Raw genomic sequence first — 57671 nt, forward strand, 5'->3', positions numbered from 1 at the left:
CGCATTTCTGGAGGGGTCATGTCAGAAGAGAACTGGACCGTCACCGGTCCGCAGACCATAGACGTCGACGGCGTCCGCTCACTCAAGCTCGGGATCGTCAAGGGCCGCTTCGACGTCGTAACGCACGATGAAGCGACAACGAGGGTCGAAATCTCCGAAATCGCGGGTGATCCGTTGAGTGTCACGCTCATCGACGGCAGGCTCGAAGTCCGCCACCAGCTTCACGGTCCGCAAGGATGGTTCCGCAACCTCATGGGAACGGTCAACAACACGAGCACCAATACGGTCGTCATCAGCATTGCGTTGCCGGTCGGCGTCGACGTGGAAGCCGGAACCGTGAGCGGCGACGGCATGGTTTCCGGCGTCGAAGGCAATATCCGCCTCAATACCGTTTCCGGTTCCGTGCTCGCTGACGGTACCCACGGCGAGCTCCACGTCAACACGGTCAGCGGCGAGGTCATCGCGAGGAACCACGACGGCGTCATGACCGCCAAGAGCGTCTCCGGCGAAGTGACGGCGTCGGGCGACTTCAAGAACATCCGGGCCACCACGGTCAGCGGCGACCTCAGTTTCGATCTCCACGGCTACACCCGGGACTTCGGCGGCAATTCGGTGTCCGGCGACATCACCATCCGGCTTCCGCGGGACATTGGAGTGGACGTGACCGCGAAATCGGCGAGCGGGACGGTCGTCATCGACAACCAGCGATTCATCCAGCCGGGCAGTAAGATCCAGACGATCGCAGGTCCGGACGAAAAGCTCATGGTAGTGCGCACGAACTCTGTGTCAGGCAAGACATACATCCTCCACAGCACCGGGCCGAACTCCGGAAACACCCGTCCCCAACCGGAGGAAGAGGGTATCTGATGCCTCCCGTTTTTGCCCACGGGGCCCTAAGGCTGTACCTGCTGGCACTCCTCGAGTCCGGTCCCAAACATGGCTACGAGCTCATCAAAGCCCTGGGTGAACGCTTTGGCGGCACCTACTCCCCCAGCGCGGGCACCATCTACCCCAGGCTCGGCAAACTGGAGGAAGAAGGACTCGTGGCCACAAGCAGCGATGGCCGCCGGACCAACTACTCCATCACAGCGGCCGGACTCGCGGAACTCAACAGCCGGCGGCGGGAACTGGCCGACGTCGAAGACAGCATTTCGGCCTCGGTGAGGCGGCTGGCCGATGACCTGCGCGAAGACATCCGCAACAACATGCGTGGACTGCGAGCCGACCTCGCCGCCACTGCCGAAGCTGCCCGCGCGAACGCGAAAACCACGGAATCCCAACCCCGGTCACGCACCTACTCGCCAGAGGGCGACCGTGTCCTCAAGGAAGCCGAGCTCATGGTCCAGTCGTTCCGCGACGACATCCGGGTCGAACTGCGCAAGCACGCCGGCTCCATGCCTTTGACTCCGGTCGCCCTCGAAACCGTGCGGACCGTCCTCGACCAGGCGCGGATCTCCATCCGGAATTCCTTGCGGAGCTGAGCCGGGTCCGCCCCGGCGACGCCGGTCCGCGAGGGAACGGCCCCGGTTCGCGGCGCGACCCCCGGATGTGGGAGACTGGAGGGCAGCTTTGTTGAGTATCAAAGAATCTAAGGAGGCCAGCTATGAGCAAGCGTGCACGTAAGCGTCGTGACCGTAAGCGCGGCGGCGCAAACCACGGCAAGCGTCCCAACACCTAAGCCTGCGGCTTAGCGTAAGACTTAATGCGGAGGGCCCCGGAAACCATGAGGTTTCCGGGGCCCTTGCCGTTACGGGAGCTTAGACGTCCACCGTATTCATCGCGTGGATTTTGTCCAGGATCGAGTTCTTGAGGTTTTCGGGAGCAGCCTCGGTGCAAGATCGCTTGACGACCGTGCGGATAACGCACTCAAGGTCATACTGCTCCGTGCACTCCGGGCAGCTGTCCAGATGTTCTTTGATCTCCGCGATATCTTCCCGCGTCAACGCACCATCGAGGTACTCGTAGATACGCTGCATCCGAGCATCGTCGCAGTCGCCCAATCCTTGGCAGCTCATTTCCTTTTCTCCTGTTTTTTGCTTTCGGCCGCGCCCGTGGCCAAGGCCTTTTCTTCGGTGGCGGCGTTGATTCCCCGGTCGGCGGCGTAGTCCGCCAGCAGATCGCGCAGCATCTTCCGGCCGCGGTGAAGCCGGGACATGACCGTTCCGATCGGGGTGTTCATGATGTCTGATATTTCCTTGTACGCGAAGCCTTCGACGTCCGCGAAGTACACCGCGAGCCGGAATTCCTCCGGGATGGACTGCAGCGCGCGTTTCACGTCCGAGTCCGGCAAGTGGTCCAGTGCTTCCGCCTCTGCCGAGCGCAAGCCTGTGGACGAGTGCGACTCCGCCCGCGCCAGCTGCCAGTCTTCGATCGTGTCCGAGTTCGACTGCAGCGGCTCACGCTGCCGCTTCCTGTAAAGGTTGATGTAGGTGTTGGTCAGGATGCGGTAAAGCCACGCTTTGAGGTTGGTCCCCGGCTTGTACTGGTGGAAGGCAGAGAAGGCCTTGGTATAGGCCTCCTGGACGAGGTCCTCGGCGTCGGAGGGGTTCCTGGCCATGCGCATGGCAGCCGAATAGAGTTGGTCCACGTACTGCATGGCGTCGCGTTCAAAACGCGCGCGCCGCTGTTCGGGAGTCTCGCTTGCAAAGTCCACCGCAGTCTCGACGGCGGCCTCTGCAATTGCGTCGTTGCCGGACGTCGTGTCCGCGGCCTCCATCGCTGCTTCATACATGGCCGCTGCGGCCGGATCCTTGGTGCTCATTGCATCCAAGTCTACTGTCACCCTCCGCGGGTCCATTGGCGCCTCACGGCCGGGGGCCAAGTGCTCCTCGCGGTCCTTCACCAAGGCCAAGAAACCATCTCCACTCATTCGCACGATGTGACTTGCAAGCGCACCGCGGCGCACCACAACCCGAGGTCCAGCCCGTGCCGCACCTTCTACTCACAACGGCAGGCATCGGGCAAATATTCCGCAAAGATGCAAGACTAGGACGGACTGCTCCCGTGAACCGCGCACAAAATTTCGGAAATACGGGATACGGAAGCAGCACCACCTGAAAACCGTGGCAAGCCCTCCAGGAGGCAAAACATGTCCCTCGTCCGTTTTCTCGCCAGGCCAATGTTGGCTTCCAGCTTCGTGATCGCCGGGCTGGACAAGCTCAAGAACGCGGATGACACGGCCAAGCAGCTCTCCCCCTTGCTCCGCAGGGCGGCTGAGACCCTGCCCTTCGCGACGGATGAGAAAATGCTTGCACGCGTGATCGGCGGAACGCAGGTGGGCGCCGGCGCCCTGCTTGCGCTCGGGAAGTGCTCCCGGCTCTCGGCCACACTCCTCGCCGGTATCTCGGCACTGAACACTTTCGTCGAGTACCGCTCGGCCGACATCAGCACCAAGGAAGGCCGGGTCGCCCGCCGTTCACGGCTGCTCAAGAACCTTTCCCTGACAGGTGGCGTGTTGCTCGCTGCCGTGGACACTGCCGGACGGCCTAGCCTCGCCTGGCGCGCAGAGCACTTGGCGATGGACGCCAAGAAGGCCACCGGGAAGCAACTCAAGAAGACGGACCGCGCCGTTCGCAAGGCCGTAGACCACGCAGTTGGAGCATAACGAAGCAATGCCAGGAACCCCCGCAACGCACGCAGGCAATTCAACGCAGCCCGGCAATTTGGCAGAGGGCACCACGGACTCATCGCTTCCCTTGTGGCCGGCACCCTTCGCCGCACGCCCCGTGGACGCCACCGTCTCGGTTCCGGGTTCAAAATCCCTGACCAACCGGTACTTGGTGCTCGCGGCGTTGGCCAACGGGCCGTCCAGGCTGCGGGCTCCGCTGCATTCGCGGGATTCAGCCCTCATGATCGAAGCCTTGCGCAGCCTTGGCGCCATCGTCACGGAGGTTCCCGGCGACGGGCAATACGGCCCGGACCTTGAGATCACGCCGATCGACCCGACGACTACCGCATCCACTGCCACCATCGATTGCGGGCTTGCCGGCACGGTCATGCGGTTCGTCCCGCCCCTCGCCGCGCTTCGTCAAGGCGACGCGGTCTTCGACGGCGATCCCCATGCCCGCAAGCGACCCATGGGTACAATCATCGAAGCCATCCGCGCCCTCGGAGTCGATGTCGGCACGGAGGACGGGCAGCCGGCCACGTCCTTGCCGTTCAAAATATCGGGCACCGGCTCGGTCCGCGGGGGCCATTTGGTCATCGACGCGAGCGCGTCGTCGCAATTCGTTTCTGCCCTCCTGCTCGTCGGTGCCCGGTTCAAAGAGGGCCTGCACCTTGAACATGTCGGCAAGCCCGTTCCGAGCCTGGACCATATCAACATGACTGTGGCCGTCCTGAGGGGCGTCGGCGTCCACGTGGATGACTCGGTTCCGAACCATTGGCGTGTGGCCCCCGGCCCGATTCAAGCGTTCGACGAACGTATCGAGCAGGATCTGTCCAACGCCGGCCCGTTCCTCGCCGCTGCGCTGGCAACCAAGGGAACCGTCCGCATCCCCAACTGGCCAAGCAATACAACCCAGGTGGGCGACCTCTGGCGCGGCATCCTCGAAACCATGGGGGCCGCAGTCACGCTGGCGGACGGCACGCTCACCGTCACCGGCGGCGCGGAAATCCTGGGAGCGGACTTCGACGAAACAAGCGAGCTCGCCCCCACGGTCGCCGCTTTGTGCGCCTTGGCGTCCGGACCTTCCCGGCTCACCGGGATCGCCCACTTGCGCGGGCACGAAACCGATCGGCTTGCCGCTCTGGTTGCCGAGATCAACCGCCTGGGCGGGGACGCGGAGGAAACCAGCGACGGCCTGGTGATCCGGCCCGCCAAGCTGCATGCCGGCGTCGTACACAGCTATGCGGACCACCGCATGGCGACGGCGGGTGCGATCCTGGGACTCGCCGTCGAGGGCGTCCAGGTGGAGGACATCGCCACAACGTCCAAGACGATGCCCGAATTTCCGCAGATCTGGACGGCGATGCTGGCCGCGGACGCCCCCGCCGGTGGCACGGCTTCGGCAGGGTCCAGCAACTGACAATGGCCCGCGACGCACGTTCCTGGGACGAATCCGACGTCCGGATCCGCCCCAACAAGAAGGGCTCACGCCCCCGCACAAAAGACCGTCCCAGCCACGATGACGCGGTGATCGGGCGCATCATCACGGTGGACCGCGGCCGCTACACCGCGGTGGTGGGCGAAGGCTCCGACCACGAGCGCGTCGTCATCGCGGCGCGTGCCCGCGAACTGCGGCGCTCCCCTGTGGTGCCCGGCGATTTCGTGGCGCTCGTCGGAGACGTGTCCGGCGCGCCGGACACCCTCGCCAGGCTGGTGCGCGTGGAAGAGCGCAAGACCCTGCTGCGGCGCAGTGCCGACGACACCGACCCCGTCGAGCGGGCCGTCGTCGCGAACGCCGACCAGCTCGTGGTGGTGGTCGCCGCCGCCAATCCCGAGCCGCGCACCGGATTCATCGACCGCGCCCTCGTGGCAGCGTACGACGCCGGAATTGAGCCGCTGCTCCTCGTCACCAAGGCGGACGTCAAGGACCCGGGCGAATTGCTCGCCAACTATGTGAGCCTCGGTTTCCCGGTCATCATCAGCCGGACAGCCGACGCCGACGCTTCCGGTATCGATGCACGCTCCGATGACGGCATGTCCGCGCGCCTGGACGGAAGCGCCGTCGGGCAGTTGCGGAATCACCTGGATGGCAAAGTCACAGTCCTCCTGGGGCACTCCGGCGTCGGGAAGTCCACCATGGTCAACGCCCTCACGGGCGCGGAACGTGCCACCGGCGGGGTCAACGCGGTAACCGGCCGCGGACGGCATACCTCTTCCTCCGCCCTCGCCTTGAAGCTGAGCGACGCCCCGGACGGAAGCTGGATCATCGATACCCCGGGCATCAGATCCTTCGGTTTGGCCCACGTGGATCCCGACCGCATCCTGCATGCGTTCCCCGACCTCGAACCCGGCACGGATACGTGCGAGCGCGGCTGCAAGCATGATGCCAGTGCAGTCAATTGCGGGCTCGATTCGTGGGTCGCGGAAGGCCATGCGGGCGAGGCCGGACCTGCCCGGCTCGCGTCGTTGCGCCGGCTCCTGGGGGCTGACCCGCGCCAGGAAGCCCAAGAGACGAAAGAACTGGGCAGCGTCACCTAGTTCCGCCCCTCAGTAGCGCCCCGACATCCACAGTTCGCCGCACAATAGACGGTAGTTTGTAATCATGACCCAACCCGATCCGAGCTACAACGACGACCTGCGGCTTGCCCATGTCCTGGCGGACTCCGTCGATTCCCTGACCATGGAGCGCTTCAAGGCCCTGGACCTGCAGGTCGAGACCAAACCGGACTTGACCCCTGTCACTGACGCCGACAAAGCAGCCGAGGAAGCGATCCGCGGGCAGCTCTCCCGTTCCCGTCCGCGCGATGCCGTCATCGGGGAAGAATTCGGCAGCAGCGGCCACGGCTCACGGCGTTGGATCATCGATCCCATCGACGGGACCAAGAACTTCGTACGCGGGGTGCCGGTATGGGCAACGCTGATCGCCCTCGTGGACGAAGGCGAAGTGGTGGTGGGGCTCGTCAGCGCGCCCGCGCTCGGCAAGCGCTGGTGGGCCGCCAAGGGTTCGGGCGCTTACATGGGCCGCTCGCTCGCAGCCGCCACGCGGCTCAAGGTCTCCAATGTGTCTCGCTTGGAGGACGCTTCCTTGTCCTATTCCGAGCTTTCCGAATGGAAGGAACAGGGTTCGCTGGACAACTTCCTGGGTCTTGAGAAGGACGTCTGGCGCAGCCGCGCATACGGCGACTTCTGGTCCTACTGCCTCGTGGCCGAAGGCGCCGTGGACATTGCCGCCGAACCCGAACTCGCGCTGTACGACATGGCCGCGTTGGTGCCGATCGTCACGGAAGCCGGCGGGCGCTTCACCTCGTTGGAAGGCGCTGACGGGCCTTTCGGCGGCAATGCCGTGGCCACCAATTCGATCCTCCATTCGGAAGTCCTCAAGCGGCTCAATCCGGAAATCGACGATCTCCTCTAATCGGGTTTGCTGAATATTCGACGGCGGACGTCCCTTTTTCGGGGCGTCCGCCACTTTTTCTTCGACGGAACGGCGTTTTTTCGGCGATCGTAATATCCGCTTAACAATACGAACCGCCTTGGAACCCTCCGCGCCCGTGTCCTAGTCTCTTTACAGGTCACGAGTGCCAGCGTGAAACCCCGGTTTGCTGGCCGGCAACCCTCCGTCGCGGCGGGGTGCCCCGGGTGACGACCCGGCCGGTCCGGAACGGATACGGCAAGCGCGGATCCCCTGTCACCAGGGGTCCCTCTTGAGTGAGGTTCCATGAGCACAGCTACGTTTACTTCTCCCGTCATCGCCGCTGCTTCAGCATTTTCCAGCGTCGAATCCCCCGCGGCCCGCCCGCTGGCCGCCGTTACAGGTGCTGAGTTGCAGGCTCCACTGATCCAAGGCGGCCATGTCCGGTACGCCAACCTTGACTACGGTGCTTCAGCTCCTGCGCTGACAATAGTCTCGGCGTACCTGAACGAGATCCTTCCGTACTACGCGAGCGTGCACCGCGGTGCCGGCTACGCTTCGCAAATCAGCACTTCCGTCTATGAGAACGCCCGCAACATCGTGCGCGAATTCGTCGGTGGACGTCCGGACGACTCCGTCATCTTCACGCGCAACACCACGGATTCCCTCAACCTCCTGGCTGGTTGCTTGCCTGCGGAAGATGGCCGGTACCTTGGCGAAGTCCTGTACCTGGACATCGAACACCACGCCAATCTCCTCCCGTGGCAAGGAGTTCCGCACCGTAGCATTATCGCGGCGGAAACCTTGGCGGAGACCGTAGACAACGTCCGCGCTGCACTCGCCCAGGGCGGAGTCAGCCTCCTTGCCGTCACCGGCGCCTCGAATGTGACCGGCGAAATCCTGCCCATCAAGGCGTTGGCGGAGCTTGCGCACGAGTTTGGCGCGCGAATCGTGGTTGACGCGGCACAGCTCGCGCCGCACCGCCGGATTGATGTGTCCGCGGCGGACATCGACTACTTGGTGTTCTCCGGACACAAGCTCTACGCACCGTTCGGCTCGGGTGTCCTGGTGGGCCGCCCCGACTGGCTCGACGCCGGTACCCCTCACCTCGCCGGCGGCGGAGCTGTCCGCGAAGCGCGGCTTGATTCCGTCAGCTGGGCCACGGGACCCGCGAGGCACGAAGGTGGCTCGCCGAACGTCCTCGGCGCCGCTACGCTTGCGCGGGCCACCCAGGTCATCGCCAGCCTCGACAACGACGAATGGCACGCCCATGAAGCCGACATCCGCACGCACTTGATCGACGGCCTCAAGGAAATCGACGGCGTGACCGTCCACCAGATCTTCAGCGATACCGACCCCGCCGACACCATCGGCGTGGTGAACTTCTCGCTGCAAGGCTACGACGCCGGCCTTGTCGCGGCGTACCTCGCGGCAGAGCATGGAATTGGCCTGCGTGACGGCCGGTTCTGCGCGCATCCCCTGCTCAAGCGGCTCGGCCTTCCGTCCGGATCCCTGCGGGCTAGCTTCGGCGTCGGTTCGCGTTTGGAGGACGCCACGCGGCTCATTGCCGGAATAAAGGCGCTCAAGAGCGACGGCCTTGGCTGGGACTACGTGGTTGATGCAGGCCGCTGGGTGCCGGCAAACGACCACCGCAGCTACCCTGAATGGGCCCCGAACACTCCGGGGACCGCCGGCGCCGCACCCTGCAGCACTGACTGATTGAGGTAGATTCGTAGGGTATTTCCACGCCCCACGAAGGAGTTCCTGGGTGGTTCCACGACCCAAAGGCACATCAACCGGTCCTAAGCTCTTTGAGCAACGACGCCTCGAACTCGGCCAAAGCTTCCAGGACGGCGGCGAGCACTACGAGCGCGTCCGGCCCGGGTACCCCGCGGATTCCGCCGACTGGCTGATACCGGACGGTGCGCATGATGCGGCCGACGTCGGTGCCGGCACCGGAAAGTTCACCGCCCTCCTCGTGGAGCGCGGACTGGCGGTATCCGCCGTGGACCCGTCCTCGGACATGCTCGCCCAGCTCCGGAAGGCGTACCCGCAGGTGAACGCTTTGGAGGGAACAGCCGAGGCAACTGGACTGGCGGACTCAGCATTCGACGTCGTCAGCGTTGCCCAAGCCTGGCACTGGTTCGACCCCCTCGCGGCCAGCAGGGAAGCGGCCCGCATCCTTCGGCCCCGAGGCGTGATCGGATTGGTCTGGAACCAATTGGATACCTCCGTGCCGTGGGTTCACCGTTTGTCCCGTATCATGCACGCCGGCGACGTCCACAAACCGGACTTCCGGCCAGCGATAGGACCTGAATTCACGGCGCTCGAGAGCCACCTGACCCGCTGGGAGGATCCCGTGACGCCAGAAGATCTCCTCGAATTGGTGAAGTCGCGCAGCTACTACTTGAGGGCCAACGACGTCACGCGAGCCAAGGTCATGGGCAATCTCCAGTGGTACCTCTTCGAACATCTCGGCCACGTCGACGGCGATGTGCTCATGCTCCCGTATCTGACCCAGAGCTGGCGGGCGCGGAAAGCCTGAGAAGTGACGGTTCACGATAGGCTTGGAAGCGTGAAGACCAGTGCGCCCTCCTCCTCGATCGAGGACTACGTCAAGGTCATCTACTCCTTCACGGAGTGGCAGGACAAGCCCATCACTTCCTCCCAGCTCGCACAGCGCTTGGGCGTGGCCAATTCCTCGGTTTCCGAGATGGTCCGCAAGCTCAAGGACCAAGGCCTCGTGGACCACCAGCCTTATAGCGCCATAACGTTGACGCCGCAGGGAATGGAACTCGCCCTGGGCATGGTGCGCAGGCACCGCCTGATTGAGACGTACCTCGTCCGCGAGTTGGGCTACAGCTGGGATGAAGTGCATGACGAAGCCGAGATGCTCGAGCATGCCGTCACGGATACTTTCATTGAGCGGATGGCCGCAAAGCTGGGCAACCCGGCCCGCGATCCGCACGGGGACCCTATCCCGGCGGCCGACGGTTCAGTGAACCTCCCGCATGCACACAGGATGATCGAGCTCGACGACGGCCATTCGGGCAAGATCACCCGGATCAGCGACGAGAACCCCGAACTCCTGCGTTATCTTTCCGCTGAGGAAATCGACCTTGACGCCAAAATAGAGGTCATCGGGCGCAAGCCGTTCGGTGGCGCGCTCGTGGTCCGGATCGCGCATGGCGGCGAAAGCCGGGACTACGACCTCGGCGACGAAGTGACTTCGGCTCTCTGGGTCGCCACGGACATCGAGCACGAAGGGTGCGTCCTCGCAGGACGCTGATCCCGCTCGCGTTTGGACCACTTCGGGTCACGCCCGCTGGGCAGCCGACCCGCCGTCGTCGGGCCCCGAACCTTCCGCAGCTTCCGTCACCGGGGCTCCCAGTACAGGATTGCGGATCCCGACGGCGGAAGCCGTGGCCCCGATGAAGAACAGCACCGCCGTGACGATCACCGCGTTGTAGAGACCCTGGCGGGTGAAGACCGGTCCGATAATGAGGCCCGCGAACGCGATGCAGATTAAACCCGCGATGCGCGCAACCGCGTTGTTCACGGCAGACCCGATCCCAGCTTCCTCGGTAGGGACGGCGCCAAGGATCGCTGCGGTGAGGGGTGCCACCAAGGTGCTAAGTCCGATGCCGAAGACGATCTGCCCCGGCAGGACCTGCGTCCAGTAGTTCAGCGGGTCTTGGACGGTCAGCGTCATGAGGAAGCCGATTCCGCAAATGAACGGTCCGGCCGCCATAAACCAGCGGGGCCCGTACTTGCCGGCGAGGCCGCCGAAGAAGGACGCAGTCAGCATCAGGAGGAGGGTGGAAGGCAACAAGGCGATCCCCGCCGTCGTGGCCTTCATGCCGCCCACTTGCTGGAGGTAGATGCCCACCGAAAAGAAGCCAAAGGACAGCGCCCCATAGATGGCAAGGGTTGCTAGGTTCCCCCAGCCGAAGTTGCGGATGCCGAAAAGCCGCAAAGGCAGCATCGGTGCCGGCGTCCTGGCTTCATGGACCAGGAAGAACGCCAACGCAATGGCCCCGATCACGAGCGGGATCCAGACGAGCATGTTGTTCCAACCCATCCGTCCTTGCTCGATGAAGGCGTATACCGGGCCGCCCAGTCCAAGCATGGCCAGGAATGCGCCAAGGTAGTCGATCTTCTTGCTGGTGTCCGTCTCTGCGTCGGACTTCCGCAGGCCCATCAGGATGGGCCACACGGCGGCGGCTGGAATTACGTTGATGAAAAAGATGACCCGCCAGGAGAGCAGGTCGACGGACGCTCCCCCGATCAACGGCGCAACAATGGCCGCCGCGCTCGTCCAGCCGGACCACTGGCCGATCGCTTTGGACTGCGCCGGGCCGGAGAAAAAGGTCACGATCATGGCGAGCGAGCTCGGAACCAACAGCGCCCCGGCGATTCCTTGCAGCGCACGCGACACCACCAGCACTTCACCGTTCCACGCGAGTCCGCACGTGACGGAGGTCAAGGTGAAGCCGGCAAGTCCCCACTCAAGGATCCGGGCGCGGCCGAAGTGGTCGGACAACGAACCAGCAACCAGAATCAGCGCGCCCAGGGTCAGCAGGTAGGCATCGACTACCCACTGCTGGATCACGAGCCCGCCGCCAAGCTCACGGCCGATCGCGGGGAGAGCTAGGTTCACCACGAAGCCGTCAAGGATGGCAATGAAGGAAGCCACGATAGCCACGACAAGGACCCGCTTTTGCAGCGGAGTGCTTGGCAGCAGGGCCGCTGCATCGGTCATGAGCACAGCCTACGCCTACCGGGGACGAGGCGGATCCGGCACCGGTTCCCCGGGGCCGGTGCCGGCTCTCGGACCGGCGGCCACGCGCCGGGCGAGCGACCCGGGACCGGCGACGGCCGGGAGTCCCGTATCGTTGAAAGGTGATCAGTAGACGTGACGCCGCCATAGCCCTCGACATTCCCCTTGAAATGGCGCAGCGCCACGGAATTCCCGCCAGGTTGTCGCAGGCCGAGCTTACTGAACTGCAGGACAGTCCGCCCGCGTGGCTGGTCCAGTCACGTGCAAACCGCACGGGGAAGAGGCCTGTCTGGGTGCACCTCAACTGTGTGGTGTGCGGCTACGCCGAGGCTGCCCGCCCCAAGAAGTGGTGGCCGGAATTCACCTATGTCTTCTGCGGACACCACCGTGATAGTGAAGTTCCGGGAGTGCTGCCCGGAGAAGTCCGGAGCGAGTTCGAGGGGATCGGTTCGAGGTTCGTGGGCATCGTGGACGTCCCGGCTGATTCCTGACGCTCAGGGCGGTTGGAGGCCGGTTGCTTTCGGCCAAAACAGGCGTAGCTTACAAGGAGAGGGTCCTTCAGGGCCCTCTTTGCAGGGTCTTCAATGAAGATCCGTAGTTAGGGAGCATGACATGCCTGACAAAGCGCCGCACCAGCACGAGATGAAGAAAAGCATCAAGACCATCAAGGAAAAGCGGGCCGTGAAGCGTGCGAAGCACGACACCGACGCCGCCGCGGATCCCGTGGCCCGTTTGCGGAAGAAGTAGCGCCAGCCGGGGCCGATCGCCCCGGCTGCTCTATGCGTCGCCGTCGGTCATCTCGCTGGGAACGGCTACGATCGCGAGGACCTTCCCGTCACGAAGGACCGTCAGCGGGAACGGTTCCCCTATCGCTTGCGAGAACAAGAGTTTCTGCAGGCTTTCGGCACTCGATACCGCTCGCGACTGCGCGCTCAAGACGAGATCGCCCGCCATCAATCCGGCGCGTTCGGCCGGGGACCCGGCGATGACTTCCACCACCCGCAGTGCTTCCTTCTGCCCCGTCCGTATGACGGCACTCGCAGCCAAGGGAATCGGGGTACTCACCAGGCCCAAATATGCCCGCCTCACGCGTCCGTCTTTAAGGAGCGCGGCAATGATGCGTTGGGTCGTGGCGTTGATGGGAACAGCAAGCCCCAGGCCCAGGCCGGCAATGGCGGTGTTAATACCAACGATCCGGCCGCGGGTGTCCGCCAGCGCTCCCCCGGAATTACCAGGGTTCAGTGCGGCGTCCGTCTGGATGACGTCCTCGATCACGCGGCTGTGCCGTCCGGAGCGCACCGGGATCGATCGTCCGAGGCCACTGACCACACCGGCCGTTACGGATCCCGCCAGGCCCAGCGGATTGCCCACCGCTATGACCAGTTGACCCACCCTCAGGGTTTCCGCGTCGCCCAGGGCGGCGGGCGTCGGCGTGTGGTGCCCCCGGACGATGGCAAGGTCGGAGAGCGGATCCGCTCCGACGAGCTCGACGTCGGTATGCGTCCCGTCGGCGAAAATCGCCCTTCCGGTCTGAAGTCCGGAAACGACGTGGGCGTTGGTCAGCATGAAACCGTCGCCCGTAAAAACGACGGCGGAACCGCTGCCGATCCTCACTTGGCCGTTCCTCCGTGCGCTGCTCATCTCCAAAGCCGCCACGTGCGGGGTGACTGACTCCGCGACGCGCATGACCGTCCGCGAATAGGCATCCAACAGGTCGTCGTCCAACGGGGCGCCGTCCAACGGGGCGCCGTCCAACGGGGCGCCCGGGCTGTCTTCGGGAAGGGCTTGTTCGGGCATCGTGCTCATGGTGCACCTCCTGTAACCGGTGGTGTCTATATCAACGAATCACGGGCCACCGTTAGTCCGTTCCCGGGTACGCCGTGGGTGAACGATCGGATTCCTTGCGCCAGGGACCCCGGAAAACAAAACACCCCCGGTCCGATGACCGGGGGTGTTTCAAATGTGGAGATGGGGGGAATTGAACCCCCGTCCGATGTCGTGTTGTCAGGGCTTCTCCGGGCGCAGTTCGCGTCGGATTTTCTCGGCCCCAGCCATCCTGCGAACAGGTGGCTGATCCGGGCCCAGTCATCTAAGAGTCCCGTCTGCCTCGATGACGAAGGCAAACAGCAGTGGCTATTTAAATGACGCCAGGAACCGGGGCAATAGCAACCTCGGGCTGACGGACTGTCTTACTGCTTAGGCAGCAAGAGCGAAGTCAGTGCGCTTAGAGTTGGCACTTATTGGTTTGCAGACAGCGTTTACGAGATAATTCTGCATCCTCGGCCCGCTTCACCTGTCGCGACTAACATCGTCGAAACCGATCATCCCCGTATTTTGTTACCAATCCTGCAGGCCAACGACTTGCCGGAAGCAATCCGCTGTTCTTCCCTGCCGGGTTAACCATCATAACGCATGAGCGCACGTGAACATTCCAAACCTGGCTACGGGCGTGTCCGTTTCCCGTGCCCGGCCTTAACGGCGGTTCCGCTCCCGCAATTCCCGCAGCGATTCGCGCTTGTCCTGCTGCTCGCGCAGCGTCTGGCGCTTGTCATAGTCTTTCTTGCCTCGCGCCAAGGCGATCTCAACCTTCGCGCGCCCGTCAAGGAAGTACAGCTGGAGCGGGACCACAGTGAGGCCGCTTTCGCGGATCTTGCCGGAGATTTTGTTCAGCTCCTCGCGATGGAGCAACAGCTTCCGACGGCGGCGGGCGGCATGGTTGGTCCAACTCCCCTGGTTGTACTCGGGGATGTGGACACTCTCCATCCACAATTCGTCGTTGTAGAAGGTGCAAAATCCATCGACCATGGACGCGTGCCCTTCGCGCAATGACTTTACTTCGGTTCCCATGAGGGCTATTCCGGCCTCGTAGGTATCCAATATGTGGTAGTCATGCCGGGCCTTGCGATTGGTGGCCACTACCTTACGGCCACTTTCCTTGGGCACGGTAGAACTCCTTGATAGTTGAAGAATCCCCCTAGTCTACGCCAACGGAATCCTTAAGAATGCGTCTACAGAAGGCCCATGGGATCGACGGCTTGGCCATTGACCCAGGTCTCGAAGTGCACGTGGCAGCCAGTTGAGTTTCCGGTGGTGCCCGAGTACGCAATGAGTTGGCCTTGGCTGACTTGCTGGCCAGAAGAAACCACCACACTGGTGTTGTGGTAGTAGACCGTAGTCAGGGAGTCGCCGTTGATGACTCCGTGGGAAATCTTGACCCGGTTACCGCCGCCGTCGTTGCCCCAACCGGCCGAAAATACGGTACCTGCGGCCGCGGCATAGACGGGCGTACCGCACGGCGCGCCAAAGTCGATTCCGGTGTGCATGTAGCCGCCCTGGCCGTAGAAATCGATGGTTCCCGGGGGCGTCGCACGCCAGCCGAATCCCGAGGTGATCGGGATGTTCGCGGGCACGGGGTGGATCAGGCCGAAGTTCGAGCGCGGATTGCTCGCAGGTGGTACATAAGGCGCCGGCGCTGCTTGGCCCGCCGCGGCTGCTGCTGCGGCCGCGGCTGCAGCGATGCGCTGTTGCTCGGCCAGCCATGCTTCACGAAGTTTGCGGTCGCGCTCGGAAATCTCCGCCGCTACCGCATCCTGTTGCGCCTTCACTTGGGCCAGCTGGGCCTGGATTCCAGGTTTGGCCGCTTGCAGTTGGCTGTTGAGGCGGGTGGTGTCGGCGATGAGCTTGTCCACCTCGGCCTTCTTTGCGGCGGCATCGTCACGGGCCGCTTTTTCCTTCTCCAACGCAGCATCCGCTTTGGCTTTGAGATCGCTGATCTCTTGTTCGACGGCGGCCAGGCGGGCTTGCGAGTTGACGTTCGTGGCGCTCTGCTGGGTCAGTTTGGTCATCGCCGCGTTTTGGCTGCGCATTGCCTGATTGGCGAGATCCATGGTGTCGGTGAAATTGCCGGTGTCGTTTGAGCCGAACAGCAGTGCGACGTTGGTCGGGACACCACCGGACTTGTACGCCTGGGCCGCAATTTGTCCGATGAGTTTCTTCGTGTCGGAGATCTTTTGCTTGTCGTTCTCCAGTTGCTCGGTGATCTTCGCCTTGCTTTGCTGTGCCAGGTCCAGGCGCGCTGCGAGGGCTTCGGCTTCCTTTACGGCGGAGGCGACGCGGCCCTGCGCCTCAAGAAGGGCCTGCTGCGCACCAGGCAAACGGCCCTGGTAGACCACGAGGTCCCCTGCCGCCTTGGCGATGTTGGCGTCGACGAATTCCAAAGACTGCTGCACGCGTGCGGATTCCGCATTGAGCGCCGCCTGCTGATCGTCGAGGTCGTCGCCATGCGCCAGGGGCGCGGTACCGAGGCTCGCGGCCAAGGCAATCGCCAGTACAGACCCCGCGAACTTCATGCGGCCGCTCACCACACGCAGTTGTTCCACCGTGCGGTATCGACGGCTCTCGGGCTGCGTGTCGGGAATCATCGCTTTCATGGCTACACCTTGAGGTATCGGCGAAGGGTCAGGAGTGAGGAGATTCCCGCCAAGCCGCCGCCCAGCGCAATCAGGACCGGCGCTATGACAAGGACCTGCGTGGAGGATATGAACGGCGTATTGAGGAATTGCCTGGACAAGTCACCATTTAGCCAGAATTGGGCCACGAGCCACAACGTGCCTGACGCCAGTAACGCTCCGACCACCGCGGCGATGACGCCCTCCAGTATGAAGGGCAATTGGATGACCGTCTTCGATGCTCCTACGAGCCGCATAATGCCCGTCTCCCGTCGCCGGCTGAAGGCAGACAACCTGATGGTGGTGGTAATGAGCAGGACAGCGCAGAAAATCATGACGGCGGCCACCACCATGGCAGCCACGGATGCGCCGTTCATCCACTCAAAGATCCGTTCGAGGACTTGCCGTTGGTCGCTTACGGTCTCCACGCCCGGCTGGGAGGAGAACGTCTCGCTGATGATCTGGTATTTCTCGGGGTTCTTCATGTTGATCCGGAAGGACGACGGAAGCTGATCCTGGGTCACCGAATCGACAATGGGAGAGTTTGAGAACTGCTCCTTGAAGTGCTTGAAGGCGTCCGCCTGGGACTCGAACTGGTAGTCGCTGATGTACGGCTTCACTGCGGGCGAGTCGAGCATTTTTGCCAGGTTGTCTTGTTGTTCCTTGGTGACCGCGCCCGAGGCGCAACCGGTCGCCGTCGAGGAATCGTTGCAAAGGAAGATCGCGACCTGGACTTTGTCGTACCAGTAGCCCTTCATCTGGTTGATTTGCAGCTGGAGCATGCCGGCTGCGCCAACAAACGTCAGCGACACGAACGTCACCAGCACCACGGACACAACCATGGAAAGATTCCGGCGCAGACCGCTGCCGATCTCGCCGAGGATGAAAGCGAGCCTCACTGCTGCACCCCCTGCGCACGGTCGAGTTCGGCTTCGCTCGCGTCTTTCAATCGCCGCGACTCGCCAACTACCGGAATCATCGAGGTGTAGAGGGCCTTGGCTTCGTCGCGGACAACGACGCCGTTCTTGAGTTCCACAACACGCTTGCGCATCTCGTTCACAATATCGTCGTCGTGGGTGGCCATCACCACCGTGGTTCCGTTCTGGTTGATCTTGTCGAGCACGCCCATGATTCCCATCGATGTAATAGGGTCCAGGTTGCCAGTGGGTTCGTCCGCGAGCAGGATGCCGGGACGGTTGACGACCGCGCGGGCGATGGCGACGCGCTGCTGCTCACCACCGGACAACTCGTGCGGCATGCGGCGTTCCTTGCCTTCAAGTCCCACAGTCTTCAGTACCTCAGGTACAGTCTCGCGAATGATGCCGCGGCTCTTGCCGATCACCTGCATGGCGAAGGCGACGTTGGCGAAGACGTTCTTTTGCGGAAGCAAGCGGAAGTCCTGGAAAACGACGCCGATTCCGCGGCGAAGCTTGGGAACCCGCCAACTCGAAATGTTGGCCACGTTCTGGCCGGCGACGTATACCGAGCCGGAGGTCGCCCGGTCTTCCTTCAAGATGAGTCGGAGGAACGTCGACTTGCCGGAGCCTGAGGCTCCAACGAGGAAAGTGAATTCGCCCCGATCAATCTCAAGGCTTACTGAATCCAGCGCAGGCCGGGCATTGGGGTCGTAGACCTTTGTGACATTCTCAAATCGGATCATGGCTCTTCAGAACCCCGCCGGACGTGCCGCGCTCGACGAGTCCAACCGCCAGCACGCGGGCTATCGATGGGGGAAGATGAGCGCCGGCTCTTCGACTATACGCACGCACCGCATCGGAATCGCGGGGCTTCGCCCGGTGTGTCGCCCAATCGGGCGGGGCCGACTAGCCTTCGCTGTTCCGGTTTCCCGTGCGCCAGCGGATGCCGGCGTCGATGAAGTCGTCGATGTCGCCGTCGAGCACTGCCGAGGTGTTGCCCACTTCGTGCTCGGTGCGCAGGTCCTTGACCATCTGGTACGGGTTGAGGACGTACGAACGCATCTGGTCACCCCACGACGCCTTCACGTCCCCGGCAAGGGCCTTCTTCTCTGCGTCTTCCTGCTCCTTCTTAAGCAAAAGGAGTCGGGATTGGAGGACACGCATGGCTGCCGCGCGGTTCTGCAGCTGGGACTTCTCGTTTTGCATCGACACCACGATTCCCGAGGGAATGTGCGTCAAGCGCACTGCCGAGTCGGTGGTGTTGACCGATTGTCCACCCGGGCCGGAGGAACGGAAGACGTCGACGCGGATCTCATTATCCGGAATATCGATCGAGTCGGTCTGTTCAATCAGCGGGATGACTTCGACGGCGGCGAACGAGGTTTGCCGCCGGCCTTGGTTGTCGAAGGGGCTGATACGGACAAGACGGTGCGTTCCGGCCTCGACGCTGAGGGTGCCGAAAGCGTAAGGCGCCTTGACCTCGAAGGTGGCCGATTTCAAGCCGGCTTCTTCGGCGTACGACGTGTCCATGACGGTGGTGGGATAGCCATGGCGTTCTGCCCAGCGCAGGTACATCCTCAAGAGCATCTCGGCGAAGTCGGCGGCATCCACGCCGCCCGCGCCTGCCCGAATGGTGACGACGGCTTCGCGTTCGTCGTATTCACCGGACAGCAGCGTCACCACTTCGAGTTCCGTGAGCGCCTTGCGGATGGAGTCCAGTTCCGCTGTGGCCTCGGCGATGGAAGCGTCATCGCCCTCATCCTGGCCAAGCTCGACAAGGACTTCAAGGTCGTCGATGCGGCCGGCCAGCTTGTTGAGCCGGTCGAGTTCGGACTGGCGATGGGATAACTTGGAGGTGATCACCTGCGCGGACGAAGGATCGTCCCATAGGTTCGGTTCGCCCGCTTGCTCGCTGAGTTCAGCGATCTCTTCCTTAAGCTTCTCGACGTCGGAAACCTGCTCGATCGAGCTGTAAGTGGAACGAAGCGCGCGGATTTCTGCGGGAAAATCAATCTCAGCCATGGTTGTTCCAGAGTACGCCATCGACCGCCCGGGCGTGGCGCGCTCACCGGATGCGTGACGCCCTGCACTACCCTGGCCCCGCGCGCACACTATCTTGTCAGGCGGGCGCGTGCCGTGGAACGGGCCTCCACCACTACGCCTTCAGGCAGGAAGAAGCCGACGACGGGCGGATGGGCAACGGCCTTCAGCACCACCTCGGCCGTGGCACTTTCGGGGCTTCCGGTGCCATCGCCGATGGCCAGCCGGTCGAAACGGGAATGGGTGCCGTCCCTGGCCAAATAGGACTCCACGACACCTCGCACCCGTTCGCTTTTCAGTACCGCCGAAGGGGTTCCGGCTCCTCCTGCCACCTCGCCGAGGGCATAGCTGTCGGCGGCGGCGACCGACGCGGCGTCTGCCACGGAAAGCAGCTTCTTGTGCTCGATATACACCGCGGAGGCAGCCGCCACCACAACAGCGAGCAAGAGGGCAATGACCACGTACCCGATGATCAAAACCATCATTTGCCCTTCTTCCCCATCGAGATCCCCGCCGGCATGGGTCCTGGTTCGCCGTCGCCTCATCGGAACCGTCCAACCACCTGGGTTACCGACGCATTCAGGTGCGCGGCATCCAGCTTCAGCGAATCTCCAAACGGCACCATCGGCAGGGGCACTGTGAGTTTGACGGTCACTGTGAAGGTGCCGCCGGACGCGAGACAATCTTCATGGGCGCATGTGACGTCTACCGAAGCCCGCTCGGCCGGATGCCCGTAGTCGGAAAGGGTCAGCATGGCCGCTTGTTCGGCTGCGAGGCGGCTTTGTTGCGGATCGTCGCGCGTCACGTACACCTTTGACGCCTGGTCCGCAGCACCGACCACGGCGAAGGACCCGCCCTGGATCTGCCCGATGGTGACGATGAAATACACAACGGGAACCATCAGGAGCAGCGCGAGGAACGTAAATTCGACGGTAGCGCTTCCTCGTTCGGATGATCGGGCGGCGCACTCACCCTCACTGACGCCGGAGATCGGCAGGCATAGCGCCGCCCGGCACCGCACACGAACGGCACGAGCTGCCGCTTCAGCCCGGGCCCGGAGCTTGACTTGAACTGCATGCTTGGCCCCTGCACCGTCAGTCGAAAACCGCGGCATGTCCTTTCACCTCCAACGCGAAGCCGGCTCCAACCAGCCCGATCACAGGCAAGGGCGCCCTGACCGTGACTTCCAGCATCCTGGTTCCCTGAAAGCCGGCTTCCGACGTCGAAATGTCCCGGGCGAATTCCGGGTTGAGGGCGGCACCGATCAGCTCCGCCGTCCGCGCAGCCGCGTCCTCCGGGGTCCGGTCCGCAAGCGCGCCGTAGCGGGCGCCTGACGACGCCGCGTCGATCAGTGTGTTGCGCACGTGGAGAACCACGGTCAACTGAATGACGGCGAGGAAGAATGCCGTGAGCAGTCCTCCCACGAGGACAAAATCCACCACGGCGGATCCCCGTTCATTGCATCGCGCTGGCCCCGCAGCGCCGCACACCTCACTACCTGCGTGGAACGGCATGGGCTACTTTCCGACCTTACTTATGGCCTGGTTGAAGAGCCCCTCGAGGGCGGGACCCGCGAGAGCCAACAGGCCCGCCACGAGGGCTGCGGACATCAATGTGATCATGACCCAGCCCGGGACGTCGCCCCTTTCCCGATGGTCTTCAGGTGGCGTTCCATTTTGCGCGACTGCCTTGCCCAGTCGACACGATAGCCAGAATTTCATAAACCACAACCAAAGAAAGTTTGACGTCCTTACTCGGACACGGTTGAAATTCTTCATTATTCCCCCAATTTGCGTGTTTTTAGATATCCGCGAACGGATGCCTATTCATTTTCTTTTCATACAATTAAAATGGGTCCTAATGGACGCCATGCAAGAAAATACCCCACTCGAAAGGCGCATTAGAATCCAAGGTCCAAAACCGCCAATCCCGGATAAATGGCAAAGATCACAGTCAGCGGCAGGACGCCGAAAACCAGCGGCACCATCATTCCGATCTCCTTTCGCCCTGCTGACTCCATCAACTCGCGTTTTGCGGAATCCCGAACGTCGGAAGCCTGGGCACGCAATACGTCCGCCAAAGGGGTACCCCGCTCCATCGCTACCACGACACCATCCACAAAACGGCCGAGCGGGCCGAGGTCGGTCCGCCCGGAAAAGTCCTGGAGAGCCTCGACAAGGGGCTTTCCCGATCTCGTGGCGGCCAGGACCAGCGCAAATTCTCCCGCCAGCTCGCCGCGAGCTGTTGCGCAGACGCGGTCGAGGGCACCAACCGGGCTCTCCCCGGCACCGACGGCGAGAGCCATCAGTTCCGCGAGTGCCGGAAACTCCGCCAGCATGTGGCGTTCGCGGCGCTTGATCTGTACTCCGAGGAGATAGTCACGGACAAGGAATGCGGCGATCGTACTCGCGAGCACGGCCGCAACCGCTGGAAACGGGCTGAAGCGTCCGGCTGCGGCACCGAAGATTACAGCGAAGAGGCCGCAGACGAAACCGCCCGCCGCCCAGAGCAGTTGTTCGGCCCGGAAGTCCAACGCTGCCTTGCCGGAACCTGCCCTTGCGAGTCTCTTGTTCAGCGCGGTGATGTCGAAGCTGAACCGCGCCAAATATCGGCGCCCATCCTGAAACACGGGCCGCAAGATACGTTCGAGCGGTCCGAAAGGCGCGATCTCCGAAGGCGATGCCAGCAGCCGGGATTCGACGTTCTGCGATTTGAGCTGCGGCTCGATGCGTTCCGAGAAAGGTATTGCACGCATGAACGGCATACGAATCAACACAAGCCACAGGCCGGCTCCAAGAACCAGCCCGACGAAGGCGGTCATGGCGACAAGCGCGGTCATCGAAGCACCCTCCCGTCCGCGGGAAGGGAACCGATGCGCAGCATTGCCCAATAGGAGATGGCGGAAACCAGGAGTCCGCCGGCGAGGATGGTGACTCCTGTTGGCGAGTTGTAGGCTGCGACGGCTTCCGGCCTGCTGGCGAGGAGGATCAAAACAATCCAGGGGGCTGCTACCGCAAGGCGTGCTGCGTTGATGGTCCACGATTGCCGGGCTTCCAGCTCGCTCCGCGTTCGGGCACTCTCGCGGAGAAAGTCGGCGAGAGTGCCCAATAGTCGGCCAAGGTCGGATCCTCCCACTTCGCGGGTTATCCTCAACGCTTCAATAATCCTGTCGGCTACGGGATCGGCCAACCGTTCCTTCAGCCTGCCAAGGGACGAGTCGAAGTGGCCACCTGCCCGATAGTCGGCAGCGAACTCTCGGAACAGTCCCCGTAATTCAACCGGGCCCTTGTCTCCGAGCTGGATGAGGGCTTCCGGCAGCGAAAGTCCTGCCCGTATGGCCGAGCGCAAGTGGTCAACGATGTCCGGCCACAAACCCCGCAGCGTGGCGGCCCGCCTTCGTGCCCTCCACCTGACGAGAGCCAACGGAAACCAGGTACCGAAGAGTCCGAAGCACCCGGATATCGGGAGTGAAGCAGTCATGATGAAGACCACCAACATGGTGAACAGTCCCAGTCCCAGGCAGGAAGCGATGAAGCCACGGCTGCTCACTTTCTCGATTCCCGCCGTGAGCAGCAGGACTTCCAGGCGCTTCGCTTTTGCTTCCTTCCCGGCAACGGGAGGTTGTTCCCACGTGGACCACCATATGAGGAACATTCCGAGGCCGCAGAGGACTCCGAGCAAGGGCGCCATCAATGCTGCCCTAGAAGTGCGGCGACATCGAAGCCGGCCTTGGAGAACTTCTCCATTGCGGGCATCGAATGTGCTAACGGCTGGAGTTGCCCGTCCTGCATCGCGAAGACGGTCGAGGATTCAATGATGCCGTTTTCCACGCGTCGGCCAAGGGACAAGATTTCCGTGACTTGCCGCCGTCCATCACCGTACCGGCTGCAATGCACTACGAGATCTATGCATGACGCGACCGTCGGGACGACGAAGGCACTGGAGATATTGCCTCCCGCGAGTAGCGGCAATGTGCAGATCTTTGTTACGGCGTCGCGGGCCGAGTTGGCGTGGACCGTGCACATCCCGGGAAGACCGGAATTCAAAGCAATCAGCATGTCGAGGCTTTCAGCTTCGCGGACTTCGCCGATGACGAGGCGATCAGGCCGCATGCGAAGGGCCTCTTTGACGAGCCGCCGTAGTGGAATCTCGCCGTGGCCTTCCAAGTTCGGCTGGCGGCATTGAAGGCCGACGACGTCGCGCAACGGAAACTGAAGCTCAAAAATCTCTTCGACAGTGACAACCCGTTCGCGGGAGCCGATGTTTGCCGCGAGGCAATTGAGCATGGTGGTTTTTCCGGCTTGGGTGGACCCGGAGACAAGGATGTTCAAGCCACTTGCCACCGCGGCTCCGAGGAACCGGGCAGCCTGCGGCGTGAGCGTTCCGAGGTCCACCAAATGTTCGAGCCGGCTCGCCTTGACCACGAATTTGCGGATATTGACGGCCCAATGCCGGCGGGTCACGTCGGGAATGACGACGTGAAGCCGTGAACCATCCGGCAGGGAGGCATCGACGAAGGGGGAAGACAGGTCCAGGCGCCGTCCCGAACTCTTGAGCATCCGTTCCACGAGGTCGCGGACTTGCTGCTCGCTCAGGCTCACGGATGTCAGTTCGGATTCACCGTTGCGCGCAACGTAGACCTCGTTAGGAGCGTTGAGCCAGATTTCCTCGATCGTGGGGTCGTCCAACAGCGGTTGGAGCGCCCCGAATCCAGCAACGGCGTCGAACACATGCTTACGGGCGTTGTCCATGTGCCCCAAGGGCGGCAAGGTCCCCAGCAGGGCACGTTCGTCATAATCGCCGACGGCTGCCTCGACGAGGCGGTGTACCTCGGCGGCCTGGTTGGACGGATCCAATCCGCGCCGGCGGATCAACTCGCGTACTTCATCCTCGACGATGCGCAATGCATCCATCATTCCCCCAATACGACAGGCACCTGGGCGCCGCAAAAATCGTCAATGGGTTTAACGTTAGGTGAGGGTGCTGCAGAGAACCAAGTCATTTTTCGTCCTTGTGGATAACTTTGTGCTCAGCAAGCATTTAGCCAAAGCCCCGAGTTTGCACAGGAACTTCCAAACATCGCTTTGTGGTGGCCCACGCATCGTCCCATCCACGAAATCACCCGGATATTTACCGACTACTCGAGTGTTGTGCGCGGTTAAATACGAGTGTTGACACCCTTTAAACGCGCTCGTACCGTCAGGACATCGGCGGTTACACCGTGCTCCGAAAACAGGCGAATTAGGCCCGTTCCACACGTTGTGCATGCCGGATATTCCAGAATAGTAAAAAAGCCACGATGAGTGCTGGGGAACTCCATTTGTGCGGCGGGCGCGCAGCACTGAAGGTCTCACCAGTCAAGTTGCGGGCGCGACGAACGGACTTGGGATGCAAAACAAGTGGATGGTGGCTTCCCGCAGTGGGCGGGGGCACCCCGATGGAGGCCCGGAGAGGCCTTCGAAAAAGGCGGCTGCCATGGGGGCGGCCGCGCTTCTATTGGCAACGCTTTTCAACGCGGCACTCATAACGCAACCGGCGCAAGCAGCGGGTCCGCTCGTGGTGACGTTGACTTTTGACGATGCCAACGGTGATCAAGTCGCGGCAGCGAACTATTTGAACTCGAAAGGGATGCACGGAACGTTCTTCCTCCCTTCCGGTTACCTGAATGCGCCGACCTACATGACCACGGCCCAGGCGCTTGCCCTCCAATCAGCAGGAAACGAGATTGCCGGACACACGGTCACGCACCCTGACCTTGCCCAAATGGACGCAAACGAAGTCAAACGGCAGATTTGCAATGACCGTGTCAACTTGACGAACATGGGCTTCAGGGTGACGAACTTCGCCTACCCGTTTGCGTCTGCTACCGCCGCGGTTGAGCAAACGGCGGCGGATTGCGGCTACAACAGCGCGCGTGGCCTCGGCGACCTGAAGAGCAAGGCAGCCCCGACCCTGACCGATGTAGCGGAAACGCTGCCGGTACCGACGGCGGACCTCTACTTCACGAAGGCCCCGGACGAGGTGGACAACACCTGGGCTGTGAGTGACATGCAGGCCGTGGTCACGCAGGCCGAAGCCGGTGGCGGCTGGGTCCAGTTGACGTTCCACCACTTTGATTCGACGACGGATCCTCTGACGGTCACCACGGCGAATTTCCAGGCCTATGTGGACTGGCTTGTCACCGAGCAGGCCGCTGGCCGGATCGTGGTCAAGACGGTCAGCCAGGTCATGGCATCGCAATTCCCGGATCCCACGAATCCAAACCTGGACGTAGACAAGCCCCTCGTGAACGGACCTGCGGCACCGCCGCCGATCACGGTCGGGAACCTGATCCAGAACCCGAGCCTGGAAACTGCCGGTCCTGTGGCAAGCGGATTGCCCTACTGCTTTGCCATTGGTTCTTATGGAACGCAGACCTCTACTTTCACCAGCGTCAGCCCGGGCCATACCGGGAACGTCGCCGAACAAATGGTGACGACGGGCTACGTGGACGGCGACGCCAAGCTCTTGCCGACATTGGACCTTGGCCAATGTGCTCCAAGCGCGACGCCGGGCCACACGTACCAAATGTCCGCCTGGTATAAGTCGACCGCCTCGACCCAATTCGAGCTGTATTACAGGACCGGCCTAGGCACATGGACATACTGGACGGCCAGCCCGCTCTTTGCAGCCGCGACGAACTGGACACAAGCGACGTGGACCTCGCCAGCCGTTCCGGCCGGAGCAAGCGCCATCAGCATGGGCCTCAACCTCCTGAGCAACGGCACACTGACTACCGACGACTACGCCCTGTACGACTCGGCCTCGGTGGCGAGCACGTTCAAGTCGATGACTCCCACGCGCCTGCTCGATACCCGAAACAGTGCGGCGGTAGGACCCAACGGCACGGTATCGTTCCAGGTTGGCGGCGTCAGCGGCATCCCTGCCAACGCCTCCGCGGTGACCTTCAACCTGACGGTAGCCAACCCGACGTCGAACGGTTTCGTGACGGCGTATGCGTCTGGCACCACGCCACCTGCCACGTCGAATATCAACTACGCGCCTGGACAGATCGTCCCTAACCTCGTGACTGTGCCAGTGGGTTCGGACGGAAAGGTGACGCTCCTCAACGCATCCGTCAAGGGAAGTGCGCAATTGATCGCGGACGTCTCCGGGTACTATGTTCCGGCGGCTACGAGTTCACCCGGTGAATTCCAACCGATGACGCCAAGCAGGTTCCTCGATACCCGCAACAGTGTCGCGGTAGCTCCACTTGGGACGGTTTCGTTCCAGGTCGGCGGCGTCAGCGGCATCCCGGCCAACGTCTCCGCGGTGACCTTCAACTTCACCGTGGCCAACCCGACGTCGTTCGGTTTCGCCACAGCGTACGCGTCGGGCACCAACCGGCCGAACGCGTCGAACCTGAACTTCGCCAAGGACCAGATCGTGCCGAACAGCGTGACAGTCCCGGTGGGAGCGGACGGTAAGGTCACCCTGTTCAACGGCTCGCCTACGGGAACTGCCCAGTTCATCGCCGACGTCTCCGGCTATTACCTGGGTGGCGGCGCGGCAACCGTCTCGGGCGCCTTCCAGCCGATCAACCCGACGAGGTTCCTCGACACCCGCAACGGAGCCGCTCCGGTGGCACCTAACGGGACCGCATCGTTCCAGGTAGGCGGCGTCAGCGGTGTTCCCGCTACGGTGGGTGGCGTCATCTTCAACCTCACGGTGGCGAACCCGTCGTCGTTCGGATTCGTGACGGCATACCCGTCCGGCGCCGCGGCCGTGCCGAACGCGTCCAACCTGAACTACGCGACAGGCCAGATCGTTCCGAACCTCGTGACGATACCTACCGGTACAAACGGTCAGGTGAGCCTGTTCAATGCGTCAAACGGCACAGCACAACTCATCGCGGATGTCTCGGGTTACTTCATCCCCTGACAGTCCTCATCTGAGGTAAAAACTTCCGCCCTGGACCGCAACCGCGGCCCAGGGCGGAAGTGTTTTTGCGTCCAAGCGGAATGCTGGATTTTTGCGCCCCTCTGGTCACAAAAATCCCATTGACCACATTAGCATCACCTTGCACATGGATGTTATGGTGGGCTTCGGATTTAGCCTTACCAATAGCCAGCCGTCGGTTTTTGTACGGGCGGATTGTTCACGTGCCGCCCCCACCGGGTGCCGGTAATCTCGTGTGGAGCCAAGAATGAAGACCACCAAATTTAATGCCTCTCCCTCCACCATCAGGGCGCGCCGCGTTCGTGATATCGCGATAACCGCGGTTTGCGGGGCAATGGTCCTTCTGTCTTCGGCAACGACGGCGTTGGCGTCACCAACAACCCCTGCGCCGTCCCCCACTGTCCCGGGCCCGACGGCGACTTCCGCGGCAACGCCGTCACCGTCGCCAACAGTGGCGCCTGCTAGCGGACAGCAGACGACGGCGGCACCCACCACCCAGGCGCCGGCAGCACCGACGACACAGGCGCCGACGCCGTCGCCCAGCCCGACGAGCCAGACCGATGAAGAGCGCAAAGCCGTCATGCGCAAGGCCGCCGGACCGGGCGGTGCGCAAATGGGCCAACGCTCACCGCGCGTGCAGGGCCTCCTCACGGCGCAAAGCACCTGGACGCCTCCGTTCGGCATCCAGGGCCTCGACGTCAGCTCCTACCAGCCGTCCGTCGATTGGCAGGGGCAGTGGAACATGGGAGCCCGCTTCGCCTACGTCAAGGCAACTGAGGGCAACTACTACACGAGCCCTACCTACGCATCTCAGTACTCAGGCGCGCGTAGCGTCGGGATGATCCGCGGCGCCTACCACTTCGCGATCCCCAGCTGGTCCTCGGGCGCGGACCAGGCGAACTATTTCGTCCAGAACGGCGGCGGCTGGAGCTCGGACGGGGCAACGATGCCCCCGGTCCTCGACATCGAGTACGCGCCTTCCTACGTGGGAACCAACAGCTGCTACGGGATGTCGCCGTCGGCGATGGTCAGCTGGATCCACAACTTCGGCGACACCGTCCGCTCTCTGACCGGCCGGTATCCCATGATCTATTCGACGACGGACTGGTGGCAGACGTGCACGGGCGACGCGACCGGATTCAGCGACTACCCCCTCTGGATCGCCTCGTACACCACCAACACGGCCATCGGAACGCCAACGAACTGGTCCACATTCAGCGTTTGGCAATACAGCAGCACCGGACCGTTCGCCGGCGATTCGAACGTCTGGAACGGAGACTACGCATCCTTGCAGATGTTCGCTGGAAATCCCGCGAAGGGTTCCTTCGATTCCGTGTCGTTGGTCCGGGACACCACCTCCGCATACCTCAGGGTCACCGGCTGGTCGGTTGACCTCGCCCGGCCATGGGTGTCCACTCCCGTGAATATCTCGGTGACCGATCCCAACAACGCGACGAACACGTATTCCTACACGGCCAACAGCTACCGGCCCGACGTCGACGCTGCCTTCGGCTACGGGCCGGCACACGGTTTTGACAACAACATCCTGATCACCAAATCCGGCACGTACAAGGTGTGCGCCACAGCCGTAAGTATCAACGGGAACGTCGACCTTGGCTGTAAGACCCTCCAGGCCTCCGGCGTCGAGCCACCTATCGGCTCCTTCGATTCGCTGACCCAGGTCCGCACTCCTACCGATGTCTCCCTCCGCGTGACCGGATGGGCCATCGACCGCGCCAACTCCGGCACGGCTTCCTTCGCCGACGCTTACGTCACCGACCCGAGCGGCCAGACGACCGGCTACCGCATCACGGCCAACACCTCACGACCGGACGTCGGAAACGTGACGGGCCTCGGCTCCAACCACGGTTTCGATAAATCAATCAGCCTCAGCAAAGCCGGAAACTACCACGTGTGCATGTACGCCATCGGGCAGTACTACAACACTGCATTGGGCTGCAAAGACATCAGCGTCGGATCAAACCCGCCGCCGAAGGGGTACTACGATTCGATCCGGATCAACCAGGCTCCGGGCGCCGCAAGCCTTGTGGTAACCGGTTGGGCATTTGATCCCACCAACACGGCTGCCAGCATTCCCGTGCACATCTACGTCCAGGCTCCCAACGGATCGAACGTCGGGACGGCCTTCACAGCGAACCAGTCCCGCCCGGACCTGAACAACGCCTTTGGAATTCCCGGAAATCACGGTTTCACGGCATCGCTGCCGCTCAGCACCACGGGTACCTATACGGCGTGCGCCTACGGGATCCCCGTCGCTCCCCTCGCATCCGGCAACACGGCACTTGGTTGCATGACTATCCAAGTGAGCAACACGCCAAGCCCCAACGGGTACCTCGACTCCGTCGGAATAGTCACGGTGTCCGGACAGGCGAACGTGAAGGCAACCGGATGGACCTATGATCCCGCAGTGCCGGGAACGTCTACGCCGGTTCACACCTACGTCACGTACCCGGACGGGACCCGGACGGGCTACGTCTTCACGGCGAACGGCGCACGGCCGGACGTGAACAACGCCTTCAACATCACTGGAAACCACGGTTATTCAACCCTGGTCCCCATCACCCAGCGGGGCCGGTATACGGTCTGCACCTACGGAATCGGGATCGCCCAGTTCAGCTCAGGCAACGTGCTCCTCGGCTGCCAGTCCCTCAACTACTAGGCGCTGTGGCGGATCGATAACCGTCGTCCGCGTCCATCAGGATGCCACGCCTGAATCAAGCCGGTTCCGGCCCACCTGATTCAGGCGTGGGGCGTTTCAACGGTTAGGGTTATCAAGACGCAAGTCTCAGCTATACCTGTAATCGAAAGGACCCCCGGTGCATCATCGGTCGATTCGCCGAGCGACAGGATGCCTTCTGTTGCTCGGCATCAGTTTGGCCGCTTGTGCCAGTCCCCCGGCAAAGCAACAGGACATCCGCGGTGCACTCACCGCGATCGGAAGCCCCATCCAAAGCGATCCGATCGGCTCCTGGGCAAGTGCTTGGCGGAAGACCTACCCCGCGACGTCCTTGAGCTACTCGCCGGATGGATCCGATGTAGGACTCAATGCCTTGGAGACCGGCCAGGCATACTACGCGGCGCTCGACGCACCGCTGACGGCGCAACAGCAAGATTCGACCAAGGCACAATGCGGCCCGGGCGGAGCCTTCAGCGTCCCCACCTCGGTGACCTCCATCGGCGTCGTTTTCAACATGCCGAGCATCAGGAGCCTGAAGCTCTCCCCGGAAGTACTGGCCAAAATCTTCTCCGGCAGCATCAACCGATGGAACGACCCCGCCATCGCCGCAGTCAACCCGGGATCAACGCTGCCTGACTCCCCCATCGTGCCTGTCACCGCCAGCACGGCGTCCGCACTGACCACCGCGAGCACCCGCTACCTCTCGACATCGACAGCTTGGACCAGCGGTGTCACGAACAAATGGACCAAAGTTCCCGGTGGCCAGGAGGTCAAGAATTTCAGCGACGTCGCCAAGAAAGTGGATGACACCGCGGGCGCCATAGCTTTCATGGATTCGGCATCGGGGTCCCGCTTCGACACCGCACTCCTGTCCTTTGGCGGCGGTTTCGTGAGGATGTCCAAAGACTCCGTAGCCGCCGCGGTCCAGGACGGTACCACCAAAACCTCAGGAACCGGCGTCGAATTCCGCCTTCCCGACAAGACTGATCGCGGCTACGCCTTGGGAAACGTGAACTACCAGGCATTCTGCAGCACGTACAAGAACGGGCAGATTGCGTCCCTCGTCAGGTCCTGGGCAGACTTCGTGGTCGGCTCCGACGGGCAGATCGCCTCGACCTACTTTGCAGGCGTCGCCTCGCCAAGCGAAGAATCCTTGCAGGACGCATCACTCCTGATAGACAAGATCGGGAGTGAACAATGATCGAAAAAGCAACAACGCCCGCTACGACAAGCACGGACGCAAGCACAGCCACCGGCACTACATCATCGCAGCCGGTGCCCAGGTCCGGCCGCTTGCGGTCACGGGCCCGGAACGTATCACCCTCCACCAAAGCCGGTTTCGGATTCTTCATCCGGGTCTTCGCGTTGCTGGCGGCTCTGATTACTCTGTGGATCCTCGCCACTCCCCTGATGGCCTATCCGGACGAGCCTTCACACACCATCAAGGCCGCCGCCGTGGCACGAGGCCAGTTCTTCCCGGGCCCGGGCGAGTCCTACGGCAACGGCGTCCACGTGAAAGTACCGTCCTTCATCGCCAATGTCGATTCGCAGCGCTGCTTCGCTTTCGACAAAGGAAAACCAGCAGGCTGCGCGCCGGCCATCCCCCTGGGCGACACCTACACGACCATTGGCGTGACCTCCGCCGGACTGTACAACCCCTTCTACTACTGGTTCGTTGGCCTGCCCAGCTTGTTCATGTCCGGTGCGCCGGCCATCTTTGCCATGCGAATCGTGAGCGGCCTCATGTCCGCGGCGTTCTACGCAGCCGGCTTCACGGCGCTCTCAAGGCTGCGCCATCCCAAGTGGCCCATGGCTGCAGCGGCGATTGCCACAACGCCGATGGTCTTCTTCCTCGCAACGGGTGTCAATCCGAACTCCCTTGAGGTCGCCGCTTCGATGGCAGCGTTCTGCGGTTTGGTATCCGTGCTGGAAAATTCACGGCAATTGCATCTCGCCCGGCCGGGGATCCTTGCCGTCGGCATCTCGGCCGCCACCTTGGCCAATACAAGGAACGTTTCCCTGTTGTGGCTTTTGTGCGGCGCGATCGTCGCGTGTCTCTTCTTCCGAGGCGCCGACATTCTCGCGATCTTCCGCAATCGCCTCCTGCTCATCGTCGCGGGGCTGTCCGCCATCGGGGTGGCGCTCGGTGTCATCTGGAATTTCGTCATGCTGGCGGCGCCTCCGTCAGCTGGCGAAGCGCCCGCGGGCATATCCAACGCTGTGGAAGGCCTTCGCCCTACCAACGCTTTCGTGACCATGTTGGACAGGTCCTTCGATTTCGTGAACCAGTACATCGGCGTCGCGGGTTGGCTCGACGCTCCCGTTCCGCAGGCGGTCCTGATTTTCTGGAACATGTTGCTCATGGCCCTCGTGCTGTTGGTCTTCCTCATGCGGCCGGCACGATTGCAGCTCGGTTTCTGGGCGGCCATCGGAATGCTCGCGGTGGTGCCTGCCGCGGTGCAGGCGGCACTCGTGACCAGCAGCGGTTTCATCTGGCAAGGACGGTACAGCCTGCCCCTGTTCACCATCGCGGTGATTTCGGCCGGTTTGGCCCTTCGCTTCCGGAAGTTCCACTCGAGCCTCATCAGCCGGAGGCTCACCAAGATCCTTCTGTGGGCTACGTGTGCCGCCCACGTATATGGCTTTGTTTACATCCTGCGCCGCTACGTTGTGGGCATTCCGGATTTCGCGAACTGGCTGGTGATGTTCACCAAGCCCGACTGGCAGCCGCCGCTGTCATGGGAAGTCCTGACCGTGCTATTCGCGATTACCCTCGTCATTGCCGCGGCCCAGCTGTACCGGTTCTTGTACCCCGGGCTGCCGTTCCTCCCAAGCAGTGCCAGCCGGGCGCTTCGCTGGGTAACGCGTCGGCCGGCGGCGACGGCAACTGTCGCCGAACCGCTGCGGCGGCAGGACGCCGTCGAGCGCCAGGGTGTCCAGTAACAACACCTATCAAAACAAGTAAAGGGTCCGGCCAGGCAATGCCTGGCCGGACCCTTTTGCTTGCAGCTACCCGGAATGTGGAAGCTAGCTGCGCAAGTACGCGGCCAACCTGTCGGAGCTGTTTGCAGGGGTAAACCCTGTGCCTTTGATCTTGCCCAAATCGAGGAAACTGTTCAGGGGCCGCGGTGCCGCTTCCTTGCCGGCGAAATACTCCTCCGTGCTCACGCCGGTGACGTCTTCACGCGACGCGCCGCAAAGTTTGTAAACGTCCCCAGCGATGTCCGCCCACGACTGCGCCTCGCCGTCGTTGCTGAGGTTGTAGACGCCGTAGGCCGCGCCAGACTCGAGCAGGTGCTTGATTCCCGCCGCGATGTCTTCGGTGAAGCTGAGCCGGCCGATCTGGTCGTTGACGACGCTCGGCTTGATTCCGCGATCGGCCAACGAGGCCATGGTGCGGACGAAGTTGTTGCCTTCGCCGATCACCCAGCTGGTGCGCACGATGTAATGCCGCGGGACCACACTCACCACGGCGTCGCCTGCGGCCTTGGTCTGGCCGTACACTCCGAGCGGTGTGAAGGCTTCATCTTCGCCGTGCGTCCCGGCGGTTCCGTCGAAAACGTAGTCCGAGGAAACATGGACCAGGGTCAGGTCGTACTCGACGGCCGTTTTGGCCAAGCGTGCAACCGCGGCGACGTTGGCGTCCCAGGCGGCCTTGCGGCCCTCCGGAGTCTCGGCGGTATCGACGGCGGTGTAGGCAGCCGCGTTGATGATCGTCGAGTAGTTCTTCCAGTTGCGGCCGGTGAACGATTCTTCCTTCGACAAGTCGAAGTCGTCCCGAGCGGCGAACTCAACGGAAGTGTCGCCGTCGTACAGTTCACGCAGCGCCTTGCCGAGCTGCCCGTTGGCACCCACCACAAGTACCTTCTTCGACGGCATCGGCGTGACGTTGGCCAAGCGCGGATGGGCTTTGTCCTTGTCTGACAACTCAGCCTGTGCCAAAGGAACCGGCCACGGGATTGCGGCGGTTTCGTCCGCGAGGTTCAGGAAGGTGTATTGGCTCTGGGCGTCCGCCGACCAGTGGTCATTCACCAAGTAAGTGTATGCAGTGTTGTCCTCCAGCGTCTGGAACGCATTGCCCACGCCGCGCGGAATGAAGATCGCCTGGCTCGGATCCAGCTCAGCGGTGAACACTGCGCCAAAGGACGGGCCCTCCCGGAGGTCGACCCAGGCGCCGAAGATCCGGCCGGTGGCCACCGAGATGAATTTGTCCCAGGGTTCGGCGTGGATCCCGCGGGTGGTGCCCGCCTTCTCGTTGAAGGAAATGTTGTTCTGGACCGGCCGGAAGTCCGGCAGTCCGAGCGACACCATTTTCTCCCGCTGCCAGTTTTCCTTGAACCAGCCGCGGTTGTCGCCGTGTACGGGCAAGTCGTAGAGAACGACGCCGGGAATGGGGGTTTCGTGGGCAGCGAGCGGCTTCGAAAACTCGATCGTCATCGTCTACTGGCCCTGTTCCTTGTACTTGGCCTCGGTGGCGGCCTTCTGCGGGCGCCACCACGACTCGTTGTCCCGGTACCAGGCAATGGTCGCTTCGATGCCGGCATCGAAGTTCGAGTATTCGGGCTGCCAGCCGAGCTCGTTGCGCAGCTTGGTGGAATCGATCGCGTACCGGAGGTCATGGCCGGGCCGGTCAACCACGTGGTCGTAAGCATCCGGCGACTCGCCCATGTGCTTGAGGATGAGTTCGACGACGTCCTTGTTGTTCTTTTCGCCGTCCGCACCGATCAGGTAGGTCTCGCCGATGCGGCCCTTTTCGATGATCGCGAGGACCGCGGAGGAGTGGTCGTTCGCGTGGATCCAGTCACGGACGTTTTCGCCCTTGCCGTAGAGCTTGGGACGGATGCCGTCGATAATGTTGGTGATCTGGCGCGGAATGAACTTCTCGACGTGTTGGTACGGGCCGTAGTTGTTCGAGCAATTGCTGATGGTGGCCTGCAGTCCGAAGGACCGGACCCAAGCGCGGACCAGCAAGTCCGAACCCGCCTTGGTGGACGAGTACGGGCTGGAAGGGTTGTACGGCGTGGACTCCGTGAAGCGCTCGGGATCGTCCAGTTCGAGGTCGCCGTACACCTCGTCCGTGGAGATGTGGTGGAACCTCTTGCCGTGTTTGCGGGCCGCTTCGATGAGGGTGTACGTCCCGATGATGTTGGTGTCCAGGAAGGGACGGGGATCATGCAGGGAGTTGTCATTGTGCGATTCGGCCGCGTAGTGCACCACGACGTCGCAATCTGCCACCAGCTGGTCAACCAGCCCGGCATCTGCAATATCGCCTTGGACGAACCGGAACCTGTCTTCAGGCAAACCGCTCAAGGATTCCAGGTTGCCGGCGTAGGTGAGTTTGTCGAGAACCGTGACGCTGTCCTCGGTCCGCTCAAGGACGTAGTGGACAAAATTCGAACCGATGAAGCCGGCGCCGCCGGTGACAAGGAGTTTCTGCATGAGAACAGCCTACCGAACACGGCGCTTCGGACACTCAAGACCGCCGGCGTACCCGACGCAGGGCTTCGACCATGAGGCGGAGGATCATGACCCGTGCCTTCACGATTTTTGACAGGGAACGCCAACCGGCCGGGGTCTGGTTCGAGTCGTGCAAACGGCGCAGCACCGTGGATTCGTCGAGGTGGCGGATCGACCCCGCCATGTTGCCGCATATTGCGAGCCAGAGGTCGTGGGATTCGTTGACGTAGCCCGGGATCGGCACGAAGTACTTCAGGGCGTCCCGCCGGATTCCCATCGCGCAACCGTAGTAAGCGCGGTATCCGATCAGGACCGCAAACAGGTTCGCCACGTGCTTGCGGGAGTCGGAGGCCTTAAGCCGCGGAATCCATGGCCTCGGGCCGCCGCCGAGGACATCGAAGTTGCCGGCCACGACCTTGTTGTCAGCGAGTGCAGCCAGCATGAGGTCGACCCGGCCGGGAATCCACACGTCGTCCTGGTCCGAGAGCATGATGAATTCGCCCCGGCTCAGTCCGATAGCGTGCTCGAAAGTCCGGACGTAGCCCTTGTTGACCTCCGCGGGGACAAACCGCAGCCTAGGATCCGTAATACCTTTGACGACCTCGGCTGTGTTGTCCGGAGACGCGTCGTCGACGACAACCAATTCATCGTCCGGCCCGAGATCCCGAAGAATCGAGTCGATCTGTTCTTCGATGTAAAGGGATCCCTTGTAGGCCGCCAAGCAGACACTTACGCGGATTGCCTGCCCGTCCGGCGTCGTCGAATCGTTCATGGACTCCACTCTAGGCGAGTTGCCGGAAGGCCAGCGGACAGGCGCCATCGCGTATCATCGTAAGGTCACGCCGTCGAGCAATAGGACTTTCCCCAGTAATGAAACCCGTGTTGCTTCGACTCGCTGGATTCACGCTGCTCCCCCTTTTGGCGCTGGTTTTGCCCTTCCTCCTGCTGCCCATCATTTCCCGCGTCGTCGGCGCGGCCGGCTGGTCCAGCATCACGTCGGGGCAGGCCATCGGAGTGTTTGCCGCCACCATCATCCTGTGGAGCTGGAACATTTCGGGCCCGGTATCGATTGCACGGAGCAGTTCGCCGCAACAACGCGCAAGCATCTATTCGAAAAGCATGCGGATGCGCCTGGTCATTGCCGCGGTAGTCCTTCCGCTCATGAGCCTTGTGGTCGCGCTGGTTGCCCACGACGGCTATCGCCTCGACGCCGTCACCATGGCTTGGTCCACCGCACTCACCGGTTTTTCGCCGGCGTGGTTCGGGATTGGAACCGGCCAACCGAGGATTTTGGCGGTCTACGATACCTTTCCGCGTTTCTGCGGGGCCCTCTTGAGCGTTCCGCTCATCGTCGCGACCAACCAAGTGTGGATCTACGGGGTCTTCGCGCTGATCGCGACGATCGTCGCATCCATCGCGTTCCACAAGCGATTCGGCGAAGCCGGCACCTGGTTCCCGCGGCATCCCGGAACGGCGGTCCGGGAGATTGTCCCTGAGGCCGGGACGGCGGCAATCAACTTCACGGGAAGTGCCTACGCTTCCTCGCCGGTCCCGATTGCGACCGCCACAGTTCCCGTAGCTACCGCCACGGCGGGATTCGCTTCCGCGGACAGCATCTACCGCTTCGGCCTGTTCAGCGTGGTTGCGGTCGGAAACACGTTCCAGAGTTGGACGCTGGAAGGAAACGCGGAAGATGCCCGACGGCGGCACGCGGTTGCGCTGTTGACGCACCTGGCGCTCGGGGCGGCCGGCGCGCTTGGACTCGGTTTCCTGGGACCGTGGGCATCCACCATCCTGTTCAGCGAAGTGAACAAGGCCGACACGATCACATCCGTCTTCTACGGCTTGTCCTTCTTCTTCCTCTCGGCTTCCACGCCGTTGATCAGGAACCTCCTCATTCCCGCGGGCCACCAGAAGACCGTTCTGACGTGGACCGGCCTCTCGGCCGCGGTAGGCGTCGCCTTCATGGTGGTGGCGGGCTTGGGCTCAAATGTGCCCGGCGTTGCCTTGGGGATGGCCATCAGCGAGGCCTTGCTCTTCTTCGGCCTGCTGCTCCCGGCCGCCCGGTTGCTTCCCGCCAAGGCGCTTCCGGTTACTGTGGACAGGTAGGATCGTCTCCGTGATTGAAAGTCCCCAACGCCGAACCGCAGCGGTGATCGCTGCGTTCAACCCCGACGACGAACTGCTCACCAACGCCGCGGCCATCGCCGCCCAGGTCGGCCAGCTCGTCGTCGTCGATGACGGCAGCACGTCTCCGACGGCCGCCCCGATCTTCGATCACCTCACCGAGGCCGGGGTCGAGGTCCTCCGGCTGGACCAGAACTCCGGGATAGCTGCCGCGTTGAACCGTGGAATCGAGGAACTCGGAGCCACCACACGTCCTGAATTCGTGCTCACCTTCGATCAGGACTCGCTGCCGGTCCCGGACTATGTTTCGCGCGCCCTCGCAACCTTCGACGACGCAACTGCGCAGGGGAAGAAAGTCGGCTTCGTGAGCGCCGAGTCTTTCAGCGGACACCGGGTTCCGGTTCTTGGAACGGCCAATGGCTTGAACGAGGCCTTCGACCCCATGCAGTCCGGGTTCTTCATTCCGATGTCCACCCTCGCGGATGTCGGTGATTTCGAGGCGGGCTTCTTCATCGATTGCGTCGACTCCGAGTTCACTGCCCGCGTGCGGGCCGCCGGTTACAGCATCCTTATCGGAGCCGGCTGCGAAGTCGGCCATCGCCTCGGTGCACGCCTCCCTGCGAAGATGCTCGGGCGGCCAGTCCGGCTCCGCGGCAACGACTTGTCCTTCAACTACTACTCGCCGTTCCGGATGTACTACATCATGCGCAACGGGACCACGCTCGTGCGCAGGTACTGGCGTCGCAATCCCGTGTGGGTGATCAGGCGCCTTGTGGAAGACGCAAAAGCCCAACTCCTCCGCTTCGCGTTCAGCCCGGACCGGCGGTACCTCGCGATCGCCGCTTGGGAGGGGCTGGTTGACTCGTGCCGGGGCCGGCAGGGGCGCATCAGCCAGGATCTCCTGAACCGCATCCAGCCACGATGACTTATAGGAGAACTTTGGAAAATCTTGACTCAACCCGGGTCCTGGTCATCATGCCGGCGTGGAATGAAGCCGAATCCGTGGGCGATACCGTACGGGAAGTCCTCGGCGTCGGCCGGCCCTATGACGTCCTCGTGGTCAACGACGGCTCGACCGACGCCACTGCGGAACTTGCGTCCGAGGCGGGCGCCACCGTACTGAACCTTCCCTTCAACCTCGGCGTCGGCGGCGCCATGCGTGCGGGCTTCAAGTATGCCCAGCGCCACGGCTACCGCCGCGTGATCCAGGTGGATGCCGACGGCCAACATGATCCCCGGAACATCAGCGAAGTCCTGGCCGGCCTGGAACACGCGGATATCTCCATCGGCGCCAGGTTCGCGGAAAAGGGCGAGTACAAGGTCAGCGGCCCCCGGAAATGGGCCATGCAGCTCCTTGCGAAGGTCATTTCCGGCCTTGCAAAGACACGCTTGACGGACGTCACCTCGGGGTTCCGGGCAGCGAACGACCGTGCCATCAGCCAATACCTCGACCACTACCCCGCCGAATACCTTGGCGACACCATCGACTCGTTGGTAGTGGCCATCCGTTCAGGGTGCAAAGTGACGCAGATCCCCGTGGCGATGCGGCCCCGCCAAGGCGGAACGCCGAGCCATAACCCGGCGAAGGCGGCGATCTACCTTGGCCGGTCCACGTTCGCGCTGCTTTTCGCCCTCACCCGTAAGAGGTCAACCATTCCATCCGTTTCATCGTCGGCCCAGGGAGCGTCCTAGTGGGAAACCTAGCTGCCTTCCTCCTCGCCTTGGCGATCGTGGGAATCGTCTTCGAAATGTTGCGCCGCAAGAAGTTGCGCGAGAAGTACGCAGCCCTGTGGCTCGTCGTCGGAACCGGAACACTGGTGCTCGCCGCATTCCCGCGGCTGCTCAACATTGTTGCCGAACTCGTCGGTGTCCAGCTTCCTTCGAACCTGCTGTTCATCATCAGCATCTTGCTGCTGCTGGGCGTATGCCTGCATTTGTCGTGGGAAATCTCCGTGGTTGAAGATGAGACGCGGACGTTGGCCGAAGAAGTCGCAATCATGCGCGCCCAGCTCGAGCGGCTGCAGGACAACGCATCGCCACGCTTGAAAGGCTCCGAAGACGAGTCTTCGACTCCCTCCAGCCCGAAGTAAGGAACCGAATGGCCCTGGATATCTTCATCCCCTATTGGGGGGATCCTGATTACATGCGGCAGGCCGTCGACAGTGTGCTGGCCCAGGATTCGGACGATTGGCTCCTGACCGTCGTGGACGACGCCTATCCGGGCGACGAAGTGCGCCGGTACGTCGAGGGACTCAACGATTCCCGGGTCACGTATATCCGCAAGGAAACCAACCAAGGCATCACCGAGAACTTCAGGACCTGCGTCTCCTTGGCGACACAGGACATCTTGGTGGTCATGGGTTGCGACGACGTGCTCCTGCCGAATTTTGTCAGTGTGGCCCTTCGCGCGCACCGGGCGTTTCCGGAAGCGTGGATCATCCAGCCTGGCGTCGAAATCATCGATGAGGCCGGGGAACCCGCACGTCCCGTTGTCGACCTTGTAAAGCAGCACCTCGTGAAACCGCGCGGCTCCCAAGCGAGGGTGGTCGGCGGAGAGAAACTGGCCGTCAGTTTGCTTCACGGCGACTGGCTCTATTGGCCGTCGCTGGTATTCCGCCGGGACAAAATCACGAACTTCGATTTCCGCGATGGACTCCATGTCATCCAAGACCTCGGGTTGATCATCGACATGGTGCTCGCCGGTGCCGGGCTGCTCATTGAGCCGGAAGTCAGCTTCGCGTACCGCAGGCACACTGGCAGCGCGTCATCAAAAAAACTGCTGGACGGCTCCCGATTCGCGGGAGAGCGCGGATACTTCGAACTTGCCGCGGGTCTTTGCCTCGAGAAGGGGTGGAAAAAGGCGGCGCGCGCCGCGGGATTGCGGCTGACGTCCCGTGCCCACGCCCTCTTCCTCCTACCCAGCGCCGCGATCCATGGCGGCCCGGGCGCCTTCCGTTCGCTCCTTCGGCACACCATCGGAAAATAGGGAAACTACGTGCACGCCGATAAAGAATCGCCGACGAAGCTGGAGCGGGTTGCCGCCGTCGTCACTGCCTTTCGTCCAACGCCGCATTTGCTCGACAACGTCACCTCCTTGCTTCGGCAACTCACCACAGTGGTAGTGGTCGACGACGGCAGCGGTCCCGGTTTCGACGCCATCTTCGACGCCGTGACGGGCGCCGGGGGCAAGGTGCTGCGACTCGAATGCAACGCGGGAATCGCCTCGGCCCTGAACGCGGGAATCGACCTGGCGCGTAGCAGCACGCCGGTTGATTACATCGTCACGGTCGACCAGGACTCACTTCTGACCGCTGAGTACGTTCAACGCCTCGTCGAAGCAGCCGGCGCCGCCGAATCGGCCGGCGTGACCCCGGGACTTGTCTCACCGGCGCGAATCCATGGGAATCCCGTCAAGACGGCCGGTTCCAAATCAGGAATCCAGTTGGGCCGGGAACCGATTCAATCCGGACTCCTGATCCCTGTTTCCACGCTTGATGCGATCGGGAACTTCTGGGACGGACTCTTCATTGACCTCGTGGACACGGAGTACTATTTCCGTGCCCTCGATGCCGGCCTCCCCACAGTCCTCGCGGATGCGGAATTCGACCATTCCCTCGGGACCTTGGTGGACGCGGACATTTTGGGGAAGGGCATCTCGTTTGGAGACCGTCCGATGAAAGTCCGAATTGCCGCATCGTGGCGCTACTACTACATCTTCCGGAACCGGATTCTTGTCAGCAGGCGGTACGTCAAAAAACATCCTGGATGGGTCGCCGCCGGAGTCCTCCTGGACATGCGCCACCTGCTGTTCGTGACGACGCTGGCTCCCGGCCGCGCGGCCAGGCTGCGCTCGGCACTCAGGGGAACCGTCGACGGGTTTCGCGGAAAGAGCGGGAAATCACACACCGCATAGGCAGTGCTTCCAGGGGGCTTGACACAGTTCATTGGTTTTGCTGCGGACTGGCGCGTAAGGAATGATGTAAACCATGCGTGGAATCATTCTTGCCGGTGGTACCGGCTCCCGACTGCATCCGATTACTCACGGCATCAGCAAGCAACTGGTCCCGGTATATGACAAGCCGATGATCTACTACCCGCTCTCCACGCTCATCTTGGCCGGAATCCGCGACATCCTCGTGATCACCACGCCCCACGACGCGGAACAGTTCCAAAGGCTCCTTGGCGATGGATCCCAATTCGGTGTGAGCATTACCTATGTCCAGCAGCCCTCCCCGGATGGACTCGCACAGGCGTTCATCCTCGGCGAAGACCACATTGGCGATGACACTGTGGCCCTTGTCCTTGGCGACAACATCTTCTACGGCCAAGGGATGGGAACTCAGTTGAGGAAGCACGCCAACATCGATGGCGGCGCTGTCTTCGGCTATTGGGTGAAAGACCCCAAAGCCTACGGGGTGGTCGAATTCGATGAAGACGGCAAAGCGATCTCGCTGGAGGAAAAGCCCGCGCATCCGAAATCGCACTACGCGGTTCCGGGCCTCTATTTCTATGACAACGACGTCGTGGATATCGCAAAGAACCTGAAGCCTTCGGCCCGCGGTGAACTCGAAATCACCGACATCAACCGAACCTACCTGGACAAGGGAAAGCTCCACGTCGAAATCCTCCCCCGCGGCACCGCCTGGCTCGATACCGGAACTTTCAACGACCTGAACGATGCATCGAATTTCATCCGCACGGTGGAAAACCGCCAGGGCCTGAAAATCGGCGCTCCCGAGGAAATCGCTTGGCGTCAAGGTTTCCTCACCGACGACGAACTTCGCGAGCGTGCCGATCCCTTGGTCAAGAGCGGTTACGGAGCATACCTCCACGGCCTGCTGGAAGACTAGTCCCCGCCCGTGTGGTGGTCTGTACTGCCGCAAGTAGTCGGCGCTGCCTTTTTGCTGGTTTTGCCCGGCCTGCTTGTCTCGCTGGGATTGCGCTACCGCGGGTTTGACGCCCTGGCGCTGTCTCCCGCGTTGTCGGTAGGCGTGATCGTCATAGCGTCAACCCTCAGTCCATTCGTCAACGTCCGGTTCAACGTTCTGCCCGTAGCGGTAGTCGCCGTAGTGCTGGCCGCAGTCGCCTGGTTCGCATCGAGGTCGCGGCGCGGCAACGCCACGGTGTTCAAGCCCGGAACGTGGGTCCGGATCGTCCCGTTCGCCGCTGCCGCGCTTGCTTTGATCGTGATCAGCGCACGGGTCATTCAAACCATCGGCGATCCGGAGCATTTCTCCCAAACGTACGACGCCGTGTTCCACCTGAATTCGGTCAAGTACGCCCTTGATACCGGGAACGCTTCTTCGCTGACCATTGGAAACATGACAGGTGGCGGGTTTTATCCTGCCGGCTGGAATGCCGTGGCCACTTTGGTTGCAACGACTTTTGGCTTGGACGTGCCGGTTGCGGTGAATGTCACGAGCATTGTCATCGCAGCCGTCTTTTGGCCGCTGAGTTGCCTCCTGCTGGCACGGTGGGTGGTCGGGCGTTCCCCGGCCGCAACGATTTCCGCCGGCATTGCCTGCGCCTCCTTGGGGGCCTTCCCCCTCCTGATGATGGATTTTGGCGTCCTGTACCCGAATCTCCTGTCAATCAGCGTTCTGCCGGGCTCCATTGCCCTGGCCGCGGCCATCACCCGGGTCTCCCCCGGCTGGGTTCCCAGGGACCTTCCCTCGTGGCTTGCGCTGGCCCTGAGCTTGTCAGGCCTCGTCGTCGCGCATCCTACGACGTTCATGGCGTGGCTGACCTGGACGGCTCCGATGACGGCAGTCCTTGCTTGGAAAATCATCAAGCAACGCCGCATGAATGCCCAGCGCCTTGCAAAGCCCCTTGCCGCGTTTATCGCATACGGCTTGGTTTTCCTCGCTCTTTGGATCGTTCTCCGGCCACCGTCCGACGCATCGTTCTGGGGTCCGTACCATACGGTCCCGCAGTCCTTGGGCGAAGCGATCGTTTTCTCGCCGCTGGACTCGCCGCCCGCATGGCTCGTTGCGCCGGTTGCACTCGTCGGTGTGTGGGCCTGCGTGAAGTCCTTCCGCTACCGGTGGGTTGGAGGGGTCTTCCTCATCTTCACCGTCCTATTCGTCGTGGTTTCCGGATTCCCGATCTCCAGGCTGAGAAACCTGCTGACCGGCGTTTGGTACAACGACAGCTTCCGCATCGCGGCCCTCCTCCCTGTGGTCGCGGTCGTGCTGGCGGCTGTGGGCGTCGAATGGATCTGCCACAAATCCGGCTTCTTCGGGAAGGTTCGCAAGAGCTTCGCTTCCCGGTCTGCCGGGTCCGCGGTACGCCCTGCGCTCCGTCTGCCGGTTCGAGCTGCGGCACTGGTCGTCATCGTTGCCGCAGCCGTCTACCTCGGTCAACTGGGAGCTGTGGACAAGGAAGCTGAACAGGCCTCTTCCAAATACGCGATTGCGGCAGGTTCTCCCTTGGTATCGTCGGACGAGCTTGCCGTCTTCAAGAGGCTCCACAACGACGTTCCCCAGGACGCCGTGCTGATCGGCAACCCCTACACCGGTGCATCGCTCTCGTACGCGCTGGGTGATCGCAAGTCAGCGCAGCTGCACATCCTAAGCTACGTATCTCCCGGCCTCCAGGAGATTTATGACCATCTCGGAGCCGTTTCCCAAGATCCGGCGGTGTGCAAAGCCGTCAAGAGCGAGCACGCCTACTACGTCCTGGACTTCGGGCTGCTGGAGGTCCACGGCGGCAACCACACCCCGGCCGGCCTGATGCACCTGGACCAAAATCCGGGAGTCAAGCTGATCGACAGCCAGGGAAGCGCGAAGGTCTACCAAATCACGGCTTGCGGGGCGGGTTGATCCGTTCCGGTGGGTCACCGGGTACGGTGACCCACCGCCGTCGGGCACTACTGGCCGTGTGACGGGACGGGAAGCGGGCGGTTATTCCGCCGACCGCCGTCGTAGCTCCTTTACAACTGCGTGAACTTCGCCGTCCATGATGATCTGGCCGTGTTCCAGCAGCACTCCGCGCTTGCACACCGAAGCCACAAGATCGAGGTCATGGCTGACGACGAAAAGCGTTTTGCCCGCGGCAGCCAGCTCGTTGATCTTCACGATGCACTTGCGCTGGAAAGGCTCGTCGCCAACAGCCAGGATCTCGTCGATGAGGAAGACTTCGGGGTCGGTGTGGACCGCGATGGAGAAGGCGAGCTTCAGGTACATTCCCGAGGAGTAGAACTTGACCTCGGTGTCGATGAACTCGCCGATTTCGGCGAACTCCACAATCGAATCGAACATGGCGTCGATCTGCTTCTGGCTCATGCCGAGGATAGCGCCGTTGAGGTAGACGTTGTCGCGGCCGCTGAGGTCGTGGTGGAAGCCGGCACCGACTTCGATCAGTCCAGCGACCCTCCCCCGCGTGTGAACGGTCCCCTCGTCCGGTTGCAGCACGCCGGAAATGAGCTTCAGCAGGGTGGACTTTCCTGAACCGTTAAGGCCGAGCAACGCGACGGTCTCGCCCTGCTCGACATCAAGCGAGACGTCCTTCAACGCATCGAACTTCTTGGACAGATCGCCCTTGCGTCCAGTCAGCAGCCACACGATTGCTTCCTTCATGCTGCGCGTGTGCCGCAGGACGAACTTCTTCCGCAGGTTTCGGCATGTGATGGCCACGCTGTCGGAAACGGCGGTGGGCACGGACATTTCAGAGCTCCTGGGCAAAATGTACGGACAACTTCATGAAAACAAGCTGGCCGATCACAAGGACAAGTGCGGCCACGCCAAAGGCGGAGGGAAACCATACTGTGAGCAGGTCCGGCGGCATGGAGATCGTCCCCGCCTGCGCGGGACTGAGTGTCGGCGACCAGAATGCCCAATGGAAAATTTCGACGGCCACGGTGACCGGGTTCAGCTGGTAAAGGAAGAACCACGGACCCATGACCCGCTGCACCATCGGCCACACGTAAAGAACCGGGGAAGCCCACGTGACGATCATCAAGATCATGTCGACGATGTTCTCGGAGTCGCGGAAATAGACGTTCGCCGCACCGAAGAGGAGGCCAAGCCCGATGGAGAGCAGCGCCGTCAGGAAGAACGCCCCGACAACCGCGAGCAATTGCCAGATGGAAGGGCTCCACCCCGTCAGCAAGCAAGCCCCTACCAAGACCACCACCTGGGGAAGCAAGTGTGCCGCGGACACCCATACGGTGGACACGGGGAACAGCTCGCGCGGGAGGTAGATCTTCCGGATGAGGTCCCTGTTATCCACGATCGACCGCGTCGCGTTCCCCAGCGACTCCGTGAAGAAGTTCACCAACACGATTCCCGCGAACAGGTAGATCGCGTAGTTCGGGGTCCCCTTCTGCATGTCCAGGAAAACGCCCAACGCCACGAAGTAGATCAGGAACTGCATCAGCGGCTTCACGTACGACCACAAAAGTCCCAGCACCGATCCGCGGTAGCGGATCTTGATCTCCTTGCGGACCAGCAGCTGGAGCAGGAACTTGTGTTTGTAGACGTCGATGATGCCGCGGCCGCGACCCGGCTGGACCAGCTCGCTTACCGGCTGTGCCATCTAGCGGCCTTCCTCGTCGGCCAGGCCAAATGTCTTCTTCCATGCCTCCATGGACGTGATCTCGGGCAGTGCCTTCCGGTACTGTTCCGCGAGTTCCTCCCAATGACGGTAAAGGTTGGCGTGGTGCTTTCCCGCTTCCGCCAGCATGGTCTTGAGCTTTTCGGGGTCACGCTTGTACCAGGACGCAGCCGTGCCGTCCGCGTTGGACACGACGACGCTGTCGTAGTGCGCCAAGCGGAACCACCTGTTGTCCCGGTGTGCAAGGAAACCCTGGGGACGCTCAGCGGACTCTGCCGAGGGTTTCTTGATCAATTGCCGGGCAACCGTGGTGACTCCCCATTTGACAAGGTCCTTCTTGTTGGGAAGACCGATCGGCGTGAGGCCGGACGGTCCACTGCCCAGCGCCGGAGCCGGGAAGTCGTCAACGTTCTCGCGCATTTCGGCGTCAGGGTACTGAGACTTCAACGCATTGATCTCGCCGAGTTTTGTGCCGATGTTGCGATGCAGGTGCTCCGGACCGAGGAACAAATCCTGCAAAGCGTCGAGGCGGGTTTGTTCCGTAAAGTACTGCATCGAAACCAAATGCTTCACGTCGGCCTGGAACGACTCCCTGATCACCCGCCCGCCCTTCTTGTGGGGGCTGTAAATGAGCGTTGTGATCAATCGGTTCCGCCCGTGGAAATACGCTTGCCACCCGACGAGGTCGTCTTTGTCGATCCACGAGACGTGCCACACCGCAGCACCGGGAAGGGACACCGTGGCAAAACCGGCTTCACGCGCGCGCAAGCCGTATTCGGCGTCGTCCCATTTGATGAAAAGCGGCAGCGACAACCCGATTTCACGGATGATTTCGGTTGGAATCATGCACAACCACCAACCGTTGTAATCGACGTCGACGCGGCGGTGGAGCCACGGCGTCTGCCGCAGGTTGGCGACGCTGAAGTCGTGCCTCATCTCCATGTCCGTGTGGGGCAAGGCAGGGACGAACCGGTACGGATCGACTACCTCACCGAAAGTATGGAGGACGCTTCGGCTGTAGAGGTCGAACATGTGGCCGCCGACGATGGTGGGCTTGCGGCAATGGTCGGAGAACACCAACAGGCGGGCAATGCTCTCCGGTTCGATGACGACGTCGTCGTCCAACAGCAGCGCATAATCGCTCCCGTTCTCCACGGCTTCGTACATGCCGCGGGAAAAGCCGCCGGAGCCGCCAAGGTTGGCTTGGTCGATGATTCTCAGTTTGTCGCCCAGGGCAGACTTGACCTCGGCGAAGCCCGGCTGGTCGGCGACCTTCAGCGTTCCTTGGTCCACAATGAGGACCTCCTGCACGTGCTCCAGAACCTCAAGGTGTTCCGAGAGGATCCGGGCGTTGTTGAGGCAGAAATCCGGCTTGTTCATGGTGGTGATCTCAAGGGTCACCTTGCCGGGGTTGCCTTGGCGCTCGGCGCCCTGCCATTCGGCCGAATCCAGGGTCAGTTCCTCGCGACTGGACGCGAGGTCGAACCAGTACCAGCCGCCGTCGCCGAAGGGCTTGAGGGTGAGGTCGAATTCCGTGACGGCCGTGCCGTCAACCCTGGCCCCGTCCACGCGTTGCAGGGTGCCCCTTGCGTTGGACTTGTACACCGTGACGGTGCCGTGGCCGGTGGTTCGTACAACAAGGCGGATCGATTGCAGATCCGTCCATCGACGCCAGTAGCTGGCAGGGAACGCGTTGAAGTATGTTCCGAACGAAAGCTGTTCGCCGGCGCGCAGCCTGATCGAGCTCCTGGAGAGGACGTCCTCGAAGTGGACCTCTTCGCTGCCCGAGCTGACGAAATGGAGCTTGTCCTCGGGCGCCTTGGGGTTTCGGGCAAATTCGTCGTTTTCACGCAGGCGTATGCCGTTTGCCGGGCCGGCGTCGACATAGAGTGCCGTGGTGTCCAGTTGGTCGTCGGCCGGCAGGATGACCCGTTGCAGGACCTGCATCGTCGTTTCGCGGCTCACGCGTCCACTCCTCCGCTTTCGAATGCCGTGCCGTTTTCGAAATGCGGACGGATCTTGTTGTCGAACATGGACAGCGCGGAACCGATGGCCATGTGCATGTCAAGGTATTTGTACGTTCCCAAGCGGCCCCCGAAGAGAACGCTCTTTTCGGCCGCAGCGAGATCGCGGTACTTGAGCAGCTTTTCGCGGTCGTCCGCGGTGTTGACGGGATAGTAGGGCTCGTCACCCTTCTCGGCGAACCTGGAGAATTCGCGCATGATGACGGTCTTCTCCGTCTGGTAATCACGCTCGGGGTGGAAGTGGCGCGGTTCGATGATCCGTGTGTACGGGACGTCGGCGTCGTTGTAGTTGAGCACTGACGTTCCCTGGAAGTCGCCGACCTCGAGGACTTCCTCTTCGAAATCGATCGTCCGCCAGGAAAGGTCCCCGGCGACGAAGTCGAAGTAGCGGTCCACCGGTCCCGTGTAGACGACAGGGATCTTGCCGACCACTTTCTCCCTCGAATACTCGTGGGACTCGTCGAAGAAGTCCGTATTGAGCCTGACTTCGATATTCGGGTGCTCCGCCATTTTCTCGATCCACGCGGTATACCCGTTGGTCGGCAAGCCTTCGTATTTGTCGTTGAAGTAGCGGTTGTCGTAGTTGTAGCGGACGGGAAGCCGGGAGATGATTCCCGCGGGCAGGTCCTTGGGATCCGTCTGCCACTGCTTGCCGGTGTAGTGCTTGATGAACGCCTCGTAAAGCGGGCGCCCGATCAGCTGGATACCTTTGTCGTTGAGGTTCTGGGGATCGGTGCCCGCGAGCTCACCGGCCTGTTCCTGGATGAGCGCCCGCGCGTCGCCGGGCGTCAGGTTGGCCCTGAAGAACTGGTTGATGGTGGCCAGGTTGATCGGCAGGGAGTAAACCTCGCCGTTATGGACGCCATACACCTTGTGGACGTAGTTGGTGAAGGTGGTAAACCGGTTCACGTATTCCCACACGCGCTCGTTCGACGTGTGGAACAAATGGGCGCCGTACCGGTGCACCTCAATCCCGGTTTGCTCTTCGGTTTCGCTGTACGCGTTGCCTCCGACGTGATGACGGCGGTCGATGACAACAACCTTCAAGCCCAGCTCGCTGGCTGCCTGTTCTGCGATCGTCAGGCCGAAAAAGCCTGACCCGACAATGACGAGGTCAGCGGTCACAAAATCTCCTGGTTCAAATTTGGGCAAGCCAATGGACTGCATTAGCCGCAGGTCAAGCCTACCCGAGATAGCACGCCCAATATCCGCCGGCGTCCCTCAGCACTCCTTTGTTCACGCCTGATCAACCGGAGTTATCCACATACATGAATTGCCTGCGAACATCCCGCGCCCGCGGCAAATACGTTGGAAGAACCGTCTTCGCCTGGCCGAAAGGATCCACCCGTGACGTTCCACTGCACCTTGGTCCGCGGCCCGTTCGCGGCTCGCCATACTGCCCCTGTCGAGCTGGCAGTATCAGTGCGCGACGGCGATTCCGGGTCCGGTGTCCAGGCCGCCGTCGCGTCTGAGTTCACTACCGGCGAGTTGACGGTCGCAGGGGTGCCGGTTGCCAGCCTCACCGTCGGAGCTGCTCCTCTCGTCCCTGGAGCCGTCCTGGTAGACGGGGCGGGCTCGCAGTCCACTCCCAGCCAGCCTGCGGAATCCCCGACGCTTTCGCTGCTGGTTCACGCCGGGCCCGCCGCGGGCACCATCGTTCCCCTGAAACGCGGCGTCTACCGGATCGGCCGCAGCGGTCCGGAAATCTGCCTCCCGGACCCCGATCTTTCAAGGATCCACGCGACCCTCGCCATTTCCGAGACCGCCATCACTTTGACGGATAACGCGAGCGCGAACGGAACCACCGTGGACGGGCGAAAGATCCGTTCGGCCACCATCACTACGGACTCCCGAATCCGCTGTGGCAGCTCTGCCATGTCCATCGTCTTCGGACACTCGGAGCGCGGGATGGAAGCCTTGCACGCCGCAGGAGTTGGGTCTGCGCAACCCCTCCTTGTGCCGCGACGCCACGACACCTTCAACCGCGCCCAGATTCTGCTCACGGCCGGTGTGCCGTTACTGCTGGGAGCGGGCATGGCGGTTGCCACCGGGATGTGGATGTTCCTTGGGTTCACTGCGATATCTGCGGTTGCGGTTTTGGTCCCCGCGATTTCAGGCCGAAAGCATCGCCGGGCGCTGGCGGCCGCCCTTCAGGAAGCTGTAGAGGAAGACAAAAGCCGACGACGGCGGTGCTCTCCGTCCGCCGCGGAACTTGCCTTTGCTGTCGGCTCGGTCGCTGGTGCCGCGAGCGTTGTCGAGTCCGCCGCTGGCGGAGCCAAGCCCGGCGCTGTGCACGCCCCCTCGGTTCCTGCGGGCAGGGGTGCATTACCCGACGAGGTGGACAATCACGATGTGTGGCTGCGGCTCGGTACCTGCCTGCAGGACTCCCGCATTGCCCTCGATCCGGCCGATCCGCACTTCGAGCCGCCATCATTGGGACGGGTCCCGGTCGTTCTCGAGCCAGCCTCCCAAGCGGTTTCCTTCGTGGGTCCCGAGGCCAAGGTCGACAGCCTGGTCAGGCTCCTGCTGATGCAGCTCCTGGCTTTTCCCAGTGCCAAGAAGATTCGGGTTGTCGTGTGCGGTCCATCGGCCCGGCTACCATCGAGCGCCAGATTCCTGCCCCGGGTCAGCTTGACCTCCGATTTTCATTCGGCGATGGCCATCCTCACCCGGCACAAGGGCACCGCGGGAGCGTTGTTCCTGTTGGGCGCCGGTAACGACGCACGCGTGCCCGCATTACGAAAGGCAGCAAGCGATGCCCGCTGGACCATCTTCCACGATGCACCGGTCAAGGATCCGGCCGGCTGCACGGTTGGGTTGTGGAATAGGCGGGCAGTGCTCGGTCCGTCGCCCGTGGCGAGGGAATTCGATCCTGATTTCGTGTCCCCGATGGTGTTTGACCGATTCTGCCGTTCCTTGGCCGCCCAATCCACAACTGTCACCGACAAGGCACCAAGCGTCCCGCAGACCTGCGCGCTCACTGAATTGCTTTCGGCTGAGGTTCAGGACATCGAGGTCCGTTGGACAGCTTCCGACGGTCGAAGCTCCTTGTCTGCCCTGATCGGCAAGGGAATAGGTGGTCCCCGCTCCCTCGATATAGTCTCGGACGGCCCGCACCTGCTCTTGGCTGGAACCACCGGATCAGGAAAGTCCGAGTTGTTGCGCACCATCGTGGCAGCCGTCTCGCTGACCCACAGTCCAGCCAAGGTGAACTTCTTGTTTGTGGACTTCAAAGGAGGTTCCGGCCTGGGTCCCCTCAAGGAGCTGCCCCATTGCGTCGGCATGCTCACCGACTTGAGCGAAAACGAGCTTGAGCGCACGCTATGTTCCCTGCGGGCCGAGGTGAAGCGCAGGGAGAGCATCCTGGCCGGAGCCAATGTCCCCGATTTGCCTGGGTACTGGGCCGCCACGGGCGCCGATGCGAAACCGGAACGCTACATGCCCACGCTTCCTCGCTTGGTCGTTGTCATCGACGAATTCAGGATGCTCATCGAAGAGGCCCCGGCAGCCTTGGCCGAACTGATGCGAATCGCGGCTATCGGGCGATCCTTGGGCATCCACCTCATCATGGCAACGCAACGTCCGCAAGGAGCCGTCAGCGCTGACATACGCGCCAATGTCACCACGAGCATCGCGCTTCGCGTACAGTCCGAAACGGAGTCGAGGGACATCATCAATTCTCCGATCGCAGCATCGATTCCTGTGGCTTGTCCCGGCCGCGCCTACATGGTTCGCGGGACGGACCCACCAGGACTTTTCCAGTCAGCCACGCTCTCCAGTCCGCAACGGGCAGTTTCCCCTGGCCGGCCAACTGCCCGTCTCGCGTTGGACGCCTTCGCTCGCGAGATGTTCCCACCCGGTGGCCAAACCGGAAGCCCGACACCTGCTGAAGCCGCGCGTCCGCTGATCAATGCACTCAATGAAGCCTGGCGAAGGCGCAACGGCAAGAGACCACGGCGGCCGGTCGCGGAGTCGCTTCCTGAGTCCATCGCTCTCAACGGCTCCGCGGCGCCTCCCACGTCGTCCGGCAGGCATGCGCTCACTGCACCGGCGCCACTCGCCGGCGCTGTCCTTGGGCTGGCCGACGTGCCTGCGGAGCAAAGGCTCGCACAATTGCATTGGGTACCGACCATCCATGGACATCTTGGTTTAGTGGGTCCGCCTTCAAGTGGAGCGGATTCCACGTTGCGGGCAGTGGCGGCGCAGATCGTGACAGGACCGGAAGACATCCACGTCTACGTCCTCGACGGCGATGGATCCCTCTCCGACGTCACCGTGCAGGGGCGCATCGGGGCTGTTGCCTCCCTCGGCCATCTCAGGAGGGGTGTCCGGGTTCTGGAGCGGCTGGCGGCCGAAGTATCTGCCCGGAAAGCCCAAGGCACCGCCGGCGATGCAGTTCCCCTGCTTCTTGTCATGTCGGGTTGGGGTTCCTGGGTGTCCCAGTTTCGGTCTGGTCCACTCGCCTGGGCTGAGGAGCTCGTTCACAGTATTGTCCGGGACGGTCCAGCGTCCGGGCTCACAGTGATATTGACCGGGGACCGTGAGTTAGTCACGTCGCGCGTCTTCGCCTCGGTTCCCAACCGCGCCTATTTCCCTGCAGGCACCACCGAAGAGGGGCGGGCTGCTTGGCCGCGCTTTGCTGCGATGAAACCCGTGCGATCGCGTGCCGTCGCGAGCGGAAGCTTCCTTGACGTCGACACCGCAGTCACCCAGATGGTTGTGTCGGAGGTCGGCGCCACTTGGCCGTTCGGCGAACTATCGACGCCGAAGCAACGCCCTTTCCGCGTCGAGCCGCTTCCGTTGTCAGTCTCAGTGTCCTCGGTCAAAGCCTCAGGGCTGTCCGTTGACGCGACTGTGCAGGCCCGGCCGCATTCACTATCTTCTTCACCGGCTGCCGCTCGATCGATACTGCTCGGTTTGGGCGGAGACGAACTCGAAGCTGTCCGGGCGGCCCTCCCTCGTCCGGGTGTCTTCCCGGTCCTCGGCGCGCCGGGCTCGGGCAAGACGTCGCTGCTTGTTGCTATGCAACTGCTCAATCCGGCCAATGCCTGGTTGTCGCTACCGGGCGGCACAGATCCGGACGCTTTTTGGACGGACCTCCACCGGCGGGCAAGCAACGGACTTGAGCGTGCGGATGCGATTGTCCTGGTGGACGACGTTGGCGTTCTAAGTGCCACATCCGGGACGCTCCTCGCTGAACTCCCGGCCATGGGATTCTCAGTAGTCGCCACCGCCGCGCACAGCTTGTCCACCCTCCAGCGATGCCCTCTGTTGTCGCTTGCGCGGGGCAATGGATCGGGAATCCTGATGGGCCCGCGCTCGCCGTCCGACGGCGATTTTTTCGGCATCCGCGTCGAAGTGGAACCGCATTCGCCGCCCGGCCGGGCTTTGCTGATCGATCACGGAGCGGTTCGCCAGCTCCAAATCGCGGCGCCGGAATGACCGGCTAGGAGTAGGCGCGCCCGTAGTCGAAGCACGCTCTGCCCGAGAAAGACCGCCTTATGGTCCGGACGCCCTACCCGATCCCGGGTCAGAGGGCCGGGGTGGATCCACCCGTCCGGGAGGCAAAGGCAATAACGCGTTTGTCGAACAGGAGAACGATCGCAGCGAGGGCCGGCAACACCATGGCAAGGCCGGCCAAGGTCAGTCCGCCGGTGAGTGTTGGAAATCCAATCGTCAGGACGAACAACTGGGCAACCAAGGCAGCCGCACGCGTCCAGCGATAACCACGGAACAGGAAGTGTCCTACGGCGAACAGCCACGCCGAGAAGAGTAGAAGGAGGCCCAGGGTGAACACCGCCCCCCAGAACGAGGACACCGGCGCTCCGCTTACCAGCTGATAACCGTACAGGCCTGCCGCGATCAAAAGTGCGAGGGCTTCCAGCACCACCACGATTGAAATGACCACAATTCCCTTTGGTCGTGGAGCAGCCCCGGGCGCCCTGGAGTCACTGAGGTGGTTGTTTCCTTCACCGTCATCGCCGGAGGCGGAGGAGTCGTGGGCGGGGTTCAGAGGGGGTCTTGACACACTGGCACACTACCCGACATAGTCAAATACCTGTGAGTACGGCGCCAGCCGATGTGATGCATCGCTCACGGTTTCAAACGCTTGAACCCCTTGTTTACATGGCGTTAACATGACACGCTTGACTCAGACGACCAAGGGGGCCCAATGGGTCCCCTTTCCTTTGGAGCCTCTCGTGAATATTTTCACAAAAGGCTCAACGAGTACTCACGAATGGAGTGACTGATCAGCATGGATTGGCGTAACCGCGCAGCCTGCCTTGACAAGGACCCTGAGCTTTTCTTCCCAGTAGGCAACACCGGCCCCGCGCTTCTCCAGATCGAAGAAGCGAAGAGCGTCTGCCGTCGTTGTCCTGTGGTGGACACCTGCCTGCAATGGGCTCTTGAATCCGGTCAGGACGCCGGAGTCTGGGGCGGCATGAGCGAAGACGAACGCCGTGCACTCAAGCGGCGCGCCGCTCGTGCCCGCCGAGCTTCCTGACCTGAAGCACCGCAAGCCAATAAAGCGAAGAGGGATGGACTGGACCGAAAGGACCAGTCCATCCCTCTTTCGTTCCGCGTAGGCACGGCCCGGGAGGAATTCCCCTGCCGTCAGTTGCGGACGAGGTTGAGCACGATCTTCACTGCAGTTCCGCCTCCATCGCGAGGCATCCACTGGATACTTCCACCCAGTTCGCTGGTGACAAGGGTCCGCACGATCTGCAGTCCAAGCCCTTCCACATAGGACCCTTCCGGTAGGCCGACGCCGTCATCAGCGATGGTTACCGTCAGTAGTTCATCGCCGCGTTCCCCCGTGGAACGGTCGGCCATCAACCAGACTGTTCCTGCCCGTCCTTCGAGGCCGTGCTCAACCGCATTCGTGACGAGCTCATTGATGACGAGGGCCAGCGGTGTTGCAAAGTCGCTTGGCAATTCACCAAACAGCCCGGACCGTTCGGTACGGACCTGTTGGGAAGGAGAAGCGACTTCGGCGGAGAGACGGAATTGCCGGCCGATCAACTCATCGAAATCAACGCTCTGGGTAAGGCCCTGCGAAAGCGTCTCATGGACAAGGGCAATCGTTGCCACGCGCCGCATTGCCTGCTCCAGGCCCTGCTTTGCTTCGTCGCTCACCATGCGGCGCGACTGCATGCGCAGCAGCGCCGCCACGGTTTGCAGGTTGTTCTTTACGCGGTGGTGTATTTCACGGATGGTCGCGTCCTTGGTCACCAGCTCCAGCTCACGGCGCCTGAGCTCGGATACGTCGCGGCACAGGACAAGAGCGCCGAAGCGGTTCTTTTCATCCCTCAGCGGGATCGCCCGCAGGGACAAGCTCACACCACGAGACTCGATCTCGCTACGCCACGGCATCCGGCCAGTGACCACCAGCGGCAACGTTTCATCCACCATGCGTCGGTCTTTGAGCAGGCCGGCTGTGACTTCCGCAAGCGACCGCCCTTCCAAAGTCTCCACTTCCCCGAGACGACGGAAAGCTGAGACACCGTTCGGGCTGGCATACTGAACGATGCCGTCGGCGTCGAGCCGGATCAGGCCGTCGCCCACACGCGGCGCTCCGCGGCGCGATCCCGTCGGAGAGGCGAAATCCGGCCACAATCCAAGCGTGCCCATGCGAAGCAAATCGTATGCGCACTGCCGGTAGGTCAACTCCAAGCGGGACGGCATCCGGGAACTGGACAAATCCATGTGCGAGGTGACGACGGCGAGGGTCCGTCCATTCCTGACCATGGGCACAGCTTCAACCCGGAGTGCCATCTCGCTGCTCCAGTTAGTTTCACTGGAGCGCTCGATTGACCGGCTGGACCATGCCTTGTCCACGATCGGTCGCAAGTCCGAACGGATGCCTTCCCCAACGAAGTCCGCGTGGAAAACGGTATGACTTGTCGACGGCCTCACGTGGGCAAGGGCGATGTACCCGAATTCCGGATGCGGAAACCAAAGTGCCAGGTCCGCGAACGCAAGGTCGGCGACCATCTGCCAGTCGCCGACCAGGAGGTGCAGCCATTCGGCATCTCCCGGCCCGAAATCAGCGTGCTCCCTGATGGGGTCCGTAAAGATTGCCACTGCACCTCCAAATTGCGCACGGGGCGGTCCCCTAGCGTCGAACGATAGACCTCAAGAGCCTCAATGCTACCGACAGGGAAGCCATGTCGTCGGCTTCGAGCGCGTTGACCTCGTCAAACATGCTCTTCGCGCGTCCCAGTTGCTCGGCGTTAAGGCCTTCCCACGTCCGCAAGCGATCCTCGGCGTCGGGTCCGGTGTCAGTGGAGTCAAGCACCGACGTCGTCATGTCCGCGATCGTCGAGTACAGGTCGTCGCGAAGCGCCGCGCGGGCAAGTGCCTGCCACCGGTCATCGCGCGGCAGCGCCGTAATCCGCTCAAGGAGCGAGTCAACGTGGAATCGATCGAACACCGTGTAGTAAACGTTGCTGACTTCTTCCACCCGGGCGTCGCGGCTTTGGGCGATCTTGGCGATATCCAAAAGCACGAAGCTCTCAAAGAGTTCGGCCCAGCGGTGGGCAAGCGTGTCCGGCAGGCCCCAGGCCCGGGCTTTCCCAAGCCAACCGGTCACGCGCGCTTTGTCGCCGCCGCGCAAGTAGTCGAGCACCTTCGCCCGCATCGGATCCATCATCGGCTTGAATTCGGCGACGATGTCCGAGATCGGTTTGGAGGCATTGCCTTGGCCCAGGAGCCAACGAACAGCGCGGTCCAAGAGCCTGCGGATATCGAGGTGGACCGTGCTCCAATGCTCCGTCGGGAACGAAGCCGGAAGCGCGTTGAGCTCCTGCACCATGGCGTCGAGCTCATAGATCTCCCGCAGGGCGATGAACGCCTTCGCCACCGCAACCTCGGTAGCCGAGGTCTCTTCCATGGTGCGGAAAGCGAAAGTAATACCGCCTAGGTTGATCATGTCGTTGGCTACGACGGTCGCGATGATCTCGCGGCGCAGGGGGTGGGTGTCCAATTCGGCATCGAACCGCTCGCGGAGCTGCTTCGGGAAGTAGGAGCGGATGGTCTTCCGGAACCATGGATCATCCGCGAGGTCGCTGTCCCGAAGCGCCGATCCCAATTCGATCTTGGCGTAGGCGGCGAGGACGGAGAGCTCGGGAGAGGTCAGCCCCTGTCCCTGTTGCAGCCGATCGCGAAGAGTATCGGTCGTCGGCAGTGCTTCCAGGTCCCGCTTGAGGTCTGCAGACTTTTCCAGCCAGTCCATCAAGCGCTCGTAGCTGGGGCTCCACTCGGCCACACGCGTCCGGTCGTTGAGCAACAGGATGTTCTGGTCGATGTTGTCTTCCAGCACGAGGCGGCCGACTTCGTCGGTCATGTCCGCGAGGAACGACGTACGCTCCGAGGCGTCGAGCTTCCCTGCGGCAACCATGCGGTCAACGAAGATCTTGATGTTCACTTCATGGTCCGAGCAGTCCACACCAGCCGAGTTGTCGATGGCGTCGGTGTTTAGGATGACCCCTTGCAAGGCGGCTTCAATCCTGCCGCGCTGCGTAAGGCCGAGGTTGCCACCCTCGCCAACGACCTTGACGCGAAGTTCGCGTCCGTTAACCCGGATACCGTCGTTCGCTTTGTCGCCCACTTCCGCGTGCGACTCAGTGCTTGCCTTGATGTACGTCCCGATTCCGCCGTTGTACAGGAG

At 62.3% G+C, this 57671-nt stretch carries 52 protein-coding genes, 1 other RNA gene and 1 riboswitch (1 of these 54 cut by a window edge); of the genes, 26 read left to right on the plus strand and 27 right to left on the minus strand.

Features of this window, described 5'->3' with window-relative positions; all coding sequences use genetic code 11:
- The first annotated feature begins 18 nt into the window (after positions 1-18).
- The 3 genes from ABCW42_RS13885 to ABCW42_RS13895 all read left to right on the plus strand — a co-directional run bounded on the left by ABCW42_RS13885 (position 19) and on the right by ABCW42_RS13895 (position 1678).
- Complete coding sequence (locus tag ABCW42_RS13885; RefSeq protein WP_423181774.1) at positions 19-867, plus strand: DUF4097 family beta strand repeat-containing protein; 849 nt, start codon at positions 19-21, stop codon at positions 865-867.
- Positions 867-1481: a PadR family transcriptional regulator gene (locus tag ABCW42_RS13890; protein ID WP_423181775.1), complete on the plus strand. Its 615-nt coding sequence runs from the start codon at positions 867-869 to the stop codon at positions 1479-1481. The genes ABCW42_RS13885 and ABCW42_RS13890 overlap by 1 nt, the downstream gene beginning before the upstream one ends.
- A 122-nt stretch (positions 1482-1603) precedes the next feature.
- The gene (locus ABCW42_RS13895) at positions 1604-1678 is read left to right on the plus strand and encodes a 50S ribosomal protein bL37 (protein WP_369299106.1); all 75 of its coding nucleotides are present in this window, start codon (positions 1604-1606) and stop codon (positions 1676-1678) included.
- Positions 1679-1757: 79 nt separating this feature from the next.
- Here the strand turns inward: ABCW42_RS13895 and rsrA are convergent, their stop codons facing one another.
- Positions 1758-2015, minus strand: a complete 258-nt coding sequence (rsrA, locus tag ABCW42_RS13900; protein WP_133203977.1) for a mycothiol system anti-sigma-R factor — start codon at positions 2013-2015, stop codon at positions 1758-1760.
- The gene (locus tag ABCW42_RS13905; protein ID WP_423184899.1) at positions 2012-2851 is read right to left on the minus strand and encodes a sigma-70 family RNA polymerase sigma factor; all 840 of its coding nucleotides are present in this window, start codon (positions 2849-2851) and stop codon (positions 2012-2014) included. The genes rsrA and ABCW42_RS13905 overlap by 4 nt, the downstream gene beginning before the upstream one ends.
- Positions 2852-3088: 237 nt before the next feature.
- Between ABCW42_RS13905 and ABCW42_RS13910 the strand changes: the two genes are divergently transcribed.
- From ABCW42_RS13910 to ABCW42_RS13940, 7 genes are all read left to right on the plus strand, one after another.
- Positions 3089-3604, plus strand: a complete 516-nt coding sequence (locus ABCW42_RS13910) for a DoxX family protein (RefSeq protein WP_423181776.1) — start codon at positions 3089-3091, stop codon at positions 3602-3604.
- 7 nt (positions 3605-3611) lie between these two features.
- Positions 3612-5027: a 3-phosphoshikimate 1-carboxyvinyltransferase gene (gene aroA / locus ABCW42_RS13915; protein ID WP_423181777.1), complete on the plus strand. Its 1416-nt coding sequence runs from the start codon at positions 3612-3614 to the stop codon at positions 5025-5027.
- A 2-nt stretch (positions 5028-5029) separates the two neighbouring features.
- A complete protein-coding gene (rsgA, locus tag ABCW42_RS13920) occupies positions 5030-6145 on the plus strand; it encodes a ribosome small subunit-dependent GTPase A (RefSeq protein WP_423181778.1) in 1116 nt (371 codons plus the stop codon).
- Between the two features lie 64 nt (positions 6146-6209).
- Entirely contained in the window at positions 6210-7022 is an 813-nt protein-coding gene (hisN, locus tag ABCW42_RS13925; RefSeq protein ID WP_423181779.1) for a histidinol-phosphatase, read from the plus strand.
- Between the two features lie 155 nt (positions 7023-7177).
- Positions 7178-7290, plus strand: a riboswitch (SAM riboswitch).
- 35 nt (positions 7291-7325) lie between these two features.
- A complete protein-coding gene (locus tag ABCW42_RS13930) occupies positions 7326-8738 on the plus strand; it encodes an aminotransferase class V-fold PLP-dependent enzyme (RefSeq protein WP_423181780.1) in 1413 nt (470 codons plus the stop codon).
- Positions 8739-8787: 49 nt separating this feature from the next.
- Complete coding sequence (locus tag ABCW42_RS13935; protein WP_423181781.1) at positions 8788-9564, plus strand: class I SAM-dependent methyltransferase; 777 nt, start codon at positions 8788-8790, stop codon at positions 9562-9564.
- 30 nt (positions 9565-9594) lie between these two features.
- On the plus strand, positions 9595-10308 hold the full coding sequence (locus ABCW42_RS13940; protein ID WP_423181782.1) for a metal-dependent transcriptional regulator: 714 nt from the start codon (positions 9595-9597) through the stop codon (positions 10306-10308).
- Positions 10309-10335: 27 nt separating this feature from the next.
- Here ABCW42_RS13940 and ABCW42_RS13945 read toward each other — a convergent pair whose 3' ends face one another.
- Entirely contained in the window at positions 10336-11781 is a 1446-nt protein-coding gene (locus ABCW42_RS13945; RefSeq protein WP_423181783.1) for an MFS transporter, read from the minus strand.
- 140 nt (positions 11782-11921) lie between these two features.
- Between ABCW42_RS13945 and ABCW42_RS13950 the strand changes: the two genes are divergently transcribed.
- Together ABCW42_RS13950 and ABCW42_RS13955 are read left to right on the plus strand one after the other, a co-directional pair.
- Positions 11922-12290 carry a hypothetical protein gene (locus tag ABCW42_RS13950; RefSeq protein ID WP_423181784.1) on the plus strand — a complete coding sequence of 123 codons (369 nt, stop codon included), beginning with the start codon at positions 11922-11924 and terminating at the stop codon, positions 12288-12290.
- A gap of 121 nt (positions 12291-12411) precedes the next feature.
- A complete protein-coding gene (locus ABCW42_RS13955; RefSeq protein ID WP_423181785.1) occupies positions 12412-12546 on the plus strand; it encodes a hypothetical protein in 135 nt (44 codons plus the stop codon).
- 30 nt (positions 12547-12576) lie between these two features.
- Here ABCW42_RS13955 and ABCW42_RS13960 read toward each other — a convergent pair whose 3' ends face one another.
- From ABCW42_RS13960 to ABCW42_RS14025, 14 genes are all read right to left on the minus strand, one after another.
- Complete coding sequence (locus ABCW42_RS13960; RefSeq protein WP_423181786.1) at positions 12577-13605, minus strand: S1C family serine protease; 1029 nt, start codon at positions 13603-13605, stop codon at positions 12577-12579.
- Between the two features lie 154 nt (positions 13606-13759).
- Positions 13760-14128, minus strand: a transfer-messenger RNA (tmRNA) gene (gene ssrA / locus ABCW42_RS13965).
- A gap of 143 nt (positions 14129-14271) precedes the next feature.
- The gene (smpB, locus tag ABCW42_RS13970; RefSeq protein ID WP_133203966.1) at positions 14272-14742 is read right to left on the minus strand and encodes an SsrA-binding protein SmpB; all 471 of its coding nucleotides are present in this window, start codon (positions 14740-14742) and stop codon (positions 14272-14274) included.
- 65 nt (positions 14743-14807) lie between these two features.
- Positions 14808-16148 carry a peptidoglycan DD-metalloendopeptidase family protein gene (locus ABCW42_RS13975; protein ID WP_423184900.1) on the minus strand — a complete coding sequence of 447 codons (1341 nt, stop codon included), beginning with the start codon at positions 16146-16148 and terminating at the stop codon, positions 14808-14810.
- A gap of 83 nt (positions 16149-16231) precedes the next feature.
- Positions 16232-17146, minus strand: a complete 915-nt coding sequence (ftsX, locus tag ABCW42_RS13980; RefSeq protein WP_133203965.1) for a permease-like cell division protein FtsX — start codon at positions 17144-17146, stop codon at positions 16232-16234.
- The gene (gene ftsE, locus ABCW42_RS13985; protein ID WP_133203964.1) at positions 17143-17907 is read right to left on the minus strand and encodes a cell division ATP-binding protein FtsE; all 765 of its coding nucleotides are present in this window, start codon (positions 17905-17907) and stop codon (positions 17143-17145) included. The genes ftsX and ftsE overlap by 4 nt, the downstream gene beginning before the upstream one ends.
- Before the next feature lie 163 nt (positions 17908-18070).
- Positions 18071-19186 (minus strand): peptide chain release factor 2, encoded by a 1116-nt coding sequence (prfB, locus tag ABCW42_RS13990; protein ID WP_423181787.1) that lies wholly within the window; start codon positions 19184-19186, stop codon positions 18071-18073.
- 89 nt (positions 19187-19275) lie between these two features.
- Positions 19276-19689 carry a pilus assembly protein TadG-related protein gene (locus ABCW42_RS13995; protein WP_423181788.1) on the minus strand — a complete coding sequence of 138 codons (414 nt, stop codon included), beginning with the start codon at positions 19687-19689 and terminating at the stop codon, positions 19276-19278.
- Between the two features lie 56 nt (positions 19690-19745).
- Complete coding sequence (locus ABCW42_RS14000) at positions 19746-20318, minus strand: hypothetical protein (protein WP_423181789.1); 573 nt, start codon at positions 20316-20318, stop codon at positions 19746-19748.
- Entirely contained in the window at positions 20299-20718 is a 420-nt protein-coding gene (locus ABCW42_RS14005; RefSeq protein ID WP_423181790.1) for a TadE/TadG family type IV pilus assembly protein, read from the minus strand. Before ABCW42_RS14005 ends, ABCW42_RS14000 begins: the two co-directional genes overlap by 20 nt.
- A 3-nt stretch (positions 20719-20721) precedes the next feature.
- On the minus strand, positions 20722-20925 hold the full coding sequence (locus tag ABCW42_RS14010) for a hypothetical protein (protein WP_423181791.1): 204 nt from the start codon (positions 20923-20925) through the stop codon (positions 20722-20724).
- Between the two features lie 179 nt (positions 20926-21104).
- On the minus strand, positions 21105-22043 hold the full coding sequence (locus ABCW42_RS14015; RefSeq protein WP_423181792.1) for a type II secretion system F family protein: 939 nt from the start codon (positions 22041-22043) through the stop codon (positions 21105-21107).
- Entirely contained in the window at positions 22040-22894 is an 855-nt protein-coding gene (locus tag ABCW42_RS14020; RefSeq protein WP_423181793.1) for a type II secretion system F family protein, read from the minus strand. Before ABCW42_RS14020 ends, ABCW42_RS14015 begins: the two co-directional genes overlap by 4 nt.
- Positions 22894-24117, minus strand: coding sequence for a CpaF family protein (locus ABCW42_RS14025; protein ID WP_423184901.1), 1224 nt, complete (start codon positions 24115-24117; stop codon positions 22894-22896). Before ABCW42_RS14025 ends, ABCW42_RS14020 begins: the two co-directional genes overlap by 1 nt.
- Positions 24118-24679: 562 nt before the next feature.
- On the opposite strand from ABCW42_RS14025, the gene ABCW42_RS14030 reads away from it, so the two are divergent.
- The 4 genes from ABCW42_RS14030 (at position 24680) to ABCW42_RS14045 (ending at position 32783) form a co-directional block, all read left to right on the plus strand.
- Entirely contained in the window at positions 24680-27124 is a 2445-nt protein-coding gene (locus tag ABCW42_RS14030) for a polysaccharide deacetylase family protein (protein ID WP_423181794.1), read from the plus strand.
- Positions 27125-27389: 265 nt separating this feature from the next.
- Positions 27390-29822, plus strand: a complete 2433-nt coding sequence (locus ABCW42_RS14035) for a lysozyme (RefSeq protein WP_423181795.1) — start codon at positions 27390-27392, stop codon at positions 29820-29822.
- Positions 29823-30021: 199 nt separating this feature from the next.
- Positions 30022-31041 (plus strand): substrate-binding domain-containing protein, encoded by a 1020-nt coding sequence (locus tag ABCW42_RS14040; RefSeq protein WP_423181796.1) that lies wholly within the window; start codon positions 30022-30024, stop codon positions 31039-31041.
- The gene (locus ABCW42_RS14045) at positions 31038-32783 is read left to right on the plus strand and encodes a DUF2142 domain-containing protein (RefSeq protein ID WP_423181797.1); all 1746 of its coding nucleotides are present in this window, start codon (positions 31038-31040) and stop codon (positions 32781-32783) included. The genes ABCW42_RS14040 and ABCW42_RS14045 overlap by 4 nt, the downstream gene beginning before the upstream one ends.
- Before the next feature lie 84 nt (positions 32784-32867).
- On the opposite strand, the gene ABCW42_RS14050 is transcribed toward ABCW42_RS14045, so the two are convergent.
- From ABCW42_RS14050 to ABCW42_RS14060, 3 genes are read right to left on the minus strand one after another with little or no spacing between them, the layout of a single operon-like run.
- Positions 32868-34277 carry a sugar nucleotide-binding protein gene (locus ABCW42_RS14050; RefSeq protein WP_423181798.1) on the minus strand — a complete coding sequence of 470 codons (1410 nt, stop codon included), beginning with the start codon at positions 34275-34277 and terminating at the stop codon, positions 32868-32870.
- Positions 34278-34280: 3 nt separating this feature from the next.
- Complete coding sequence (gene rfbB / locus ABCW42_RS14055) at positions 34281-35279, minus strand: dTDP-glucose 4,6-dehydratase (protein ID WP_423181799.1); 999 nt, start codon at positions 35277-35279, stop codon at positions 34281-34283.
- A 34-nt stretch (positions 35280-35313) separates the two neighbouring features.
- Positions 35314-36069 (minus strand): glycosyltransferase, encoded by a 756-nt coding sequence (locus ABCW42_RS14060; RefSeq protein WP_423181800.1) that lies wholly within the window; start codon positions 36067-36069, stop codon positions 35314-35316.
- A gap of 98 nt (positions 36070-36167) precedes the next feature.
- Here ABCW42_RS14060 and ABCW42_RS14065 point away from each other — a divergent pair, with 98 nt between their 5' ends.
- From ABCW42_RS14065 to ABCW42_RS14100, 8 genes are all read left to right on the plus strand, one after another.
- A complete protein-coding gene (locus tag ABCW42_RS14065; protein WP_423181801.1) occupies positions 36168-37406 on the plus strand; it encodes a polysaccharide biosynthesis protein in 1239 nt (412 codons plus the stop codon).
- Positions 37407-37416: 10 nt separating this feature from the next.
- On the plus strand, positions 37417-38349 hold the full coding sequence (locus ABCW42_RS14070; RefSeq protein WP_423181802.1) for a glycosyltransferase: 933 nt from the start codon (positions 37417-37419) through the stop codon (positions 38347-38349).
- 50 nt (positions 38350-38399) lie between these two features.
- Entirely contained in the window at positions 38400-39116 is a 717-nt protein-coding gene (locus ABCW42_RS14075; RefSeq protein WP_423184902.1) for a glycosyltransferase family 2 protein, read from the plus strand.
- The gene (locus tag ABCW42_RS14080; RefSeq protein WP_423181803.1) at positions 39116-39514 is read left to right on the plus strand and encodes a DUF2304 domain-containing protein; all 399 of its coding nucleotides are present in this window, start codon (positions 39116-39118) and stop codon (positions 39512-39514) included. Before ABCW42_RS14075 ends, ABCW42_RS14080 begins: the two co-directional genes overlap by 1 nt.
- Positions 39515-39522: 8 nt before the next feature.
- Entirely contained in the window at positions 39523-40410 is an 888-nt protein-coding gene (locus ABCW42_RS14085) for a glycosyltransferase (protein ID WP_423181804.1), read from the plus strand.
- Between the two features lie 9 nt (positions 40411-40419).
- Entirely contained in the window at positions 40420-41337 is a 918-nt protein-coding gene (locus ABCW42_RS14090; protein WP_423181805.1) for a glycosyltransferase, read from the plus strand.
- A 73-nt stretch (positions 41338-41410) separates the two neighbouring features.
- Positions 41411-42274 carry a glucose-1-phosphate thymidylyltransferase RfbA gene (rfbA, locus tag ABCW42_RS14095; protein WP_423181806.1) on the plus strand — a complete coding sequence of 288 codons (864 nt, stop codon included), beginning with the start codon at positions 41411-41413 and terminating at the stop codon, positions 42272-42274.
- A gap of 9 nt (positions 42275-42283) precedes the next feature.
- Positions 42284-44245 carry a DUF6541 family protein gene (locus ABCW42_RS14100; protein ID WP_423181807.1) on the plus strand — a complete coding sequence of 654 codons (1962 nt, stop codon included), beginning with the start codon at positions 42284-42286 and terminating at the stop codon, positions 44243-44245.
- An 81-nt stretch (positions 44246-44326) separates the two neighbouring features.
- Here the strand turns inward: ABCW42_RS14100 and ABCW42_RS14105 are convergent, their stop codons facing one another.
- Genes ABCW42_RS14105 through glf form a run of 4 tightly spaced genes read right to left on the minus strand, consistent with a single transcriptional unit; the run spans position 44327 to position 49126 of the window.
- Positions 44327-45088, minus strand: coding sequence for an ABC transporter ATP-binding protein (locus ABCW42_RS14105; RefSeq protein ID WP_133205484.1), 762 nt, complete (start codon positions 45086-45088; stop codon positions 44327-44329).
- Position 45089: 1 nt separating this feature from the next.
- Positions 45090-45959, minus strand: a complete 870-nt coding sequence (locus ABCW42_RS14110) for an ABC transporter permease (RefSeq protein ID WP_423181808.1) — start codon at positions 45957-45959, stop codon at positions 45090-45092.
- The gene (locus tag ABCW42_RS14115) at positions 45960-47924 is read right to left on the minus strand and encodes a glycosyltransferase (protein ID WP_423184903.1); all 1965 of its coding nucleotides are present in this window, start codon (positions 47922-47924) and stop codon (positions 45960-45962) included.
- 14 nt (positions 47925-47938) lie between these two features.
- Positions 47939-49126: a UDP-galactopyranose mutase gene (gene glf, locus ABCW42_RS14120; RefSeq protein ID WP_423181809.1), complete on the minus strand. Its 1188-nt coding sequence runs from the start codon at positions 49124-49126 to the stop codon at positions 47939-47941.
- 222 nt (positions 49127-49348) lie between these two features.
- Here glf and ABCW42_RS14125 point away from each other — a divergent pair, with 222 nt between their 5' ends.
- Positions 49349-53443, plus strand: coding sequence for an FtsK/SpoIIIE domain-containing protein (locus tag ABCW42_RS14125; protein WP_423181810.1), 4095 nt, complete (start codon positions 49349-49351; stop codon positions 53441-53443).
- An 88-nt stretch (positions 53444-53531) separates the two neighbouring features.
- Here ABCW42_RS14125 and ABCW42_RS14130 read toward each other — a convergent pair whose 3' ends face one another.
- Positions 53532-53912 (minus strand): hypothetical protein, encoded by a 381-nt coding sequence (locus ABCW42_RS14130; protein ID WP_423184904.1) that lies wholly within the window; start codon positions 53910-53912, stop codon positions 53532-53534.
- 345 nt (positions 53913-54257) lie between these two features.
- Between ABCW42_RS14130 and ABCW42_RS14135 the strand changes: the two genes are divergently transcribed.
- Positions 54258-54506 (plus strand): WhiB family transcriptional regulator, encoded by a 249-nt coding sequence (locus tag ABCW42_RS14135; protein WP_003804966.1) that lies wholly within the window; start codon positions 54258-54260, stop codon positions 54504-54506.
- 110 nt (positions 54507-54616) lie between these two features.
- Here the strand turns inward: ABCW42_RS14135 and ABCW42_RS14140 are convergent, their stop codons facing one another.
- Together ABCW42_RS14140 and ABCW42_RS14145 are read right to left on the minus strand one after the other, a co-directional pair.
- A complete protein-coding gene (locus ABCW42_RS14140) occupies positions 54617-56086 on the minus strand; it encodes a sensor histidine kinase (protein WP_423181811.1) in 1470 nt (489 codons plus the stop codon).
- A gap of 31 nt (positions 56087-56117) precedes the next feature.
- Positions 56118-57671 carry the end of an NAD-glutamate dehydrogenase gene (locus ABCW42_RS14145; protein ID WP_423181812.1) on the minus strand. Its footprint extends 3300 nt past the window's final position, so only the last 1554 of its 4854 coding nucleotides appear in the window; its start codon lies beyond the right edge, outside the window; the stop codon is at positions 56118-56120.

The organism is Arthrobacter sp. NyZ413, assembly GCF_049390645.1.
Lineage (GTDB): Bacteria > Actinomycetota > Actinomycetes > Actinomycetales > Micrococcaceae > Arthrobacter.

Bases quoted from the DNA above. Each gene is read 5' to 3' on its own strand.
- ABCW42_RS14050 (WP_423181798.1), bottom strand. From the start codon at position 34,277: ATGACGATCGAGTTTTCGAAGCCGCTCGCTGCCCACGAAACCCCCATT.
- ABCW42_RS14045 (WP_423181797.1), top strand. From the start codon at position 31,038: ATGATCGAAAAAGCAACAACGCCCGCTACGACAAGCACGGACGCAAGC.
- ABCW42_RS14010 (WP_423181791.1), bottom strand. From the start codon at position 20,925: ATGAAATTCTGGCTATCGTGTCGACTGGGCAAGGCAGTCGCGCAAAAT.
- ABCW42_RS14065 (WP_423181801.1), top strand. From the start codon at position 36,168: ATGAAACCCGTGTTGCTTCGACTCGCTGGATTCACGCTGCTCCCCCTT.
- ABCW42_RS14030 (WP_423181794.1), top strand. From the start codon at position 24,680: ATGGGGGCGGCCGCGCTTCTATTGGCAACGCTTTTCAACGCGGCACTC.
- hisN (WP_423181779.1), top strand. From the start codon at position 6,210: ATGACCCAACCCGATCCGAGCTACAACGACGACCTGCGGCTTGCCCAT.
- ABCW42_RS13885 (WP_423181774.1), top strand. From the start codon at position 19: ATGTCAGAAGAGAACTGGACCGTCACCGGTCCGCAGACCATAGACGTC.
- ABCW42_RS13960 (WP_423181786.1), bottom strand. From the start codon at position 13,605: ATGAGCACGATGCCCGAACAAGCCCTTCCCGAAGACAGCCCGGGCGCC.
- prfB (WP_423181787.1), bottom strand. From the start codon at position 19,186: ATGGCTGAGATTGATTTTCCCGCAGAAATCCGCGCGCTTCGTTCCACT.
- ftsE (WP_133203964.1), bottom strand. From the start codon at position 17,907: ATGATCCGATTTGAGAATGTCACAAAGGTCTACGACCCCAATGCCCGG.
- ABCW42_RS14025 (WP_423184901.1), bottom strand. From the start codon at position 24,117: ATGGATGCATTGCGCATCGTCGAGGATGAAGTACGCGAGTTGATCCGC.
- ABCW42_RS14005 (WP_423181790.1), bottom strand. From the start codon at position 20,718: ATGCCGTTCCACGCAGGTAGTGAGGTGTGCGGCGCTGCGGGGCCAGCG.
- rfbB (WP_423181799.1), bottom strand. From the start codon at position 35,279: ATGCAGAAACTCCTTGTCACCGGCGGCGCCGGCTTCATCGGTTCGAAT.
- ABCW42_RS13930 (WP_423181780.1), top strand. From the start codon at position 7,326: ATGAGCACAGCTACGTTTACTTCTCCCGTCATCGCCGCTGCTTCAGCA.
- ABCW42_RS13910 (WP_423181776.1), top strand. From the start codon at position 3,089: ATGTCCCTCGTCCGTTTTCTCGCCAGGCCAATGTTGGCTTCCAGCTTC.
- ABCW42_RS14035 (WP_423181795.1), top strand. From the start codon at position 27,390: ATGAAGACCACCAAATTTAATGCCTCTCCCTCCACCATCAGGGCGCGC.
- ABCW42_RS13890 (WP_423181775.1), top strand. From the start codon at position 867: ATGCCTCCCGTTTTTGCCCACGGGGCCCTAAGGCTGTACCTGCTGGCA.
- ABCW42_RS14060 (WP_423181800.1), bottom strand. From the start codon at position 36,069: ATGAACGATTCGACGACGCCGGACGGGCAGGCAATCCGCGTAAGTGTC.
- rsrA (WP_133203977.1), bottom strand. From the start codon at position 2,015: ATGAGCTGCCAAGGATTGGGCGACTGCGACGATGCTCGGATGCAGCGT.
- ABCW42_RS14110 (WP_423181808.1), bottom strand. From the start codon at position 45,959: ATGGCACAGCCGGTAAGCGAGCTGGTCCAGCCGGGTCGCGGCCGCGGC.
- ABCW42_RS14105 (WP_133205484.1), bottom strand. From the start codon at position 45,088: ATGTCCGTGCCCACCGCCGTTTCCGACAGCGTGGCCATCACATGCCGA.
- ABCW42_RS13995 (WP_423181788.1), bottom strand. From the start codon at position 19,689: ATGATGGTTTTGATCATCGGGTACGTGGTCATTGCCCTCTTGCTCGCT.
- aroA (WP_423181777.1), top strand. From the start codon at position 3,612: ATGCCAGGAACCCCCGCAACGCACGCAGGCAATTCAACGCAGCCCGGC.
- ABCW42_RS14135 (WP_003804966.1), top strand. From the start codon at position 54,258: ATGGATTGGCGTAACCGCGCAGCCTGCCTTGACAAGGACCCTGAGCTT.
- rfbA (WP_423181806.1), top strand. From the start codon at position 41,411: ATGCGTGGAATCATTCTTGCCGGTGGTACCGGCTCCCGACTGCATCCG.
- ABCW42_RS14015 (WP_423181792.1), bottom strand. From the start codon at position 22,043: ATGACCGCGCTTGTCGCCATGACCGCCTTCGTCGGGCTGGTTCTTGGA.
- ABCW42_RS14075 (WP_423184902.1), top strand. From the start codon at position 38,400: ATGCCGGCGTGGAATGAAGCCGAATCCGTGGGCGATACCGTACGGGAA.
- ABCW42_RS13945 (WP_423181783.1), bottom strand. From the start codon at position 11,781: ATGACCGATGCAGCGGCCCTGCTGCCAAGCACTCCGCTGCAAAAGCGG.
- ABCW42_RS14000 (WP_423181789.1), bottom strand. From the start codon at position 20,318: ATGCCGCGGTTTTCGACTGACGGTGCAGGGGCCAAGCATGCAGTTCAA.
- rsgA (WP_423181778.1), top strand. From the start codon at position 5,030: ATGGCCCGCGACGCACGTTCCTGGGACGAATCCGACGTCCGGATCCGC.
- ABCW42_RS13975 (WP_423184900.1), bottom strand. From the start codon at position 16,148: ATGAAGTTCGCGGGGTCTGTACTGGCGATTGCCTTGGCCGCGAGCCTC.
- ABCW42_RS13955 (WP_423181785.1), top strand. From the start codon at position 12,412: ATGCCTGACAAAGCGCCGCACCAGCACGAGATGAAGAAAAGCATCAAG.
- ABCW42_RS14115 (WP_423184903.1), bottom strand. From the start codon at position 47,924: ATGCAGGTCCTGCAACGGGTCATCCTGCCGGCCGACGACCAACTGGAC.
- ABCW42_RS14085 (WP_423181804.1), top strand. From the start codon at position 39,523: ATGGCCCTGGATATCTTCATCCCCTATTGGGGGGATCCTGATTACATG.
- ABCW42_RS14020 (WP_423181793.1), bottom strand. From the start codon at position 22,894: ATGGCGCCCTTGCTCGGAGTCCTCTGCGGCCTCGGAATGTTCCTCATA.